We start from the raw sequence: 46,187 nt of genomic DNA, 5'->3' as shown, positions 1-46,187 counted from the left end.
TTAATCCGCTTTGTTTCAATACATAATCCTTAATTTCTTCATAAGTGGCTTTGTTCTCCGCCGCCGTCAAATCAAATTCATCCATCTCTAATTCCACATTAATATGCTTCAACTTATTTGATTTAAGTTTTGAAAGCAACACGATACTTTCCACATGCGCTGTCTGCGGAAACATGTCCACCGACTGCACAGCTTCTAAATGATAATTTCCCTGATGGCATACTAGATCCAAATCTCTTGCCAGAGTAGCCGGATCACAGGATATATAGATCAGCTTCTGCGGCGCCATCTCCAATATAGTGCGCAGCAGCGCCTCCTCACAGCCTGCCCGCGGCGGATCCACCACCATCACATCTGCCCGAATTCCTTTCTCTTTATAAAGCGCAGGGATCACTTCCTCCGCTTTTCCTACATAAAACTCTACATTCTCCAGCTGATTAAGACGCGCATTGATCTTGGCATTTTCAATCGCCTCCGGCACGATCTCCACGCCATACACCTTCTTCGCCTTTTGCGCTAAAAATAGAGAAATCGTGCCGATCCCGCAATAGGCATCCCACACAATCTCATCGCCAGACAGATCTGCCAGTGCCAGCGCCGTATCATATAAGCAAGCCGTCTGCCGCGGATTCACCTGATAAAACGAGGCCGGAGAAATCTGAAACCTCAGATCTCCCAGATGATCCTCTATATAGGGCGTTCCAAAAAGGACCTCTGTCCTTTTTCCTAAAATTACATTGCCCCTATCCTGATTGAAATTCACACAAAAGCTGCTTACCTGCAGCCGCTGCATCAGCGCAGTCCACTCGGCCTCCTGCTCCAGCCGCTTCCCATTGATTACCAGACACACACTGATCTGCCCTGTCGCATAGCCTGACCGGATCAGCACATGGCGAATCTGCCCCTGATGCGTATTCTCATCATAGACAGAAACCTCCCTGGCTCTCATAAATTCTGTAATCTCAGCAATCAGCTCATTCGCCTTTTCAGACTGCAGCTCACAATCATACACCGGAAGCAACCGATGGCTGCGCGGCGCAAAGAACCCGGCATGGATCGTTCTGCCCTGCGGCTGCGTAATTTTTTGTACCGGAAACTGTGCTTTATTACGATAGTGCTGCCAGCAGCCCTGCGGCATGCCAAACGTCTCTTTGGCTAAACCCCTCTCTATCTCTTCCGCTGAAAAATGCCCGATGCGCTCGAGGACTTGCTTAACCTTCTCCCGCTTATACTTAAGCTGTCCCTGATAGGACATGTGACTGAGCTGACAACCGCCGCACTTTCCCGCCAGCGGGCAGGAAGGCTCTATCCGCTCTGGCGATGCGTTTATAAGGCGGCTAAGCTTGGCGAAGGCAAAATGCGGGCGTACCTGTACAATGTGCGCCTGAATGGTTTCGCCCGGAAGCGCTCCTTCTACAAATACCGTAAAGCCTTGAAACCGTCCAATGCCTTCTCCTCGGCTTCCCAGATCCTCAATGGTAAGCTCGATATCCTGGTTTTTTTCTACCGGAGCCTTTGCATGTGGTTTCATAAGCCTGCCTCATTCGGTTTATAAAAGGTACGCCCTAAGATGCGGTGATAGGCCGTCCAGCTTCCCTCGCTATGATCCATTTCTACGGCGTCCTCCACCTGCTTTAGCTTGGAATCCGTCAGATCTGCCATATGCAGAATCATCGCGTCGAGGCTAGAGGGCACCTTGGGCGAACCGAATTCGAGTTCGCCATGATGTGACAAAATCATATGCTCCAGCTGCATGAGCAGCCCCGGATCTAGCTCCGCGACCATGCTTCCCTTTTCATGCACCATCATGTAGCCAAGTGCAATATGTCCCAGAAATTGCCCTTCATCGCTGTATTCATTCAGGGGAAGCGGCTCAATCTCACGCAGCTTGCCAATGTCATGAAGCAATGCACCTGCCAGCAAAAGATCTGCATTCGTCCCCTGATAGAGGCTGCCCAGATAAGAGGCGATCGCAGTGACAGACACCGTATGCTCCAAAAGACCGCCGATATAATTATGATGCACACTCTTGGCGGCAGGATGCTTTTTGAGCTGCTCGATCAGCGCCGGATCATCTGTATAAAAGCTCTGTACCAGTTTCTTTAAGCCTATGTCGTGAATCTGCCCTATATACTGCTGCGTGCGCTCATATAAGTCCTGTACCGGCGTTCTGGCTGTCCGAAAATAGCTTCCGACCTGATACTCGCTCTCCTCGCTGCGGCGAATCCGTGTGACGCTCAGCTGTGGTATTCCCTGATAGTTACCGACTACTGCATCTACCTTTATGATATCGCCGCGGTCAAACGGCTGAATCTGCGGACCGATCTCCCAGACCATGGCATTGATCGAGCCCGTCTTATCCTCCAGAATCAGTTTATAATAGTTTTTACCATTGCGGGCCATCATCATCTGCTTATCCTTACACAGATAATGCTCGATCACATGCTGCCCTTCTTTAAGCTGCTCAATCCATTCCATATATGCCTTCTCTCACTTTCTTCCCGTAGAGTCTTTTTCTGCAATTTTCACAGTCAAACTCACCGTCTGCGGCTGATCCTCCTGATAGCCTCGCAGCACCTCAATCGTAGCGGTATCGCCGATTTCTACTTCTTGGATCGCAGCCGTCAAATCATCAAAGGTCTCGATGGTTTTATCATTAAAGGTCAAAATCACATCGTACACCTGCAGACCCGCTATAGCGGCAGGTCCTCCGTCTACCACAGAAATGACAATTACGCCGGATACAATCTGATATTCAGCGGCAAAATTCTGATATCCTATTACATTGGTTCCCGTAATGCCAATATAAGGACGGCTAACCTTGCCGTAATTGATCAGCTGCTCCAGAACCGGCTTGGCAATGTTGGACGGGATGGCAAAGCCCATTCCCTCTACTTCCGTAGAGCTGATCTTTGCATTGTTAATACCGATTACCTCGCCCCGACCATTGACCAAGGCTCCTCCAGAATTTCCGGGATTGATTGCGGCATCCGTCTGCATCAGCGTCATGGTCTGACTAACATTGGTCTCTTCATCTACAAAAGTAACACTGCGCTCGAGTCCGCTGATAGCGCCTGCTGTGACTGAATTGCCAAAGCGTTTGTCGACCGGGCTGCCAATGGCAATGGCCAGATCGCCAAGACGCATCGTACTGCTGTCACCTAAGGTCGCAATCTTAATCTGATCATAAATGCTTTCCGGCACATCCGACTTTTTGATATAGATCACAGCTAGATCCGTGTCAGCATCAGCCCCCTGATAATATGCCTGAATGGTGGTTGAATCATCAGAGCCTGCGATAATGCTCACATCAGAAGCCTCTGCAATCACATGATAATTGGTAGCAATATATATTTTATCGCCCTCTTCTCCTATGATCACACCCGATCCCAGAGATTCAGCCTTATAGCTCTCAAAGCTGCTGCCGTAGGAAATACTGATGATAATGGTAACCACTGATTTGCCCACATCCTCCGCAATATCGGATACGGATTCATAGGATGAATTTTGCACAGATTTTAAATATCCCATATTTTCTTCGTTTGTACTGGCCTGCGGCAGTACAAAATTGCCGCTACCTCCCGGCTTTTGCAGCAAAAGCGCGCTTATCTTCACACCGGCAATCACAGAAATCAAAAAAGCAAAGGAGCAGACCAGTGCAATGGCCACTTTCCATCCGTTATGCTTTTTCGGTCTGCGCATAGGCGGCATTGTGGGCTGGTTTCCCATATAGGGCGTATAATACGATGGTCTTTGCTGATACCGCGGCTGTTGATAAGAATAAGAGGCTCCCGGCTGCTGATAGGGATAAGCGCCCGGCTGTCCTTGCTGCGGCGGCTGAGCGCCAGGCTGCTGTGCGCCTGCCTCCTGCCTCTGCCCTTCATTTTGAGGCATCTGATTCATATTCTGCTCTTCCATGTCTTTCTCCCTTCTATTCAATATACTGCTTATTTTTTCTCAACCAGATTATACCGATAAGCCAGCGGAAGCGTAAAGGCAAACCGTGTGCCTTCTCCCTCTTTGCTGCGCACCGTAATATCTTCATGATGATTCAAAATAATTTGCTTCACAATCGCCAGACCGAGACCGGCTCCCAGCTTATTCTTGCCTCTGGATTTATCTCCCTTATGGAAGCGTTCAAAAACATGCGGGAGCGCCTCCTCGCTGATTCCGCTGCCCGTATCAGAGATGACAATATAAGCCTTTCTTGCTACAATGCTGGTCTCTACCGTGATCGAGTCGCCTTCTTCCGTAAATTTGAGCGCATTATCTAAAAGATTATAAACAACACGCTGAATCAAATCCAGATCCGCATTCACAAAAAGCTTTTCCTGAATAAACTGAAACTGCATTTGTATTTTTTTCTCTTCGATTCTCTGCTCCAAGCTTAACGCCAGCTTAACAATCATTTCATTGACATCGAAATTGATCAGATGCAGCTCAATCTGTCCGTTTTCCATTTTAGTCAGATCCAGCACATTATTCGTCATTTTGGTCAGACGGTTCGCTTCTTCCAGAACAATCGACAGATATTTAGTAAACAGCTCTTCTGGGATCGTACCATCCAGCATCGCTTCTACATATCCCTTAATTGAGGTAAGCGGTGAACGAAAGTCATGAGAAATATTAGCAATAAAATCACTTTGCAGCGTATCCACTGCCTGAAGCTCTTTGGCCATTTCATTAAAGGACCGCGCCAGCTCTCCCACCTCGTCATGAGAGGTAATATGAATTTCCTGAGAAAAATCTCCCTTAGTAATCGCTTCAGCTGCCTTTTTCATCTGGTTAACGGGCTCCAGAATATTATTGCTCATCAGAAATGTAATCAACGTTGCTGCCAGTGACACCAAAAACAGGGTGATCAATACCATTTTAAAGATACCGGCCGTAGTCATGGAAATATCATCCAGTGCTACATGCAAAAAGACGGCTCCCTCTTTGCTGAGAGAGATCATCCCCGTTTCACTGCCCATCGGAAATGGCACATTCTCCAGATAGCTTTGCTGATAGCCAAGCGAAATGGTCTGTCCATAAAAGGCTGTGGGAAATGTATTTAAGGTAAATCCAATATTGTCTCCCTCTACAACCTGTTTCACCAAATACTTCTCTGCTGCTGTCAGCGAATTAAAATCCAGATTTTCTACTTTATTAGTCGTACTGCCAAAGGGATGGATGCGCACCGTATTTTCATCGATCGGCGTGCAGATCCAAATATTAATATCAGATGCCTGAGCGGCCGTTTCCAAAATGGTCTGCGCTTCTGCTTCTGTCCGAAAATCCTTTTCTGTCAAAACCTGTGTGATGATTTCTCTTGTCTTTTCCAGATCCTTTTTCTTTTCTGCCAAAAAATATTCATTAAAAACCATGGGCAGTACACAGGCTACAACAACTAAAATTACAATAAGAAGCAGTACGTATGTCCCCATCATTTTTACTCGGAGAGAAAGGAAGGATTTGCCTTCCTTTCCCTCTTTTTGTTTATGCGTTGACTTCAAATTTATAGCCTACTCCCCAAACCGTTTTAATGCTCCACTTTGTATGTTCTTCCTCTGAACCAAGCTTTTCTCTGATGCGCTTGATATGAACATCCACCGTTCTGGTATCGCCATAGTACTCATATCCCCATATCTGATTGAGCAGCTGTTCTCTGGTAAACACCTGATTGGGATGCGAAGCTAAGTAAAACAAAAGCTCCAGCTCTTTAGGCGGCATCTCCACATTTTCCCCGCAATAGCTGACGGAATAATTAGAAAGATTGATCGTTAGATTTTCAAAAGAAAGCTTCTTTGCATTACTTTCTTTATTTTCCAGCCGCCGCAGCACGGCCTTCACACGCGCAACCAGCTCCTTAGTATCAAAGGGCTTGACCATGTAATCATCTGCTCCCAGCTCCAGACCTAAAACCTTATCAAACGTCTCTCCCTTAGCTGTCAGCATAATAATAGGAACCGTACTGTTTTTTCGTACCTCCCGGCAGAACTCATAGCCGTCCATTTCCGGCATCATAATATCTAAAATGATCAAATCCGGATTAAATGACTGCACCATGCGAAAGGCCTCTTTGCCATCGCCGGCCTTCTGCGTTTCATATCCTTCTTTTGTTAGATAGAGGGAAATCAATTCTGCAATATTGCTTTCGTCATCTGCAATTAAAATCCGCTGCTTTCCATTCATGGCTCCTGCCTCCTTCTCATTTGCGTTTTTTAATCTCCACTACGGTTACGCCTGTATCTCCTTCCCCAAGGGTCCCCAAGCGGTAGGAGGTCACATGCGCCGCTTTGCGCAAATATTGATGCACCGCCTTACGCATTGCGCCCGTCCCTTTTCCATGAATCACTCTGATTTGCGGCATTCCGGCCAGATACGCGTCATCCAGATATTTATCCAGCACACTGATCCCCTCGTCTGTCAGCATCCCGCGCAGATCCACCTCTAAATGAATCGTCTGCGCCTTTGCAAACGAACCCGCCGAAATAGCGGATGCCTTAGACTTTTCCTTTCTGGGCTTATCCTCCGGATCCAATAAAATGCGCTCGATCTCTTCCGGCTTAATCTGCATCTTCATGATGCCAGCCTGTACTGTTATATTGCCACGATTATCCGGCCTTGTCAACACACTGTATTCCTGGTCAAACCCAGTGAGCTTAACCTTAACGCCCGGTACCAGCTGTTTTATATCCAGTGCCTTTCTCGGTGCTGCATCCGGCCTATAGAGCCTTTCCTCAGCCTCATTCACCTTCTCCCGCAGATGGACGCGCTCCTTTTCCAGCGCCCGCATATCCACGGTCTCGCCCAGCTGAATCAATTTATTCATTCTGGCGATCGTCTGATCTGCCTCTTCTTTTGCCTGACGCAGCGTTTCACGTGCCTCCTGCTGCGCTTTCTCGAGAATCCGCTCCTTTTGATGCTCCAGCTTAGCTTTAGCAGTCCTGGCTTCTTCCTGAAGCACCGCCAGCTCCTGCCGCAGCGCCTGGATTCTTCCCTGTTCCTCCTCGATCTGCCTTCTTCTAAGCTCCATATCGCTCATCAGATCTTCAAATTTAACATCATTGCTCTCCAGCAGCTCTTTGGCTTCATGGATAATTTCATCGGTAAGCCCCAGACGGCTGGAAATCGCAAACGCATTGCTCTTTCCAGGCACGCCGATCAAGAGCCGGTAAGTGGGACGCAGCGTATCCACATCAAATTCGCAGCTAGCATTCTCAACCCTCTCCGTGGATAACGCATACACCTTTAATTCGCTGTAATGGGTTGTAGCCGCCGTCAATATGCGGCGCTGCCGCAAATTTTCTAAGATTGCCTGTGCTAATGCAGCTCCTTCAGTGGGATCCGTACCCGCTCCCAATTCGTCGAAGAGTACCAAAGACCACGGCGTCACCTGCTCCAAAATCTCTACGATATTGACCATATGAGATGAGAAGGTGCTTAGACTCTGCTCAATGCTTTGTTCATCTCCAATATCGGCAAAAACATGATCGAGCACAGATAATTTAGGGCGGTCTGCCGTTGGAATATGCAGGCCGGCCTGTCCCATCAGCGATAAAAGCCCCAATGTCTTTAATGTAACGGTTTTTCCGCCGGTATTAGGACCTGTAATCACGAGTGAAGTAAAGTCTCCACCTAAGCGAAGCGTAATCGGCACTACCTTTTTAGGATTCAGCAATGGATGCCTTGCCTGCTTCAGCTCTATGATTCCTTGTTCATTCATCAGTGGCTTAACTGCATTCAGCTCGAGTGCCAAACGGCCTCTGGCAAAGATAAAGTCAAGCTCTGTAAGTAGCTCAAAGTTTGCCATAAGCTCCTCATGGTGCTGATGCACCAGCTGGCTCAGCTCGCGCAGGATACGCTGTACTTCCTCCTGCTCCTGAACCATGAGCTCTGTGATTTTATTATTGGTTTGTACGACAGAAAGCGGCTCTATAAACAGCGTAGAACCGCTGGCCGACTGATCATGCACCATTCCGTTCACACTGCTTTTGTATTCTGATTTGACCGGAAGGCAGAACCGCCCGCCCCTCATTGTAACAACCTGATCCTGCAGCATCGCCTTATAGGTGCTGGAATGAATCATATTTTGCAGCTGGCTGCGGACCCTCTCCTGCTGTATATGAATTTCCCGGCGAAGATTATGCAGCTTTGTACTGGCATTATCGCTCATCTCTTCTTCACTTAAAATGCAGCGACGCACCTCATCCTCCACCTCGCGCACAGGCTGCAGGCCTGCAAACATAGGATCCAGATTTTCAAAGCTTCCGGTTAAGTTATTTTCACGTTTTCCATATGCTTTGATTTTTTGCACCACATACAGAGATTCTGCCACATCTAAAAGCTCCTTCATGCCCAGTATGCCACCGATCGCCGTCCGGCCGATGGCACTGCGAATATCATGAAGACCGCCAAAGGAAGGCGTGTTTTTGATCAGCAGATACCGAAGTGCTTCATCAGTTTCCTGCTGCCATCTTTCAATTTCAAATAAATTAGTAGAGGGTCTAAGCTGACGACACTTCTCTTTGCCTGCCTCAGAAGCAGCCTTTTCCGCCAGCTTTTCAATTACTTTATTAAATTCAAGTTTAATGAGTGCTTTTTCATTCATAAGATTGTCTTTTCTCCTTTAATACAGAAAAAGACCGTATTCTCTATGATTCCTTATTCCACATACTCACAGCTTCTAAGCTCTCCCGTCTCCTGAAGACCCGTAAAGTTTTGCTGACGCAGCGCCTCATACAAAACAATAGCCACGGAATTAGACAGATTCAATGAACGAAAGCCGGAGCCCATGGGAATCCGAACACAGGTCTCCTTGTGGTGCGCCAGAATACTTTCCGGTATACCCGCTGTTTCTTTACCAAACATAATATAATCCTGCGGCCCATACTGCACCTGCGTATATACGTTCGGCGCTTTTGTTGTGGCCATAAAAATCTTAGCTCCCGGATTTTTTTGCAAAAACTCTTCATAGCTCTCATAAATGTGCAGCTCCAGCTGGTCCCAATAATCCAGCCCTGCACGCTTTAGATGCTTTTCATCCAGAGAAAACCCCAGCGGTTTAATCAGATGCAGGGGCGTATGCGTACATGCGCAGGTTCTGGCAATATTTCCAGTGTTTTGCGGAATTTCCGGTTCATGTAAAACAATGTGCATTTTTCACTTCTTCCTTATCTGCAGAAAATCAAAGCCTATTGACAAAGCTTTCTATCCGGTCTAATGCTGTTTTAAGCTCTTCCATGCTGTATGCATACGATACACGGATAAAGCCTTCGCCGCTGCCCCCAAAGGCAGACCCCGGTACGACGGCAATACGCTGATCATATAAAAGCTTGGAGCAAAACTCTTCTGAACTCATCCCATACTGCTCAATACTGGGAAAAACATAAAAAGCGCCAAAGGGCTCGAAGCATTTCATTCCCATCTGCCGGAACCGGCTGACAACAAAACGACGGCGGCGATTGTATTCTCTACGCATAGCCGCCACCTCAGCATCACATGCTCTTAGCGCGTTGATCGCCGCATACTGACTGGTTGTAGGCGCGCACATAATCGCAAATTGATGAATTTTAGTCATCTGTTCAATTAAACTGACAGGCCCCATCGTATATCCGAGACGCCAGCCCGTCATAGAAAAGGCTTTGGAAAATCCATTGATAACCAAGCACCTTTCACGCATGCCTGGCAGTGACGCCAGCGATACATGCGGCGTATCCGTATAGGTCAGCTCAGCATAGATCTCATCTGTAATGACAAATAGATCATGCTCCTGTACAAAGCTTGCAATCGGCTCCATTTCTTGCTTGGTCATGATCGATCCGGTCGGATTATTGGGAAATGGAAAAATTAAAATCTTGGTTTTATCCGTAATCTGTTTCTCCAAATCCGAAACCGTCAGTTTAAAGTCATTTTGCGCCTGCAGCGGCACCGGAACCGGGGTTCCTCCTGCCAATGTCACACAGGGAATATAGGAAACATAGGAAGGCTCCGGAATTAAAACCTCGTCCCCTGCCTCCAGCATGGCCCTGAGTGCCACATCAATCGCTTCGCTTCCTCCAACCGTAATTAAAATCTCATGAATAGGATCATATGTCAAACCGTATTTGCGGTAGGAATACGCTGCTAACTCCTGCCGCAGCTCTTTTAAGCCGGCATTCGCCGTATACACTGTTTTTCCCTGCTCCAATGAATAAATAGCTGTTTCGCGGATGCTCCAGGGTGTATCAAAATCCGGTTCTCCGACGCCAAGCGATATCACATGATCCATTTCTGCTGCGATATCAAAAAAACGCCGAATCCCAGAGGGCTTGATCTTCCGTACAACAGGACTTATAAAATCTCTCACGGTGAAACAATCATCCTTTCATCTCTCTTTTCCTGCTCCATAAAAATACCATTATCCTTGTATTTTTTCAAAACAAAATGGGTTGCCGTGCTGGTTACTGGATCTAGCACAGCCAAACGCTGACGCACGAAAAGCGCTACCTCTTTCATCGTCCTGCCTTCTACAATCACGGTCAGATCAAAAGCCCCTGACATTAGATATACGCTAGAAACCTCCTCAAACTCATAAATGCGCTTGGCGATTTTATCAAAGCCCTCGTCCCGCTGCGGAACTACCTTTACCTCTATGAGCGCCGTTACCCGTTCATCATTGGTTTTATCCCAGTTGATCATCGTATGATATCCAGCAATCACTTTTTCATCTTCCATTGCTTTCATTTCTTTTTCAATCGTATCTTCTGATTCTCCAAGCATAACGGCCAAATCCTTAACGGAGACCCTGCTGTCTTTTTCTAGTACTTCTAAAATCTCTTCACGCATGTTCTTTCTCCTATTTTATTCCTGATCCTGTTCAGGCGCAGCGGAGGATTCCTCCGGTACCTGCGATTCTTCCGGTGCCTGTGACTCCTCCGGCGGCTGTGATTCTGCCGGTGGTGTACTCGACTCTTCCGGTGGCTTGACCGGCGTTGTTGGCGTTGTCGGAGTTGTTGGCACCGTCGGGGTTTCCGGCTTTGCCGGTCCTACCTTCACTTTATCCGGCGTAGCCATATAAGAGCTGGAATTAAACCATTCTGTTTGAGTGGTCCCATTCTCTGTTACTGTCTTATACACATCCACTTCATATCCGGTATGCCCCTCCACATAAAGCACACGCTGGCCCGGGGCTAATGTAGCATCTTCCTTTACCTCTTCCTTAGGCTTATCAATGACCCGTGTAACCACATAATCAAAGCTAACGCTGCGTGACGGATCATGAATCTCTGTACCATAAATGGATGCGCCGATCTCTCCGCCGCCGCACCACATGACAATATAAATGGGATGTCCAGAGGTATTTTTAAACTTAAAATCAATATACCCCTGTGCAACTGTTGCATCCAGCCCCATTGGAACATAATCAGAGGGGAAGGAATGGCAGTCCCTTTCTACAATTTCCAACTCGGCACGAATGACAGCATTATACAGAGTCGTACTCACCTGACAAAGACCGCCGCCGAGTCCCGGCACATACTCATCGCCCACAATCACGCTGGCCTCATGATATCCATTTTCTACTGTAATCGGCGCTACTGTATTATTAAATGACAGAACCTCATCCGGCATTAGGATAGTCCCATTCACCTTACTGGCTCCTGTAATCAGATTCTGCTCACGTCCATAATTGCTGGTGCTGTAATATGTGCTGTAAGTACCAATTCTATCATGAATGGAAGATAATTTTTCGGATGTTTTTTCCGGAAGCACTTCGTCCATTACTGGTGTAACTGTTTGATTATTTTCTCCATGAGAAAGTGCTTTTTGAAGCTCTTCCATTGTTTTCTGTCTATTTAAAATCAAGCCCTTTTTCTCTGCAGTAACAGAAAACTCACTTCCATTTGCCTGAATGACGGCATCAACCGGCTGCACTTCTACTTCCTTCGCAACTGTATCTAAAATTGCCGTCAGCTTTGTTTCGTCCAGTACAACACTGAGCGACATATCCTCTGCCTGATTTTTCAGCTTTTCAATCACCTGTCTGCGCTGCCGAAGATCTCCGCTGCGTCCGATTGCATAAGCCTGCTCAGCCATTGTTTTAGCATCGGCCGCTGCTCCCAGCTCTTCAAAGGTATAGGTCCATTTTTTGTCCCCATATTGGAGCGTGACCTTATTCCCGTGCAGCTCGCCATCAAGAGCTTCCTCCAGTGCGGCTTCCGCTTCCTGCTGCGTCATACCGCTTAAATCAATTCCCATCACCTTAACGCCGGGATAGATCGTATTCACATTTAGCTCCTGCTCCATCTCTTTTCCCAGCTTCCACAGATTTTGATACATCAGCTCCTGCCGCATTTCTCCGCTGGATGTTCTCTGCTTTATACCACAGATGATAGCAATCATTATAATCAAAGCAAGCACGCCCGCAGCAGCTGCTGCCATCCATTTTTTACGATTCATCTTCAATTCCATCATTCCCTCCAAATATATATACTTAATCTAAAAAACTAAAGTTAAAAAGTTAAAATCCCTGCGCGATTTTTGTTTCCCTTGTGCAAAGGCGGCTCAAGGGCTTGATTAGCCTAAATTACCTTGCCGCCTTTATTATACCATAGTGATATCGGAGTTTGCTGCAAAGCAGCAAACTCATAAGGCGGCTCAGGGTCTTGATTAACCTAAGTTGTCTTGCCGCCTTTATTATACCATAGTGATATCGGAGTTTGCTGCAAAGCAGCAAACTCATAAGGCGGCTCAGGGTCTTGATTAACCTAAGTTGTCTTGCCGCCTTTATTATACCATACAATTCCCTTTCTCTCAAACCTTTTTATCTGCTGCCTGTAAAGAATTAACGTATGATTTGTAAACTTTTTATTTCCCTTAAAAATCGGGAAGGCTCCATCCCCAAACCGTCATAGCAAGATAGCAGCAAATGCTTCCTTGCTCTTGTCATTGCTACATAAAGCAGTCTCCTTTCTTCTTCCAAATCTCCTCCTTGGATCGCCTCCTTTCTCGGGCACTGTCCCTCTACCAGCCCCGCTACCCAGACTAAATCAAATTCCAGCCCTTTTGCTCCATGCATCGTAGAAAGAAAAACCTTTCCTGCCTCCTGCTTCTTTCGCATCTGCCTCCATACCTGCTTCCATTTCAGGCCTCTCTCTTTTCTTTTTCGGCCCACATAGGTTAAGTAGTCCGTCTGCAGCAGCCAGTACCAAAATGCTCTCTGTTTTGTCAGTTTTTTCCCTTTTTCTAGTCTTCTTTCCAGCTCTGCAATTTCTCTTCTAATCTCTGCCTCCATTGGCTGCTGCTGCAAGGCGCTTAGGATTGCCTCCCCCTCCGGGACTCTTCTCCAATTTCCTGCATACATCAATTGTTTAATCCATTTTATCATCCTTTGAAACGCCTGCCTGTCTTCCGGGTGCCGGCTAAGCCGCCAAAAAACTTCCAAATCCCGCTTTATCAGTAATTCATCATAATCTGCTCTAATCAGCTCCTCCCGGCTCTCATAAGGAATCCCTGCCTCCTCAAGCGCCGCGCCAATCCGGCATAGCTGTGACTGCGTTCTGCATAAAACCGCCATTTCCCGATAGGGGATTCCTCGGTATTTCATCTTCTCCAGCTGATTTCGAATCCGTTTTGCTTCTTCCTTTTCATCCTTAACAATATAGAGTTTCACCTCTTCTCTCATAGCTGGATCACAGGGCTCTATAGACTTATCAAATCGCTTCTGATTATACCGGATCAGCTCCTGTGCCGCCCTCACAATATGAGCCTGACTGCGGAAATTTGTCGTCAGATCGATTCTATGACAATCAGGAAAGTCCTTTGCAAAATGAAGAAAAAGCTCTGGTTTTGCTCCGCGAAACGCATAGATGGCCTGATCCTCATCTCCCACCACAAAAAGGTTAGGCGCTTCCGGCCTCACCATGCGGCGAACAATCTGATACTGCTCCAGATTGATATCCTGAAACTCATCAATCAATACATAATCATATTCCTTCCAGACGCTATGCTTTCCTATTTCTTTCAAGGTTAACTCGATCAAATCTTCAAAATCCACCAACGCTCTATCTTTCTTCATTCTCTGATATTGCTGCCATGCGTCCCCCTTGTCCATTAAAAAAGCTGGGACATCTTTCATGTCCCAGCCCATCTCATGCCAAAGCTGCTTTTCCAGCGCCTCGTCCAGTATTTGAGTTTTCTCCGTTAAAACCTGCCACTTTCTCAGCCACCGATAGAAAACAGAGTGGAAGGTCCCAAACATCACTTTTGCAGCCGCTTCCTCTCCTGCCAGTTTAGCAAACCGCTGCTTCATTTCCTCAGCTGCCTTTCTAGCAAAGGTAATCACCAAAATTCGCTCCGGCTTTGTTTTCTGGATCAACGCATATACCCGCTGCGTCAGCACGGTCGTTTTTCCGGATCCTGGTCCTGCTACCACCAGAACAGCTCCCTCCGTCCGCTCAATAGCTTCTCTTTGACTCGGCGTCAGCATGCAATCTCCTTTCCCCTCCGTACATCATAAATCATTTTTTCCTCAACAGGGATACCCGTCGCATTTTCCAGCGCCTTTGCATATAACGCCAGCTGAATCTGGTATCCAGCCAGCCGCTTCTCACTTAACTCATAATCCGTTTTATAATCCACCAGAATCCATCCGTCTTTTTCTCTAAAATAGCAATCTATCATTCCCTGAATCATCATCGGCTGCTCTCCGCCTCCATAGCCCATTTCAGGTGCCAGCTCAGCAAGCTCGGAAAGGGATAGGCTCATAATAAAGGGCTTTTCCAGATGAACCTCCTCTACAGAACGGATTCTTTGATACAAGGCAGACTCTGCAAACTGCAAAACCCACCTTCTATTCAATAGGTCCTTTTCTTCCTCACTGATCTTCCCCTCCTGCAGCAATCTATCCAGTTCTTTTTCCAGTGTCTGCGCATTAACCATACAGTCCCAATTCGCCTGTGCCATGACTGCATGAAATGCCGTTCCTCGGTCCGCTCCCCCGGCCTCTGGTTTTTCTCTTTTCTCCTCTTGCTCCGGCGCCAGAAAAAACGCCTTCACTTCCTCCGTTTCCGCCTCCTGATCTCGCCCCCTCTGGCTTTTGATCTGGGAAACAGACAGCCTTACCGGAATCCGGCTCTGGTTCTCATAAGGATAGCGCCAGTCAAACTGCTCCCCCAGCTGTTCGGCCGTACGATCCGCTGTTTCTTCTTTTCTTATCTTTATGTCTGCCTGCTCCTCTGTTATTTCTGAGGGGTGCCAGACGCGATATAAAATCGCCTGCCCTTCCTTGCTCTGCACGATCCTTTCTACCCACTCCAAATACGTGCGTGCCTGCAAGGCCTCCCGCGGCGGCATCTGCCACTGCGCCGAAATTTTCGCTGTGCTCTGCCGTTCCTTTCTGGTCCCCACCAGCCACAGCCTGCTCTGCGCTCTTGTCATAGCCACATACAGCAAACGCATTTCCTCTGCTGTCATCTCCCGAAGCAGCTGATGCTTTAAAATTTCCGTTGTCATCGATGGATACCGCACATATCGTTTACTATCCATCACAGCAGCGCCAATCCCCAGCTTTCTATGCAGCAATATCTTACTGTCTGCATCCTTGGTATTCCATTTTCTTCCCAGACCAACCACAAAAACTGCCGGAAACTCAAGGCCCTTGCTTTTGTGAATTGTCATGATCCTCACCAGATCCTCCTCTTCATTCAGCGTTTTGGCCTCTTCCTGCGTTTTCCGGTATTTATCCAGCTTTTCTACATAGCGTAAAAACTGATATAATCCGCTGTAAATTCCCTTCTCAAAGGCAATACTTTTTTCAAGTAATAGATCCAAATTGGCTTTTCTGATGCTGCCCTCCGGCATGGAAGCCGCATATAAATAAAACCCGGTTTCCATATATAGCTTCCAGAGGAGGTCATGCACCCGGTTTACGCTTGCCATATCCCTCCAGATATCTAATCGCTTCAGAAAATCAACTGCCTTTTGATGACATGCATCGGCCGCTTCCTGAGCACAAAAGCTTAGCAGCGCATCATAAAAATCAGCTTCCGGCGCTGCAAGACGAATCCGCCCCAGCTCTTCCTCACTCATCCCGACAATCGGAGAATATAAAACGCCCATCAGCGGAATATCCTGCCGCGGATTATCAATTATATGCAGCAGGTTCATCATGGTCCGAATTTCCTGTGTATCATAAAAATTCTCCGAGCTTTCTGCATACACAGGAATTCCCTTACTCTCCAAAACCTTTTTATAGATCTCTCCCTGCGCGCTGACTGAGCGCATCAAAATCACAATATCCCGGTAGTGCAGTCCTTCCCTGACCAGACGCAGGATCTCTCCCGCCACCAGTCTGGCTTCCTGCCCGCTCTGCTCCCGACTATCCAGCTCTGTCTCCGTCTCCAGTACCCAAAGCGCAGGAATTTTACTTTCCTTATTTTCCGGCCTTGCCGGATACAGCCGCTCCTCCTGCCCATACTCCAGCTCGCCGCTTTCCTTGTGCATCAGCGCTTCAAACACAAAATTAACCGCCTCCAGAATCGGCCTTTCACTGCGGAAATTTTGCCCCAGCACCAGCTTCCTCGTATGCGGAGTTTTGCCATAGGTCTCATATTTAGTCAAAAACAGCGAGGGATCCGCCTGCCGGAAGCGATAAATACTCTGCTTAACATCGCCCACCATAAACACATTGCAGGCCTGTCCATTCTCATCACAACGCGCAATCCGTTCAATAATAGCCTCCTGCAGGGGATTGCTGTCCTGATACTCATCAATAAAAATATATTGATACCGCTCCCGCAGCTCAGCCGCCGCAGCCTCCTCCTGCAAAATTCGCAGCGCTCCATGCTCAAAATCCGAAAATTCCACCAGATTTTTTTCCTGTTTGGCCTTTCGATACGCCTGATCAAAGGCTGCAAGCACCTCTTTCATTCCCCGCATGGCGGGAAAGGTCAGCGTTTCCAGCCTTGACACGGCCTCCGGAGCCCAGTAGGTATCGTGCAGCGTAGCTACCTGTGTAAAGGCCTTTTTCATTTGGCTGATCAGATCCTTCATCTCCTGCTGCGCATCCGGATCCTCTTTGAAAGCTGCATAGCTCATTCTTGGCCAGGCAATTTGAGAAACCGCTTTGGCTTTTTCCTCTATCTCTGCAGCCTGCAGTACCGATGCGACGGCCAGCCGCAAATTTTCTGCCTGCTTTCCGGCTCCCGCCGCTTCAAATTGCCGCACGGCGGCTTCATGCAGGGAAAATGCGGCGAAAAGCTCCTCCTCTATCTGCTCAACTGCCAGCTGCTTCCAGATATTTTCTCCGTTTTCCTTCCAAGAGGCCGGATTCATCTGCTCAACCGCGCGGGTAAGCCATTCCATCGGATGCGGGTCATTTTCCATAAATGCATATACCTGCAGCAACAAATCCTCTATTTGACTATCCTGCCGGCTGCCTCCATAGGCATCCATAAAAGTTAAAAAATCCTCGCTTTGCTGCGAGAGCTGCGGCGCAAGGGCCCTCGAATAAAACCTTTCCAGCACTGCTGCCAATACATCCAGCCGCAAAAGCTCCATCTCGGTCTCGTCCGCAACACGAAAACCCGGATCCAATTCGGGAATCCGGGTAATATACTCCTGCAGGATCTGAAGACAGAAGGCATGGTTTGTCATAATGCTTGCCATGGACAGACTATGGTACTGCTCCTCTAAAAATGCATCCTCCGGCCGCTCTTCCAAGGCCTGCTGTATCCTTGCTTCTATTTTTTCTTTCATCTGCCGGGCCGCCGCATTGGTAAAGGTAAGCACCAAAATACGGTCCATAGAGACCGGATCCTGGCTGCGGAGCGCCATCTGCGCGATCCGCTCCACCAGCACAGCCGTCTTGCCGGAGCCTGCCGCTGCTGAGACCAGCAGATTGCCCTCCTTATGATCAATCACCGCCTGCTGATCCTGTGTAAATTGAAATTCCATTCGTTTCTCCGTTTTTATTTCTGCCTCGCTCTCATCTGATTCAGATCTTCTAAAAAGGAATCCAAATCAGCAAATTCACGATAGACCGAAGCAAAGCGAATATAAGCCACCTTATCCAGCTTCCACAATCCCATCAAGACCTTTTCACCGATTTCATTGGTAGGAATCTCTTTATTAAAGGAATTGAAAGCGGCATTCTCAATCTCATCCGCCAATTTTTCAATTTCCTGCAGTGAAGTCTGTCTCTTATGACAGGCTCTTAAAATCCGTTCAATCAGCTTCTCCCGATCAAACGGCTGACGGCTTCCGTCTTTTTTGATCACAACCAGCGGCATCGTTTCTATTTTCTCATAGGTTGTAAACCGCTTTTGACATTTTTCGCAGGTTCTTCTGCGCCGAATCGTGCTGCCATCCTCTGACGGTCTTGAATCAATGACTCTCGTATCGTCATACCCGCAAAATGGACATTTCATCGTATGCTCTCCTTTGTTTATTCTAAATTAGATAACGTCTGCAGATGATGATGCTGTGCAATCGCATCGATCTCTGCACTAAACGCCCGAATTTTATCTACCTCATTATTTCTGACCATTTCTAAAATTTGCTGCTGGGCCTCCTGCATCGCAATCCGTTCACTATTAGCATAGATACTCTGAATATTGTTCAGCACATCGCTGACCAGCGTCGCTTTCACCTTAAACTTCTCCTGCGCATCAATGATCTCTTCCCGGATGGCTGACATCTCCTTATCCATTTCAAAAGATGCTTCCGAAGCCTTCTGCAGACGCTCTCTCACATCAGTAGGAAGCTCTCCGCGATATTTATAAGAAAGAGAATGCTCTATCGTCGACCAGAAGTTCATGCCCAATGTTCGGATCTGAATCTCAGCCCGCACTGTTTTCTGCCCAAACACGGTATACACCGGATAGTTAATAATAATATGATAGCTTCGATAGCCGCTTTTTTTGCGGTGCGCCACATAATTCGTTTCCTCTGTGATCTCCATATCCTTTCGGTTTCGAATTAAAGCAACCACTCGTTCGATATCCTCTACAAACTGGCAAATAATCCGAATACCGGCAATATCCGACATTCGATCCTCCAGCTGTTCAAAAGGAATCTGGTTTTTCCCCATTTTTTCTAAAATACTGCTGATACTTTTAACCCGTCCCGTTACCAGCTCTACCGGAGAATACTTTCCTAAATTCCGATATTCCAAAATGATGTTTTGAAATTTAACCAGCAGCTCCTGCACTGCCTGATCATACGGAATTAAGAACTTCCGCCATTCCTGTATTTCCATTGCTTACCTCTCCTATTACCTTTCTGTCTACCCCTATTGGACAAACCCCTCGTCTGCCAGCTGCTTTTCTTTATCTAATGCAGCGGCTACCGCCAGCTCGTCACAGCGGTTATTATACGGGTTTTCTGCATGCCCCTTGACCCAGTGAAAGGTAACTGTATGCTGCTGCAGCAAAGCATCCAGCCGCTTCCACAGATCCACATTTTTGACCTTTTCTTTCTTTTTAGCATCCCGAAACCAATTTCTCTTCTTCCAGTTTTCCAGCCATCCCTGCCGAAATGCATTCACTAGATATTGAGAATCCGAATAAAGGGTAACCTGACAGGGTCGTTTTAGCGCTTCCAGCGCTGCGATCGCCGCCAGAATCTCCATGCGATTGTTGGTCGTCAGCTGATAGCCTCTGCTGAGCTCTTTTTGATACAAATTTCCATCCGGCCCCTGATACCGCAAAATACTGCCGTACCCCCCAGGCCCTGGATTGCCTCTGCATGCGCCATCTGTATAAATTGTTACCTGCATCATACCTTTTTGTAATTTCCTAATATCTTCCACGAATGACAATGCTCTCTCACGCCCTTCAGGGCCGCAATGACTCTTTCATCTTCTAAATTTCCTTCGATATCCACAAAAAAGCCGTATTCCCAGACCCGTCCCTTCATTGGTCTGGATTCAATTCGCTGCAAATTCAGATTCTGTTTTGAAAATTCTTCAAGCGCCCCAAACAAGCTGCCCGGCTTATGCTCCAGCGTGAAATACAGACTAATCTTATCTGCATCGGCTCCTGATTCCATATTGGTGCCAATCACAACAAATCTGGTAAAATTCTGATCGTGGTCCTGAATCCCCTCTTGCAGCACCTGCAGCCCATACAGCTTCGCACTGCTCCTTCCGGCAATACATGCCTGATGCGCCTTTTGTTCTCTTGCCACCTTTTCCGCGCTGATGGCCGTATTATAATACGGAATCAGCTGCCAATCCGGAAACTGACTCAAAAATTCAGCAGACTGTGCAAACCCCTGCGGATGCGAATATACTTCGCGGATTTCCTCTATTTGACTGCCTTCAATCCCCAGAAGATTCTGCTGAATTGGCAGTGTACATTCCTTCACAATATAAAAATCATACTGTCCCAGCAGATCATATACATCATTGATGATCCCCGTCAGCGAATTTTCCACCGGCAATACGCCATAGCGAATCTCCCGTTTTTCCAGAGCCTGAAAAATCTCTTCACAGCTCTGATAGGCCGCGGCCGGCATCTCTTCTCCAAACATTTGCACAAAGGCCTCATGCGTAAAAGAACCCGGCACACCAAAATACCCTGCCTTGCTCGGCCGATCAATCCATTTTAGCTGCGCCTTTTTGCTCAGATCCATCAAGGTCTGATAAAACACGCGCGTCGCTTCTAAAAAATCAGCATCCCGATTCGGAAAATCCTTCAGCCGTGTTTCCAGCACCTGCTCCTCACGCGCCCTGTCAAAAATCGGCATCTCATGTGCCTGCTTATAGATCGCCACCTCTTTTGCCAGCTGCATTCTCTGATCAAACAGCTGACTCAGCTGTGCATCTACCTGGTTAATATCCTGTCTGACCTCTTTTAATTCACGCACGAGGCTCACTTCCTTTCCATGCGTCGTATAATGCGATTTGAGCTACTGCCTCCAAAACCGGAATTGCCCGCAGTACGATACAAGGGTCATGCCTTCCCACAATCGCATTCTCCTCCTCTTGCATCGTCCGTATATTGACCGAACGCTGCTTTTGTCCAATCGAAGGCGTGGGTTTAAGCACTGTCTGAAATAATAAAGGCATTCCCGTGGAAATCCCGCCTAAAACTCCGCCATTATGATTGGATGCTGTCTGCACCCGGCCTTCGCGCAGGCAAAAAGCGTCATTCGCCTCCGATCCCCGCATAGCGGCAAAGGAGGTGCCGGCTCCAAAGGAAACGCCCTTTACTGCCGGAACCGAAAAAAGAAGCTGGGCCAGACGGCTTTCCAACGAATCAAAGAAGGGATCTCCCCATCCGGCTGGAATCCCCGTTACAGCCGTTTCTACCATACCGCCTATACTGTCTGCCTGCTCTCTGGCCTTTTCGATCAGCTGCGTCACCCTCTGAGGGTCCTGACAGGGAATCCGGCTGCTTTCCATTTCTTTTAAAAGCACCGCTTCCGGACTTTGCCATTTTTCTTCCCGATACTCTCCAAGCTGAATAATATGACTCCCCGTCTGTATATCAAACTTTTGCTTTAAGGCCTGAGCACAGATACTGCCTGCCAACACTAGGGGCGCGGTAATCCGGCCGGAAAAATGACCGCCTCCGCGAAAATCTGCAAATCCGTTATACTTAATCAGCGCTGTAAAATCTGCATGCGAGGGTCTAAGCCAATCCTTGGTTTTTGTATAATCCTTGGAATGTGTATTCGTATTGCGGATGATGCCGCAAATAGGACTGCCGCAGGTTACATGATCAACAATCCCGCTTAAAAATTCTACCTCATCGGCTTCCTTTCTTGGCGTAGCAAGTGCGCCGCCCGGCGCTCTGCGCGCCATCTGCATCTGCAGCTGCTCCTGATCAATCCGTACTCCCGGCATAATCCCGTCAAGTACCATCCCGATCCCGTTTCCATGCGATTCTCCAAAAATGGATAACCGAATTTCATTTCCCCATGTATTACTCATTGTCTTATTTTCTCCAAATCTTCCCAAAACGTAGGCCAGGATTTTCTTACGCTGCCGGCTCCTTGAATCTGTACAGCCGTTTGACAACCCAGCGCGGCAATCGCGGCAGACATGGCGATCCGGTGATCATTCCAGCTTTCCACAGATCCTCCCTGCAGCGGCCCCCCCTGAATCAAAAGCCCTGCTGCTGCTTCTTCCACATGGGCCCCTAAACGATTTAATTCTTTCGTAATCGCCGCCAGACGATCCGATTCCTTTAGGCGCAGTCTTGCCGCCCCCGTAATATGCATGGTCCCTTCTGTATAGCTCCCCAGCACTGCCAATATGGGAACAATGTCTGGGCACTGGCTTACATCAAAGCTCAGGTTGCCTTTTAACTGCGTCCGATACACCCTAAGACCCTCTTTTTCCCATCGATACTGGCCGCCGACGGCCTGCAGTGCTTCCAGAAAGGCAAGATCGCCCTGCGCTGTATCTGATCGCAAATCCGAAATTAAAAGCCCTTCCTGTTCTGCTGCAATGGCTGCTGCACAGATGAAAAATGCAGCCTGGGATGCATCTGCTTCTACTCTGTAATCGGTCGCTTGGTACTGCTGGCCTCCTTTGATCCTAAAACACTGATGAGAGGGCTCCTGAATCTCTATACCAAACTGTTTCAAAACATTCAGTGTTAAATTGACATAAGGTCTCGATTCCAGATGCCCTTGGACATGGAGCTCTGAATCCCCTTCTAAAAGCGGCAGTGCCATCAGTAGGCCCGTCACAAATTGGGAGCTGATGCCTCCGTCAATATAGAACTCGCCTGCCCGAAGGCGCCCAGTTACCGTTAACGGCAGCGCTCCGTTTTCTTGCGTCTCATAAGGTAACTGCTGTTTATCAAACAGATCATAATATACATTCATAGGCCTCTGCCCTAATTTGCCATGCCCGACATAATGAGCCGGTATGCCAAGCGCTGCTAAAATCGGCACAACAAACCGCAGCGTAGAACCGGATTCATGACAGTCAATTTGCTGCACGGCTGTTGTATCTAAAATAGCCCTGCCCATTCCTTCAATACAGATGCTCTCTGCGCTTCTTTCAATACGCGCTCCTAAGCAGGCGGCAACAGCCAGTGTTGCTTCGATATCCTCTGAGAAGGAAACATGATCAATGGTTGACTTTCCTTTTGCCAGTGCAGCAGCTAAAATCGCTCGATGACACAAACTTTTAGAGGCCGGGATGGATGCTGTTCCTCTTACCGTCCCCGGTATTATCTTAACCACGTCCTCCATCGTAACGATCTCCCTTCGTTTTCCATGTGATTTTCCGCTCAGAGGCTTCTTTAAGAAACTGGTCCATTTGTTTCTCGTCCCGTTTCTTCAGCAGATCTATAAAAACAGATAACTGCTCCTGATATCTCTCGAGCTCCGGCAGCAGCTCCTTGCTGTTATAGCAGAACAGCTGCGTCCAAAGCTCTGTATTGATCTCGGCCACACGCGTTGCATCCCGAAAGCTTCCGCCGGTATAGGAAACCACATCTTCATCCCCATTCCAGCTGCGGATCAGCGCCGCGGCCATGACATGCGGCAGCTGACTTGTGTATGCAATAATGCGATCATGCTCCTGCGGCGCAATCTCTCTGATTCTGCCGCATCCTACCGCCACTGCCATACGCCGGATTAGCTGCAGGGTCTCCGGTCTATTTTGCGCCGTTGGCGTAATAATGAAGCTGGCTCCTAAAAATAGTTCACTATCTCCATTTTCGTAACCGCTTTTTTCTTTTCCGGCCATGGGATGTGTGCCTACATACTCAACACCTTTCGGCAGACGTCTTTGCGCTTCTTCTACAAAGGCTCCCTTTAGCCCGCAGATATCCATGATAATCGTATCCTTTTGAAAGCAGCTGCTATATGTGTCGATAAAGTCAAGGATACCGTCAGGATATAAAGCCAGCACAATAAAACGGCTATTAGAAAGAAGCGCTCGTACCTTTTCTTCTTCTTCTCCTAATACCGCGCCCGCCTGCAGAACCTGATCAGCCATTGCGCGCTGAATCGGCTCCCGCTTTATGTCAAGGCCTGCTACCCACAAATTTGTCGTCTCTTTCAGTGCTTTTATCAAGGATGTACCCATCAGTCCCAGGCCCACCATGACCATCTCATTTTTATGCATGCTTTTATCCTATACCATCCGTAATCAGCTGACTTAGGCTTTGAATCCGATATCCGCCGATACCATTTTCTATTTCATTTTCAGGATCAAATAAACATCCGGCTATGCCTGCATTTTGCGCCGCCTGCATATCGATGATCCGATCCCCTATCATCAGTGCCTGCTCTGGCTTAATTTGATATCGGTCAATCAAATACATAAGCGCATCCGGCGCCGGCTTGGCCGGAAACCCATCTGCTGCTGTGATAAGCCCCGTAAAATAATTTGCAAGGCCAAACTTTTCCAGATAACACCCTGTTTCATTGCCTCGGTGTGTGTATACAAAATGTCGGCTGCCGCCGTGAAACAACTGGCTTAAAACAGTTTTTGTTTCAGGAAAGGGTGCAAACGGTTCTTCCGGCATATTTTTCTCTAAATCACGATAGCGCTCTATCACGCTCTCCGGCAGCTGGTAGCGCGCTTGATAATAGCGCCAGGCAACCCCCACTGAACACTTCATTTTTTGCCGTATTTCCTGCTGAGATACGGATATTTCTTTTCCCTGCTCGGCGCCATATTCTTGCACGGCCTTGCAAAAGGCCAAACTCATTCTTTTGTATGATTCAAACAAAGTACCGTCAAAATCCCAGATATAGCTTTCATATTTTTCCATAACTTTATTATATCTTGCAGATGTTCAGATTGCAAGCATTATTCATCGGTTGAACTTTTTCTTAAATCTGCTATAATAACTCTATTCACATTATAAAAATACAAGGAGTGTTTCATATGAAGATTTTGGCGCTCGCCGATCAGGAATCCAAATTCTTATGGGATTATTTTGATAAAGACTATGTGCGGGATATTGACCTGATTTTATCCTGCGGCGATCTTAAAGCCTCCTATCTCAGCTTCATGGCAACCATGTGCAAAGCTCCTGTACTATATGTTCCGGGCAATCATGACACCCGCTATCCGGCTGCGCCGCCCGAAGGCTGCACCTGCGTGGACGACCGCATTTTTTGTTATCAGGGGCTGCGCATCTTAGGACTTGGCGGCAGCATCTGCTACAACAACGGCATCTATCAATATACAGAGGCTCAAATGAAACGGCGCGTTTCCAAATTGCGTTTCCAGCTCATGAAAAATAAGGGATTTGATTTACTTCTTACTCATTCTCCTGCCGCTGGCTGCGGCGACGGAGAAGATCAGGCTCACTGCGGCTTCCATACTTTTTCTAATCTCATGCACAAATATAAGCCCGCTTATATGGTGCATGGTCATATGCATGCCAATTATTCCTCCAAATTCCAGCGCCGCCGTATGTTTGAAAATACAACCGTGATCAATGCATATGAAAAATACATATTTGAGATTTAACAGATGAATATTTACGGTGCATTATACTCTGGAATTACTCTGGAGTTGCTCTACTGATTTTCAGCCGCTGATGGAAATAGATGATAGATGGTTTTGCTTATGCTAGGGCCGGTGATGTATGACTTAGTCTGCGCCAGGGCTAAGTGATAGATGATTTTATTTGCGTCAGGGCCAGTGATGTATGACTTGGTTTGCGCCGTGCCTGGCGTAAATCTCCCAGATAGCGTAAAATTTTCTGCTATTTTGCTGTCTTCCGCCATGTGTGGCTGAAAGGACTCAGCCACACATGGACAGTAACTGAATCTATGGCTGAGTTTTTTCAGCCATAGATTGCCTCTTCAGCCAGAGTTGGTATAAAAGGTTCAGCTAAGTCGTCTATTTCCGCCCTTGGCGGTGGAAATACAAATATAACATGCCACAGAAAAGGGTTGCCTGCGTAGTACGGAAGGAACGATCAGATCAGGAGAAGGCCAAGCGCTACCAGCTCAGCACACATTCATTTTTTCTGCTTCCAATATCCAAGCTGAGGCAGCTGCGCCTCAAAAAAGGTGCGCGCCTGCTCTGGCGGCCAATTTTCATTTGACATATGCCCTACCAAAAAATTTGTTAGTTCCTCAAGGCTTGTATAAACAAATTTTCCATCCGTATAACACCATTTACAATACTCTTCATTAAATGTGCCATCTTTTTCTTTGCTTATAGATGCATCCTCCAGCGGCATACCGCAGCATTGACAAATCAGCTTGCGCGGAGAGCCTAGAAGTGTGTTGATCGAAACATTAAAAAGCTTGGATAAACATTTTAAGGTTTCTGTATTCGGTATTGTGTCGCCATTTTCCCAGCGGGATACTGCTTGCCGCGTCACATAAACTCTTTCGGCAAGCTCTTCCTGAGATAACCCATTTTTTGTTCTAAGTTCCAATATAACATCCTTCGTTTTCATAACCACTTATCACCTCACAAATAGTATATTTATACTATACTGGCTATATTAAGAAAAATCAAGCAACTCGCTGTTGCTCTCATATAGCATCCTAGAATGACTGATAAAATTTTGCGCCTGACCTGGTACATAAAAACAAAATGATGGGGATTTGATGGGGATTTTAAAATTTCGCTAGAAAAAATAACAAAAAACAAAATCTCTGAAACCGCTTAAATAAAGGGTTTCAGAGATTATTTTTCAGAGCGCGAAACGAGATTCGAACTCGCGACCCTCGCCTTGGCAAGGCGATGCTCTACCACTGAGCCATTCGCGCATAGTAGCGGAGAAGAGACTTGAACTCCTGACACCGCGGGTATGAACCGCGTGCTCTAGCCAGCTGAGCTACTCCGCCATGAAATTCGAGTCTAACCTTCTAAGAATGGGCCTTCAGGGACTCGAACCCGGGACCATCCGGTTATGAGCCGGACGCTCTAACCAACTGAGCTAAAGGCCCATAAATGACCCCGCCGGGAATCGAACCCGGGTTTTCGCCGTGAGAGGGCGACGTCTTAGCCGCTTGACCACGGGGCCATTTGCTCTGCAACTGTTGTTGACCGAAGCGAGTATTAGTATATCAAATCATTTTATCTTTGTCAATAGTTTTTTTCAAATTTTTAAATCAACCTTTCAAATTCCCACCGAAAGGCCCTTTTACGCAAAATCAAAGGGCGTGCCTTTTGCGCACGCCCCTATAATCCGCTTTTAAATTAACCGAAGTATCTCTTAAGCAGTCCTTCGAAAGCTTTTCCGTGTCTTGCCTCATCACGTGCCATTTCATGAACGGTATCATGAATTGCATCCAGATTAGCAGCCTTCGCTCTCTTTGCTAAATCAAACTTACCAGCTGTAGCACCATTCTCAGCCTCTACCCGCATCTGCAAGTTTTTCTTAGTGCTATCTGTCACAACCTCTCCCAGCAGCTCTGCAAATTTAGCAGCATGCTCAGCCTCTTCATAAGCGGCCTTTTCCCAATACAAGCCGATCTCAGGATATCCTTCACGATGCGCTACACGAGCCATCGCCAAATACATGCCTACTTCTGTGCACTCGCCGGTAAAATTGGCTCTCAGATCTGCCATGATGTCTTCACTTGCCCCCTGGGCAACACCCACAACATGCTCAGCAGCCCAAGCCATTTCTCCCTTTTGCTCAGTAAACTTGCTAGCCGGTGCATTGCACTGAGGGCATTTTTCCGGAGCAGCATCGCCTTCATAAATATAACCACATACATTACATACAAATTTAGCCATTGTTCATATCCTCTTTTCCTGTAAGTCAGTTAGTTCTTATTAGGATTTAATCCTAACTGCTGAATGTAGCATATCATTTTTGACCTCCAATGTCAACTCCTTTTTTAAAATTTATTGGCTTATTTTTCCAAGTATGCTATACTACGCATAGCAGAACATTACATTTAGGAGGAACCTATGAAGTATTTATCCATTCCCGGCACATCCCTGCACGCTTCTAATATCATTATGGGCTGTATGCGTATCTCCAGTCTTTCAGTTTCTGAACTGGAAAGCCTTATTAAAACAAACTTAGAGCTTGGCATCAACTTTTTTGATCATGCCGATATTTACGGCAAGGGCCACTGCGAAACCCTATTTGGTCAGGCAGTGGATCTGCATTCTTCCCTACGAGACTCCATGATCATCCAAACAAAATGCGGAATTCGCCCCGGTTTTTTTGATTTTTCTAAAGAACATATTATCAACAGTGTCAATCAGAGCCTTCAGCGTTTAAATACAGATTATCTGGATGTTCTACTGCTGCACCGTCCTGATACGCTGATGGAGCCCTCTGAAGTCGCAGAAGCTTTCACGTATCTGCACCAATCCGGCAAAGTACGCTTTTTTGGTGTTTCCAATCAAAATTCTTTGCAGCTTGAACTCCTTCAGCAATACTGTCCGTTTAAGCTATGCTTTAATCAGCTTCAGTTTGGTTTAGGCCATACCCCTCTTGTGGATGCTGGTCTCGCTGCCAACATGACAATTGATCAAAGCACGCAGCGCACAGGCGAATTTCTTGAATATGCACGTCTGCATGAGATCACCATTCAGGCTTGGTCTCCCTATCAATACGGTTATTTTGAAGGTCTCATTTTCAATAACCATCAAAAATACGAAAAGCTTAACACACTCATCCAGCAGCTGGCCGATCAATATCAGGTTTCCAACACCGCCATTGCAACTGCTTGGATTACAAGGCATCCCGCTAACATTCAGGTCATCGCCGGTTCTACCAAGCCGAGCCGCATGAAGGATGTCGCCGCCGGCTCCTCGCTGCCTCTTACTCGGGAAGAATGGTACCGCTTATACACTGCTGCCGGCAATATGCTGCCTTGATAAAACTAAAAAATGTCCTTCGGAATCAAATTTCCGAAGGACATTTTTATTATAGCTCCTTTAATGCTTTTTGCAGCATCGCAATTGCCTGCTCCGTTTTCTCTTCAGAGAGTCCGGCAAATCCCATGACCAGCACCGTTTCCTCATAAGCAGCCTGATAGCAATACTCTGATAGACCATGCAGCAAAAGCCCGTTTCGTTTTGCCCGTTCAATCAACGCTTGCTCTGCAACACCCGGCAGATGAAAAAGAAAATGCAGCCCTGCCTCTTCTCCGCTCACATATCCGTTCGGAATCTTCTTTAGCGCTTCCTTCAAATCCTGCAAACGCTTTTTATAAAGATTCGTAGAGCGTCGCAAATGCCGCCCATACATTCCCTGCCGGATGAATCGTTCCAGCGCATGCTGCTCAAATCTGGAAATTGTCGATGCCTGACTGCCAAACCGATCGCGAAACACCTTAAGAAGCGGCTTCGGCAGCACTAGATAGGCGGCTCTGATCGAGGGCGCTATGCTCCTGCTGAATGTTCCTATATAGATCACTCTTCCATTTGGGTCCATCCCCTGCATAGCCGGGATCGGACGCGAACGATACCGAAACTCGCTGTCATAATCATCCTCTATGATATATCCATCGCATCGATTTGCCCATTCCAGCAGCTCACTGCGCCGCCGTGCCGGCATCATGATTCCCATTGGAAATTGATGCGAGGGCGTTACATAGGCCAGCCTGGCTCCAGACGCATAGAGCGGCTCCATTTGCATCCCCTGCTCATCCAGCACAATGGGCACCGCCCTTTTCCCCTGATCCCTTGCCAAGCGATAGAATGTCCGATATCCCGGATCTTCAATCGCAACTCGGCTCTCGTCAGAAAAAAGCTTCAAAACCAAATCCAGCAGATATTCCATCCCTGCCCCTACTACAATCTGATCCGGCGTACACTTGACTCCCCGATATTCCTGCAGAAAATGCTGTAGCGTTTCCCGAAAAACCAGATCTCCCTGCGCCTCTCCTTTTTCCAGCAGCTCCGGACTCTGATAAATAACCTCTTTGTAAATCTTAGCCCAAGATGCATAAGGAAAAATCTCAGTATCCACCGCTCCTGTCGAAAACGTGAGCAGTTCCGGCCCTGCCGGAAAACGCTCATTTTTTATGCTTTCCATCTGCAGAGCTCCAAGACGTTTGAGCGGAAGGATCGGCAAAACTCGATAGCCTACTCGCGGAATGGCCTCGATATATCCCTCGGCGCATAAAAGACCATATGCTGTTTCGACGGTGCTGTGGCTCACCTCAAGCTGCTGACAGAGAAATCGTTTGGAGGGCAGCTTTTCATTGGCGGTTAGAAGGCCGTTTTGAATCTGCTCTACAATGGCTCTGTAAAGCTGTTCATATAAGGGAATTTTGATATCCTCACGTAAGGTGATGGTCAAATTCAGCACTATTTATATTGCTTTTCCAAAGAAAAGCCCCTCCCGCGCACTTCATTGACCTGATTGACAATCATAAATGCTGTTTCATCTAATTCATTTACGATTTTTTGCAGCTGATTTAATTCACGCTTGGATACCACAGAGAGCACCACATAGCTTTCCTTTTTGGTATAGCCAGTTTCTGCTTCTAGAAGCGTACTTCCTCGGTTGAGCTGTTTTAAAATTGCCGCATTGATCTCCTGATATCTCTCGCTGATGATTTTCACCTGCATTTGTTTTTCTCCCATCAGGAGCACTTTATCAAGTACAACGGTATAGATGAAAACTAACAGAATGCCATATAGTACATTTTCTCTGTCAGAAAATAAAATCTGCGTAAGCAGTACGGCAAAATCAAAGAAATAAAGTCCGACCGAAACCGGTATTTTTAACTTTTTATTTAATATCAGCGGAGGAATATCCATTCCGCCCGTAGAGGCACCTACTTTAATTACCATACCCAGCCCCAGACCAATCATCAAGCCTGCCATAATCACTGCTAAGAGCGGATCATCTGTCATCTTTCCGGTTCCGGCCAGCACAGTTTCAAATACGGATAATAAGAGGGGATATAAAACCGTACTGAGCAAAGTAGAAAGCGCAAAATTAGCTCCCAGAAAGAAAAATCCCAGCACGAACATGGTGATATTAAAAACGGCTACGAAAGCCGAAATTGAAATACCAAATTGATGATGCACAAATAATCCCAAGCCCGTTGTCCCGCCTGTGATCAAGCCATTAGGCAAAATAAAGAAAATGACGCCAAGCGCATAAATGATATTTCCCAATGCAATAAAAAAAAGGCTTTTGAAATTAAAAAAATCTTTAAAATTTACTTTTTCCAAACTCACTTTCAAGCTCCCCATTCCTTCATGAATGAAATGAAAAAGGAATCATTAAATAATGATTCCTTTTTGAAAACTGCTTAGTCTTCTTCGACTTGGATAACCTGTCTTTTATTATATGTCCCACATTCTTTACAAATGCGATGAGGCATAATTAATGCGCCACACTTGCTGCATTTTGCTAAACTGGGAACAGATAACTTCCAATTAGCTCTTCTCTTATCGCGACGAGCCTTAGAAGTTTTGTTCTTCGGTCCAATAGCACCCATTGGTTACACCTCCTATTATTATGATCCTTGGGCTTAGTGCCCGTCTATTCAGAAAATAGACCTTTCAACGCTTCCCAACGGGGATCACCGCTCTCATCTTCACAATCACACTGGCCCTCGTTTAGGTCCTGCCCACAAATTGGACACAGCCCTTTGCACTCTTCTTTACACAACACCTTCATAGGAACACCAAGCTGCACCTCATGAAGAATTGTCTCATCCAAATCAATACGATCATTCTCAATAGGAAGAATATCCCACTCCTCCTGATCAGACGCATCGGAAGCTTGGTCTTTCGCAAAACGCTGCTCTATGACGATATGAAGTGGTACCGTCACCGGCTTCATACAACGGTCACATGCCATCGCAATCTGAGTATCTACCGTTCCAGAAAACTCTAAAACAGCTCCGCCAACATTAGAAATCTGTCCTTGAATCCTCCATGGCTCCAAACACTTGATTTCCTCGCCGGCCGCCGCAATACTCTCTTGCTTCCATACAGCATCCACCGGAATCTGCAGGCTGGGATCTAGTAACAGGTTCCGCACCTGAAACGATAACATAGCCCACCCTCCTTTTCGTCACTTTGCCTATTATACACGTCCATAAGGCCTTTGTCAACTATTGGCAGCTAAAAATTTAATGATTTAACAGCCTACAATTTCCTTTGTCTCTCTGGCAATAGCCAGCTCTTCATTGGTCGGAATCAGAAGAACCTTTACTTTAGAATTGGGAGTAGACATAACGATACGTTCGCCCCTTACCTTTTTCGCTTCTTCATCCAGCTCTACGCCTAGATATCCTAAATATTCACAAATGCCGGCTCTGGCTTCCCAATCGTTTTCGCCAATGCCTGCTGTAAATACAATCGCATCTACACCATTCATAGCCGCTGCATAAGCCCCGATATATTTCGCCACACGATATCTTGTCGCTTCCACTGCTACCTGAGCCAAATGATTGCCTTCTTTAGCAGCTTGCGTAATATCCCGGTTATCACTTGATAAGCCATTCGTCATTCCTAGGAAACCGGATTTTTTATTTAAAATCGTAAGCATCTCATTCACATCAATGCCTTCTTTGTTGCAGATAAACTGTACGACTGCCGGATCCAAATCGCCGCTTCTGGTTCCCATGATCAGACCTTCCAGCGGTGTAAGTCCCATGCTAGTATCTACGCATTTTCCGCCGATCGAGGCTGAAACGCTTGATCCATTTCCCAGATGACATACAATCACTTTTCCCTTTTCAGGATCCAATCCCGCAAACTTAAGTGCTTCTCCTGATACAAACTTATGACTCGTTCCATGGAAGCCATAACGGCGGATCCCGTATTTCTCATAATATTCATGCGGAATAGCATAGGTGTAGGCTTTTTCGGGCATAGACATACCAAAGGCCGTATCAAATACAGCTACATTGGGTTTGCCCGGCATTGCTGCTTCACACGCTTCGATACCGATCAAATTAGCCGGATTATGCAGCGGTCCCAAATCAAAGCATTCCCGGATAACCCGCTTTACATCCTCGTCCACAACAATAGAATCACTATAGATCGTTCCGCCATGCAGTACGCGATGACCAATTGCTGAAATCTCGTCTACGCTTTTGATAACACCGTATTCCGGATGCTGCAGAGCGCTCAGTACCTTCTCCACGGCAACCTGATGATCTTTCATTTCGCTCTCTTCCTCATATACCGCCTTTCCGGTGGGCTTATGAGTCAATTTGGAGCCTTCAATCCCGATGCGCTCGCACAATCCTTTCGCCAGTACACTTTCATTTTCCATATCAATGAGCTGATACTTCAAGGATGAGCTTCCGCAATTAATGACTAATACCTTTGCCATTTCTTCTATCTCCTCTTATGCTTATTGATTCTGCGCCTGTACGGCTGTAATGGCTACTACGCCTACAATATCCTCTGCAGAGCATCCGCGAGAAAGATCATTGATCGGTGCTGCAATCCCTTGAGTAATAGGACCATATGCCTCAGCCTTTGCCAGACGCTGTACCAGCTTATATCCAATATTGCCTGCATCCAGATCAGGAAATACCAGTACGTTTGCATGTCCAGCCACCTCGCTATCGGGTGCCTTGGAAGAGCCTACGCTTTCAACAATAGCAGCATCCAGCTGCATTTCTCCGTCAAGCTTCAAATCCGGATTCTGCTCTTTGGCAATCCGAGTCGCTTCTACAACCTTATCCACATCTGCATGCTTAGCGCTGCCCTTAGTTGAATGAGAAAGCATCGCCACTTTGGGCTCTTCCTGCACAAGCATTTTGAAGGATTCTGCAGAAGAAGCTCCAATTGCAGCAAGCTCCTCCGGATTCGGATTCTGCACCAATCCGCAATCGCTGAACACAAAAATTCCATTAGCTCCCAGCTCGCAGTTGGGAACAACCATAATAAAGAAGGAGGAAACCAGCTTGGTTCCCGGTGCTGTCTTAATAATCTGCAGAGAGGGCTTTAATGTATTGGCTGTCGAATGGCAGGCGCCGGAAACTACACCGTCTGCATCGCCTGCTTTTACCATCATACAGGCAAAATACATATATTCATGCAGCAAAAGATCACGTGCCATCTCTTCTGTCATTCCTTTTGCTTTTCTAAGCTCCACCAGCATATCAATATATTGCTGCGTCTTTTCATAAGTAGCCGGATCAATAATGGTAGCGCCTGCAATATCCAGTCCCTTGCTGTTGGCCTCTACCTCTTCTGAATTTCCGATAATAACCAGATTGGCAATTCCTTCTTTTAAAACAACGGCAGCAGCCTCAAAAGTACGCCGATCCATTGACTCCGGAAGCACAATCGTTTTTTTGTCTGCTTTAGCTCTCGCTTTCACATTTTCTAAAAATGTACTCATGGACACTTGTCCCCCTTCTATTGATAGAATCACTTATTACTCCATACGGTTTCCATGTTCCGTAAACTAGAACTATTATAAGACAATTGCAGGTTGTTTGCAAGTTCTAATTGACTTTTTTTATGAAAGCCTTCATAATAAAAACTAGTGTTTTGAGCAATCATTCGGGAGGTTTCTATGAAAGAAGAAATTTATACAATTCCTGTTATGGATGGATTTAAAGAGGATTGCGAATGTCCTTTTTGCGCCATGAAGCGCACCTTGGAAGATAATACGATTGGCTATGTGCTAAGCCCTTCGTATATGGAAGAGGATGTGCGCGGCGAAACCAATGATAAAGGATTTTGTCCGCAACATATGCAAAGACTATATACAGAAGGAAATGCACTGGGTCTGGCACTCATGCTGCACTCTCATATGAAAGCGCAGCATGAAACCATTGATCATCTTTTAAAAGAATCAGCTTCTCCTAAAAAGCGGTTTGGTAAAAAAACAGCGGAAGCTTCTCCTTTATGGCAGCATTATGAGCATTTGCTGCATAGCTGCTACGTATGTGAACGGGTAGAAGAAGTATTTAATCGATATATCACTGCCTTCTTTATGCTCTGGAAACGGGATGCCGAATTTCGCGAGATCGTAAAAAGCTGTAAAGGATTTTGTTTTCAGCATTTTATACAGCTTTATGAGCTTTCTGCTCAGCATCTGAAGGGCGATCATCTTCTCGAATTTCGTCAGCTGATCTCCTCCCTTCAGACAGAAAACTTAAAACGGGTGGAAGACGATTTGGAATGGTTCACGTTAAAATTTGACTACCGCTATAAAGAACAGCCCTGGAAAAATGCTAAAGACGCGCTTCCTCGCAGCATTTTAAAAATCAATAGCCAATGGGCTGACAAATCTGCCAAAAAGTAAATCTTTCTGATTTTTTCTTCTTCAGCGCTCACAGAGGCCGCGCCATTTTATGTTGCAGCTTCTCGAGCGCCTTTTTTTCTATGCGGGAAACATAGCTTCTGCTAATTCCCATTCTTTTTGCAACCTGTCGCTGCGTTTCTTCTTGCCGCCCATTCAGCCCATATCGAAGGCACAGCACATACCTTTCTCTTTCTGTCAATTCTGATTCCATGACCTTTTGAAGCTCTTTTTTATCTAATGCCAAATCCACCTGATCCGTTACGCATCCCTCTTCATATACCAGTACATCGTCCCATGAAATCGTATTGCCTTCTTTGTCCTGCCCTATCGGCTCCTGCAACGAAATGTCCTGCTTTTTCTTTTTATCTGAGCGCAGCAGCATCAATATCTCATTTTCTATACATCTGGCAAGATATGTGCTAAGCTTTGCTTTTTTTTCTAAATCATATGTGTCAATCCCTTTGATGAGCCCAATGGCACCGACCGAAATTAAGTCGTCAGATTCCCAGCTGGTAACGGTTGACGTATATTTTCTGGCCACATGCGCCACTAAACGCATATTCCGTTCAATCAATTCTTCTCTTGCCGCCATATCTCCTTCTCCCAGACGTCTTAATGCCTCCTGTTCTTCTTTAAGTGACATTGGCTTAGCAAATGAACCGCCTCCAGCTTCATATCGGGCATGAAAAAGTACCTGTAACAAAAGAGTAAACCACATAATGCTGCTCCTGATTGATCTTTTAACAGCTTATGAGATTTACTCCTTTAAAATGCTCTATTTTATTTTTAGTCTCTCGATCATGCTATTCCGTCACTTCACCCGTATTATCTGTCTCCTCTGAGCTTTGATCACTTTCAACCGGCGGCTCTTCATAAGATCCTTCGCCTTCTCCTGGCTCAGAGCTTTCTGTCCATTCCGAGCTGTCACTATATTCCGGATCTGATGAAAGATCCTCGCTCACATCGGAATCACTCAAACTGCTGTCTTGATTGATGAAGCTAGAATCGAGATCAATATTGCTGCTGCTTGCATAGCTGCTCGTTCCTGTATTTCCGCCTGTATAACTATCGGGGTCGTAATGATCATTAACCTTTAATGAATAATCCTTATAGGGAGCCCTGATCGTCTCGCCATTCATGCATTTGCGAATCAGCTCCCGCGCTGCCTCCAGATCCTCCTCATCCGGATCGAGAACGGACAGCCGCTCACTGCCTCCGGAATAAGTGGGACGCATGTTCGCATACCCCAGCACACTATTTGACACAATATTCCACTCTGCCCCATCATTCAGCTGCATTTTTACCAGATCTCCAATTTTATTGCTTGGCATATCTGTGATAAAACAGCTGGAAAGGCTATTCATCAGACTCATATAATTAGTCAAAATAGAGGGGGAGAATATTTTTTGCGTCAAGGCCTTAATCATAGCCATTTGATTTCTTCCGCGCTGTACGTCTCCATTGCTAAATGCATAGCGCTCCCGCACAAACAGCAGCGCGTCATAACCTCCCAGATAATTATAGCCTTTATCAAAGGAAACACTTCCGTCGCTGGCCTCAAAGGCATATTCTGAATATACATTCACACCGCCAAGTGCATCAACAATATTCTGGAACCCGCTGAAATTAATCCGCACATAATAATCAATCTTAATATCATACAGATTTTCCAATGTCTCCATCGAGGTATCAATTCCATACAACCCGGCATGCGTCAGCTTATCCTTGCAGCCGTCATAAAACGGCAATTCTATATAGTAATCCCGCGGCGTTGTGGTGAGCAGAATCTGTTTTGTTGCCGGATTGACTGTTGCAATAATGTTTACATCCGTACGGCCATTATCTAACGAAACTGCGCCCCATTCATCATTTCCTGACAGATATACATTAAACGGCTCGGTATCTACTTTAATATCAGCCTTAGAATTCTCCTTTGCTTCTTTTTTATAAGTGAATGCATCAACGACTCTTGTCTCCGTGTCAAATTTTTCAAAATCTTCTCGGATCAACGAACGATAGACCTCGTTAATGATAATGGCGTCTATTTTACCGCTGTAAAGCGCTTGGATCTGAGATTTAAGGCTTTCATACTCCGTTGTTGTTACCTTTTCATTAAAGCGTTCCTGTAAGGTACTCAAAGTCAGATCTGTATTTTCACGGTCTATGGTTTTCTGAATTCCAAAACGTTTGCCACGTAAATCTTCTAAGCTTTGTGCCGCGCTATCCTGCATTACAATCACTGACACATCGCTAAGCTTCGTGACCTGACCTGCCGTCAGATTGCCCATGACGTCATACGCTTTCCAGATATAAACACTGCCTAAGCAAAGAACCAGTGTCAAAAGTATAGCATACACTCTTCCGACCTTTTGCCCGGCTCTCGCCTTTTGCGATACAAATGTAAATCCCCACAGCACAAGCAAAATAATGCCAATGACCACAATATACCGCATCGGCAGCATATCCAAAAGGTTTAATAGTACAAAAAATATAATCGATATTAAAGCCTGAAACACGATCACACAGGCTCCGATACGCGCGCTCCATTTATTTTTTTTCTGCTCTCTGCGCTTCTCTGCATCCTTCGCTTTTTTTTGCGCATATGCATGGCGATCAAAAGCTGGGGCATCCGCCTGTTCATACTTCTCATACCGCTTTGGCTGCGGCTGTCTGCTTTGCGGCTGCTTAGGACGAATCGGTCTTCCATTTTCATCATATCGAACCGGTCGCTTTTTCGGTACAATCGGCCGGCCATTCTCATCATAACGGACTGGCCGTTTTTTAGGCACGATCGGCCGGCCATTTTCGTCATACCGAACCGGCGGCCGTTTCTTTCCATTCGCTGTACCTGACCCCGTACGATGCTTTTGATTTCTTCTTTCCTGCTCCACCTTGTCACCTCATCTTACTCTCAGACTATGCTGTTTTTCTCTCTATTTATATTCAAAAATCACTGGATTATCTTTAAAACACATAACATTATACCGATCACATTATAAAAAAGCAACCGTATAATGTTGCAATTTTGTAAAATTTCCTTTACTCCCTATTTAAAACAAAAAAACAATCAGCCGAATCAAACTCCGGCTGATTGTAGCGTATGCGAATCCTTTAAATTTATTTATACAGAATAGTTTTCTAATAAATTTTATACTATTTTATGCCTGTGATATCTGACTTTCTGCAATAATCTTCTGCATTACATCATGACTGGCTTCTTCATAACGGGCAAATTCCAATGTATAAGAACCGCGCCCCTGTGTCATAGAACGAAGCTCCGTCGGATACGTAAACATTTCCGCCATAGGAACCTCTGCTTCAATAAGCTGCTTATTCCCCTGATGCTCCATGCCTAGCACGCGACCGCGCCTCTTTGTCATATCGCCCATAATATCACCCATATAGGCCTCATCCACCAAAATATGAACCGATGCAATAGGCTCCAGAATAACAGGCTTTGCCTGCGGTATTCCCTCTTTAAAGGCAGTGGAGGTTGCCATTTTAAAGGCCATCTCCGAAGAATCTACCGGATGATAAGAGCCATCAATCAGCGTCGCCTTGATGCCTACCATAGGATAGCCAGCTAAAACACCGCTCTTTACGCATTCCTGAATCCCTTTTTCCACAGCCGGGAAATAATTTTTCGGCACAGAGCCGCCAAAAATCTTTTCTTCAAATACATAAGGCATTGTCACATCGCCGGAGGGTTCGAAAACCATCAGCACATCCCCGTACTGTCCATGTCCGCCGGATTGCTTTTTATATTTTCCTCTCACCTCAGCCCTGCCTTTGATTGTTTCACGATAAGAAACCTTTGGCTTGGTAAGCTCCACCTCTACCTTAAACTTATTTTTCAGCTTATTGACAATGACATCCAAATGTTGATCTCCAGCCCCATAGATAAGCTGCTGTTTTAGCTCACTGTCGATCTCTGTACGAATTGTCGGATCTTCTTCCATGATCTTAGTTAAGCTGCTGCTTACCTTGTCCTCATCGCCTTTATTTTTAGGCTGAATGGCCATGCAAAGCAGGGATTCACTAAAATCAACGCCCGGATATTTTACATTAAAACCTTTAGAAGCCAGCGTATCGCCCGTCGCTGTTACCGTAAGCTTACTAAGCGCTCCGATATCTCCAGCGCGCAGCTCCGGCACTTCGATCTGTTCCTTTCCGCGCATCACATACAGACGGCTGATGCGGGCTTCGGCCTCTTTATTCACATTCACAATCGTCTCATCCTTACGCAGCGTTCCGGACAAAACCTTAAAATAATTGATCTTTCCCAGATACGGATCCACACTTGTTTTAAATACAATACCCGAGAAATTGCCAGCCGGCTGGCAGGGCACCTCAATTAAATTCCCATTGGGATCCAGTGCCTCATTGGTCGCATGTGCCATAACCGGATTGGGCAGATAGCTGCATATCGAGCTCATCAATACACCGATACCCGTCCCATTAGCGGCTGACCCGCATAATACGGGCACAATTTCCCCAGCTACAATACCATTTCGCAGCGCTGTCAAAATCTCCTCTTGCGTAAACTCTTCCTCATTGAAGAAACGCTCCATAAGTGCATCATCCGTTGCGGCCACTGCCTCCAGGATCATCTGGCGAACTGGCTCAACTTCTTCCTCCATGCCTTCCGGAATCGGACAATCCTCTACACGGTTACCAGAGAAACGCCGCCCTTCCATCTTAGGAACATTCACAAAGCCGGCAAATTTTCCATCCTCTTTAAAAGGTACCTGAAAAGGTGCAATAACCTTGCCGAATTTTTCTTTTAATTCTTCCAGTACCTTCACCAAATCAGCCTCTGCTTCATCCATACCATTTACAAAAATCATACGCGGCAGGCCCTTCTTTTCGGCCTTTTCCCACGCAATCTCCGTTCCTACCTGTACGCCTGCTTTTGCCGATACTACAATCACAGCGCCTCCGGCGGCCCGAATCGCCTCATCCACTTCCCCTGCAAAATCAAAATAGCCAGGCGTATCCAACACATTAATTTTATGTTTAATAAAGCTGCTGCTCCATTCAATCGGCAGTACAGACGTATTAATTGAAAAGCCTCGTTTCGTTTCTTCAGGATCAAAATCACTGATAGTATTTTTATCTGCTATTTTACCCGGTCTTGCAATCGCTTTAGAAATATATGCCATCTGTTCGGCAATCGTCGTCTTACCGACCCCTCCATGTCCCAATAATACGATATTGCGGATATTCTCCGCAGAATATACTTCCATGTGTCGTTCCTCCTTATTCGATTTGAAAAGTTACTCCTTTTCCGTTTTGTACGATTTTACCACAAATCTTTCCATTTGAAAAGAGATTTTTATGCAGAACATGGCCAAACTTTTAATTTTTCATTTAAAAGCCTGGCCATGTTTACCATAAAACATTTTTAATTTTATTATTCTTCATTCATTTTAGCTAGCTTAGCCGTTTGATCTGCTGTGATCAATCCATCAATCAGCTCATCCAGATCTCCGTCCATAATCTCGCTGATCCGATGCGTTGTCAGCTTAATCCTGTGATCTGTGACGCGTGTCTGCGGAAAATTATACGTCCGGATCTTTTCGCTCCGATCCCCCGTCCCTACCTGACTGCGGCGATCTGCCGATATCTCTGCCTGTTGCTTCGCCAGCTCCCGTTCATACAGCCTGGCACGCAGCACCTTCATCGCCTTATCCTTATTTTTCAGCTGGCTTTTTTCATCCTGACAGCTGACCACGATTCCGGTAGGATAATGAGTAATCCTAACAGCTGAATCCGTTGTATTGACGCACTGTCCTCCATTACCGGAAGAGCGAAAAACATCAATGCGGATATCATTAGGATTGATGTCCACATCCACCTCCTCCGCTTCCGGCAGCACCGCTACCGTTACCGTAGACGTATGAATCCTTCCTCCCGATTCCGTAGCCGGTACCCGCTGCACTCTATGCACTCCGCTTTCATATTTGAGCCTTGAAAAAGCGCCTGCGCCCTGTACCATAAAGACAACCTCTTTAAAGCCCCCCAATCCGTTTTCATTCAAGCTGGCCAGCTCTGTCTTCCATCCCCTGCGCTCCGCATACCGTCCGTACATCCGGTACAGCTCTGAAGCAAACAAGGCCGCTTCATCTCCACCCGCACCGCTGCGAATCTCCACAAATACATTCTTTTCATCATTAGGATCTTTGGGCAGCAGCAAGACCTTCAGCCTCGTCTCAAGCTCAGCCAATTCTTCTTTAGCCTGCGCCAACTCCTCCTTGGCCAGCTGCCTCAGCTCCTCCTCTTTTTCCTCCTCCAACAGCATTCTGGCCTCTTCTTCATTTTGCTTCACCGCTTTATACCGCTGATAGGTCTCCACCAGAGGCATCAATCCAGCATGCTCTTTCATAATTTTCTGCCAGAGTCCCTGATCTCCGATAATACTCGGCTCATTCAGCCGAATGCCCAGCTCCTCATATCGATTCACCAGCTCTTCTAATCTATCAAACATATGCCACCTCCTTCTCTACAATCACCACTCGGTCATGTCCGGCCAAATCCTTACGCACTTCGATCAGCCTAAGCCCTTGCCCTTTCACAATATCCGCTACAGCCTTTCCCTGATCATAGCCAATCTCCCAATAGGCTCTGCCGCCCTTCTTCAAAAAAAAGCCCGTTTGCTTCGCCAGTCTCCGGTAAAACGCCAGACCATCCTCTCCTCCGTGCAGCGCCATCTTAGGTTCAAATTCCCGCACCTCCCGGTCCAGCCTCTCATACTGATCGGCATCAATATACGGCGGATTTGCCGTAATCAGGTCATATTGCCGGCCAGCCGGCAGTGCCTCCCACAGATCGCCCTGCCAAAAGCTTACACGCACGCCATTTTCCTTCGCATTCCAGACGGCTATCTCCAGCGCCGCTGCAGACAAATCCGTCGCTTCCACATGAGCCTGAGGCAAATAATGCGCCAGACTTATAGCAATACATCCGCTCCCCGTGCATAGATCCAGAATGTCAGCCTCTAAAGGCGCCCATTCCAGCGCTGCCTCTACAAGTGTCTCCGTATCCGGCCGCGGGATGAGAACCTCTGGCGTCACCTTAAACGCAAGGCCCATAAACTCCCAGCTTCGCAGGATATAGGCCACCGGCTCCCCTTCTCTTCTCCTTTGCAGCAGCTGCCGATACGCTCTCTCCTGCTGCCCTGTCACCTCTGTCTCTTCCTTTAGCAAAAACTCCGCTCGTGTGGTTTGAAAAACCTCCGCAAAAAGGAGCCATGCCTCCCAAGCGGCCTCATCTCCTGTTAAAATCTGCTTCCCCTGCTGAAGCAAGCACCGCCAGATCATGATTTCATGTCCGGATATTCCGCCTCCAACACCTTTTTCACAGAAGCAATGGCAACTTCAATCTGCTCTTCATCCGGCTCCTTGGTAGTGATTCGCTGGATCAAAAGTCCTGGTGCCACCAAGATATTGATCAGCCTAGACTCTGACTTAGCCGAAAACTTTAAAACCTCATAGGATACTCCTGCAATAACAGGAATCAACAATAAATGAAGCGCAAAGCGAAGCAAGGGATCTGTCACCTGTATAAACGAAAAAAACAAAATACTGATCAGCATAATAATAAACAAAAAACTGGTGCCGCACCGCTTGTTAAAGCGGCTGTACTTTTTTACATGCTCCGGCGTGAGACTCTCTCCTGCCTCCAAGCAATTAATCGTTTTATGCTCTGCCCCATGATATTCAAATGTTCTGGCAATATCCTTGACCTTAGACACTAAAAACAAATATAGTAAAAAAAGCAGCATACGAAGAATTCCCTCTGTAAGCCCCATCCAGTACACATTATGAGTCACATACGTATATAAAAGCCTGGAGGCCCCCACAGGCAGGGCTACAAAGATGCCAAGGCACAGCACAACAGCCAAAATCATGCTGCCCGCCATCAGAATCCGATCCCCATAGGTCTGCCAGAAATGGCTCCGCTCTTTTTTCTTCTCCTCTGATTCCTCTTCCATAAAAAATTCTGCAGAATAATTCAGCGTTTTCATGCCAATGATCAAAGACTCTGCAAAGCGAATCACGCCCCTAACCACTGGCACTGACAAAATGGCATGCTTCTCTGTGACAGATTGGTTATCAAAGAGCTCCGTCTGAATCTCGCCATTTGGCTTTCGTACAGAAACAGAATAATGCAGACGGCCATTCATCATGACGCCTTCCATCACCGCCTGGCCGCCTATAGAAGGCCTTGCTTCCTTTTTCTCACCTGATTTTTTCATGTGTCACTCCATTTTTAACTTTTATTTAAGTAAATAACCGGCCGAAGCATTGCTCCGACCGGTTATATTTCCCTTCATATAAAACCATTCCGCTCTGCGGAAACAGTCAGCATCCGATCCCTGCCGGAGCTTAATTGTTATTCATATTGTACTTGCGGTTAAACTTCTCTACACGACCGCGAGCAGCAATAGCCTTCTGCGTACCGGTATAGAAAGGATGGCACTTAGAACAAATTTCTACTGTGATCTCTTCTACCGTAGAGCCGACTGTGAACTCATTACCGCAATGGCACTTTACTTTAGCCTGAAAATATTCAGGATGAATTCCTTGCTTCATCCGGGATTCACCTCTTTCATGGATTATTCGTACAGTTTGATTACCGACCAAAATGCACAGGATTTATTATAGCATAGGCATTTTCACATTGCAAGCAGTTTTTTTGAATTTCTCTAGCCTTTCCCCTCTTTTTTTGCTATAATAGCATATATCAAAATGTACTCCGCGCAGCAATCAGTCCCCATGAGCGCGAAAGGAGATTTATATGAAGAAACTCACTTGGAAACCTGGTAATATGCTCTATCCGCTTCCTGCCGTCATGGTATCCTGCGGCTCCTATGAAAATCCAGGCGACGAAGATCAGTGCAACATCATTACTGTGGCCTGGACCGGCACAGTCTGCTCTGATCCTGCTATGACCTATGTTTCCATTCGTCCCAATCGGTATTCTCATCATATCATTAAGGAAACCGGCGAATTTGTCATCAATCTTACTACACAGGCGCTATGCCGCATCACAGATTCCTGCGGCGTTCTATCCGGTGCTGACGTCCATAAATTCAATCGCTTTGGACTCACTGCTCAGAAAGCCGAAACCGTCTGCGCTCCTCTCATTGCCGAAAGCCCTGTTAACTTAGAATGCAAAGTAAGCCGCATACTTCCTCTTGGCTCCCACGATATGTTTTTAGCTGAAATCACCGCTGTACGCGTTGCGCAGGACCTGATGGATGCCAACGGAAAATTTCACCTAGAAAAAGCGGATTTAATCGCCTATTCCCACGGTACTTATATGACACTGGGCAGGGATCTTGGAAAATTCGGCTTTTCTGTACGCAAAGAAAGGAGATCCTCAACATGACCTTTGGCGAACGACTTCGTACCCTGAGGCAGGAAGCAGGCCTCTCCCAGGAGCAGCTTGGGCGCATGATCCATGTTTCGGCCCGTGTTGTCGGCTATTATGAAACAGATGACCGTTTTCCTAAAAATCAGCAAATTTTGGTAGCCATCGCTAAAGCCTTTCAGGTTTCTTTAGATTATCTTCTCGATAATCCTGTGAGACAGGAAAGCTCCTGCCCCAGCCGCTTCTGCTATATGAAATCCATGGACAGCGAACATAGAGCCCTCGTCAATCAATACATTCTTTTTTTACGCTGGAAACAACGCAAAGACGAAGAAGATATCCCCACAGATTCAGAAGAAGCGCCTGCAGAGAATCACTTTCTGCTTTAACCCTGATCCCCCATTTAAAAGCAATCCCTGAATAAATCCAAAGATTGAATTTATTCAGGGATTTTCATTTATATGCTAAAACAGTGCATACCCTATGCAAATCATCAGAATACTCTGAAACAGCAATAAAACAGGAAGGCCAATTGCAAACTTTCGGTGAAGCGTTTTATGATGAAAATGCCTCATGCCTAATATGCTGCCGGCACTGCCGCCCAGCATAGCCGTAAAAAAGAGCATTCTCTCAGAGATACGCCATTTTCCCTTTCGGGCCCGCCGTTTATCAGCCCCAAACTGCAAAAATGCAATTAAGTTAATGCCCAGCCAATAAAGCACCAGCCCTCCTATTTTGAAACCTTCGCTCAAGCCTTGCCAACAGACCCGAACAGCTGCATCTTCTCCGTTACCTTTTCTTTGATCGCAGCTGCACCAGGCGCCAGCAGCTTACGCGGATCAAAGCCTTTGCCCTGCTGATCCTTACCAGCCTCAATATATTCGCGGGTCGCAGCGGCAAATACCAGCTGACACTCTGTGTTGACATTGATTTTAGATACGCCCAGATCAATCGCCTTTTTAATCATATCATCCGGAATACCGGTACCGCCATGCAGCACCAACGGCATCGTACCCGTCTTCTCCTGAATTTTAGCCAGCACATCAAAATTAAGTCCCTGCCAGTTTTCAGGATATACACCGTGAATATTGCCGATACCAGCCGCCAGCATATCAACGCCCAAATCAGCGATCTGTTTGCATTCCTCAGGATCCGCCACTTCGCCGCCGCCTACAACGCCGTCTTCTTCGCCGCCGATCGCGCCAACCTCAGCCTCTACAGAAATGCCAAGACCATGTGCCAGCTCAATGATCTCTTTCGTCTTTTGAATATTCTCCTCAATTCCGTAGTGAGAGCCGTCAAACATAACGGAAGAAAAACCAGCTTCAATACATTTCTTAGCACCTTCATAGCTGCCATGATCCAGATGAAGAGCCACCGGAACCGTAATTCCCATTTCCTCCACCATAGCGGCCACCATAGCAGCCACCGTCTTAAAACCAGTCATATATTTGCCAGCGCCTTCAGACACGCCTAAAATAACAGGGGACTGATTCTCCTGTGCTGCCTGCAGCACCATCTTGGTCCACTCTAGGTTGTTAATGTTAAACTGGCCTACGGCATAATGACCTGCTTTAGCCTTTTTGAGCATTTCTGCTGCGGATACTAACATGATAAATTCCTCCTAAATAGTTAATAGAACCCAAAAGAAACCTTAAATTTCCATTCTATTATAAGTCAAACCTTGTCAGATTGCAAGAATTT

At 46.5% G+C, this 46,187-nt stretch carries 43 protein-coding genes and 4 tRNA genes (1 of these 47 only partly in view); 5 read left to right on the top strand and 42 right to left on the bottom strand.

The window, feature by feature from the left end:
* The 20 genes from rlmD to HFE64_08170 form a co-directional block, all read right to left on the bottom strand.
* Nucleotides 1-1,531, bottom strand: a 1,531-nt coding sequence (gene rlmD, locus HFE64_08265) for a 23S rRNA (uracil(1939)-C(5))-methyltransferase RlmD (GenBank protein MCI8633451.1), incomplete at its 3' end; no start/stop codon positions are given.
* On the bottom strand, nucleotides 1,528-2,478 hold the full coding sequence (locus HFE64_08260) for an HD domain-containing protein (GenBank protein MCI8633450.1): 951 nt from the start codon (nucleotides 2,476-2,478) through the stop codon (nucleotides 1,528-1,530). The genes rlmD and HFE64_08260, both read right to left, overlap by 4 nt.
* A gap of 12 nt (nucleotides 2,479-2,490) precedes the next feature.
* A complete protein-coding gene (locus tag HFE64_08255) occupies nucleotides 2,491-3,918 on the bottom strand; it encodes a PDZ domain-containing protein (GenBank protein ID MCI8633449.1) in 1,428 nt (475 codons plus the stop codon).
* 29 nt (nucleotides 3,919-3,947) lie between these two features.
* Nucleotides 3,948-5,429 (bottom strand): HAMP domain-containing histidine kinase, encoded by a 1,482-nt coding sequence (locus HFE64_08250; protein ID MCI8633448.1) that lies wholly within the window; start codon nucleotides 5,427-5,429, stop codon nucleotides 3,948-3,950.
* Nucleotides 5,430-5,478: 49 nt separating this feature from the next.
* Nucleotides 5,479-6,174 (bottom strand): response regulator transcription factor, encoded by a 696-nt coding sequence (locus HFE64_08245; protein ID MCI8633447.1) that lies wholly within the window; start codon nucleotides 6,172-6,174, stop codon nucleotides 5,479-5,481.
* 16 nt (nucleotides 6,175-6,190) lie between these two features.
* Nucleotides 6,191-8,593, bottom strand: coding sequence for an endonuclease MutS2 (locus HFE64_08240; GenBank protein MCI8633446.1), 2,403 nt, complete (start codon nucleotides 8,591-8,593; stop codon nucleotides 6,191-6,193).
* A 53-nt stretch (nucleotides 8,594-8,646) separates the two neighbouring features.
* Nucleotides 8,647-9,141, bottom strand: a complete 495-nt coding sequence (trmL, locus tag HFE64_08235; GenBank protein ID MCI8633445.1) for a tRNA (uridine(34)/cytosine(34)/5-carboxymethylaminomethyluridine(34)-2'-O)-methyltransferase TrmL — start codon at nucleotides 9,139-9,141, stop codon at nucleotides 8,647-8,649.
* A 28-nt stretch (nucleotides 9,142-9,169) separates the two neighbouring features.
* Nucleotides 9,170-10,330 carry an aminotransferase class I/II-fold pyridoxal phosphate-dependent enzyme gene (locus tag HFE64_08230; GenBank protein ID MCI8633444.1) on the bottom strand — a complete coding sequence of 387 codons (1,161 nt, stop codon included), beginning with the start codon at nucleotides 10,328-10,330 and terminating at the stop codon, nucleotides 9,170-9,172.
* Nucleotides 10,327-10,809, bottom strand: a complete 483-nt coding sequence (locus HFE64_08225; GenBank protein ID MCI8633443.1) for an Lrp/AsnC family transcriptional regulator — start codon at nucleotides 10,807-10,809, stop codon at nucleotides 10,327-10,329. The genes HFE64_08230 and HFE64_08225 overlap by 4 nt, the downstream gene beginning before the upstream one ends.
* 15 nt (nucleotides 10,810-10,824) lie before the next feature.
* Nucleotides 10,825-12,432, bottom strand: coding sequence for a hypothetical protein (locus HFE64_08220; protein ID MCI8633442.1), 1,608 nt, complete (start codon nucleotides 12,430-12,432; stop codon nucleotides 10,825-10,827).
* Between the two features lie 373 nt (nucleotides 12,433-12,805).
* Nucleotides 12,806-14,449: an ATP-dependent helicase gene (locus HFE64_08215; protein MCI8633441.1), complete on the bottom strand. Its 1,644-nt coding sequence runs from the start codon at nucleotides 14,447-14,449 to the stop codon at nucleotides 12,806-12,808.
* Nucleotides 14,443-17,916 (bottom strand): helicase-exonuclease AddAB subunit AddA, encoded by a 3,474-nt coding sequence (addA, locus tag HFE64_08210; GenBank protein ID MCI8633440.1) that lies wholly within the window; start codon nucleotides 17,914-17,916, stop codon nucleotides 14,443-14,445. The genes HFE64_08215 and addA overlap by 7 nt, the downstream gene beginning before the upstream one ends.
* 14 nt (nucleotides 17,917-17,930) lie before the next feature.
* Nucleotides 17,931-18,389 carry a transcriptional repressor NrdR gene (nrdR, locus tag HFE64_08205; GenBank protein ID MCI8633439.1) on the bottom strand — a complete coding sequence of 153 codons (459 nt, stop codon included), beginning with the start codon at nucleotides 18,387-18,389 and terminating at the stop codon, nucleotides 17,931-17,933.
* Between the two features lie 17 nt (nucleotides 18,390-18,406).
* Nucleotides 18,407-19,219: a GTP pyrophosphokinase family protein gene (locus tag HFE64_08200; protein ID MCI8633438.1), complete on the bottom strand. Its 813-nt coding sequence runs from the start codon at nucleotides 19,217-19,219 to the stop codon at nucleotides 18,407-18,409.
* A 33-nt stretch (nucleotides 19,220-19,252) separates the two neighbouring features.
* The gene (gene rnhA / locus HFE64_08195; protein MCI8633437.1) at nucleotides 19,253-19,738 is read right to left on the bottom strand and encodes a ribonuclease HI; all 486 of its coding nucleotides are present in this window, start codon (nucleotides 19,736-19,738) and stop codon (nucleotides 19,253-19,255) included.
* Nucleotides 19,738-20,829, bottom strand: a complete 1,092-nt coding sequence (pheA, locus tag HFE64_08190; protein MCI8633436.1) for a prephenate dehydratase — start codon at nucleotides 20,827-20,829, stop codon at nucleotides 19,738-19,740. Before pheA ends, rnhA begins: the two co-directional genes overlap by 1 nt.
* Nucleotides 20,822-21,898: a chorismate synthase gene (gene aroC, locus HFE64_08185; GenBank protein ID MCI8633435.1), complete on the bottom strand. Its 1,077-nt coding sequence runs from the start codon at nucleotides 21,896-21,898 to the stop codon at nucleotides 20,822-20,824. Before aroC ends, pheA begins: the two co-directional genes overlap by 8 nt.
* The gene (aroA, locus tag HFE64_08180) at nucleotides 21,895-23,172 is read right to left on the bottom strand and encodes a 3-phosphoshikimate 1-carboxyvinyltransferase (GenBank protein ID MCI8633434.1); all 1,278 of its coding nucleotides are present in this window, start codon (nucleotides 23,170-23,172) and stop codon (nucleotides 21,895-21,897) included. Before aroA ends, aroC begins: the two co-directional genes overlap by 4 nt.
* Complete coding sequence (locus tag HFE64_08175) at nucleotides 23,156-24,052, bottom strand: prephenate dehydrogenase/arogenate dehydrogenase family protein (GenBank protein ID MCI8633433.1); 897 nt, start codon at nucleotides 24,050-24,052, stop codon at nucleotides 23,156-23,158. The genes aroA and HFE64_08175 overlap by 17 nt, the downstream gene beginning before the upstream one ends.
* A gap of 4 nt (nucleotides 24,053-24,056) precedes the next feature.
* The gene (locus tag HFE64_08170; GenBank protein MCI8633432.1) at nucleotides 24,057-24,704 is read right to left on the bottom strand and encodes an HAD-IA family hydrolase; all 648 of its coding nucleotides are present in this window, start codon (nucleotides 24,702-24,704) and stop codon (nucleotides 24,057-24,059) included.
* Between the two features lie 116 nt (nucleotides 24,705-24,820).
* On the opposite strand from HFE64_08170, the gene HFE64_08165 reads away from it, so the two are divergent.
* On the top strand, nucleotides 24,821-25,411 hold the full coding sequence (locus HFE64_08165) for a metallophosphoesterase (GenBank protein MCI8633431.1): 591 nt from the start codon (nucleotides 24,821-24,823) through the stop codon (nucleotides 25,409-25,411).
* A 496-nt stretch (nucleotides 25,412-25,907) separates the two neighbouring features.
* On the opposite strand, the gene HFE64_08160 is transcribed toward HFE64_08165, so the two are convergent.
* The 6 genes from HFE64_08160 to HFE64_08135 all read right to left on the bottom strand — a co-directional run bounded on the left by HFE64_08160 (nucleotide 25,908) and on the right by HFE64_08135 (nucleotide 27,646).
* Entirely contained in the window at nucleotides 25,908-26,354 is a 447-nt protein-coding gene (locus HFE64_08160; protein ID MCI8633430.1) for a helix-turn-helix domain-containing protein, read from the bottom strand.
* Nucleotides 26,355-26,598: 244 nt separating this feature from the next.
* A tRNA-Gly gene (locus HFE64_08155) sits at nucleotides 26,599-26,670 on the bottom strand.
* 4 nt (nucleotides 26,671-26,674) lie between these two features.
* Nucleotides 26,675-26,748 (bottom strand) — tRNA-Met (locus HFE64_08150).
* 28 nt (nucleotides 26,749-26,776) lie between these two features.
* A tRNA-Ile gene (locus tag HFE64_08145) sits at nucleotides 26,777-26,850 on the bottom strand.
* Nucleotides 26,851-26,855: 5 nt separating this feature from the next.
* A tRNA-Glu gene (locus HFE64_08140) sits at nucleotides 26,856-26,927 on the bottom strand.
* A gap of 176 nt (nucleotides 26,928-27,103) precedes the next feature.
* Nucleotides 27,104-27,646: an NADH peroxidase gene (locus HFE64_08135; protein ID MCI8633429.1), complete on the bottom strand. Its 543-nt coding sequence runs from the start codon at nucleotides 27,644-27,646 to the stop codon at nucleotides 27,104-27,106.
* Between the two features lie 177 nt (nucleotides 27,647-27,823).
* Between HFE64_08135 and HFE64_08130 the strand changes: the two genes are divergently transcribed.
* Nucleotides 27,824-28,744, top strand: a complete 921-nt coding sequence (locus tag HFE64_08130) for an aldo/keto reductase family oxidoreductase (protein MCI8633428.1) — start codon at nucleotides 27,824-27,826, stop codon at nucleotides 28,742-28,744.
* A 49-nt stretch (nucleotides 28,745-28,793) separates the two neighbouring features.
* Here the strand turns inward: HFE64_08130 and HFE64_08125 are convergent, their stop codons facing one another.
* From HFE64_08125 to pta, 6 genes are all read right to left on the bottom strand, one after another.
* Entirely contained in the window at nucleotides 28,794-30,182 is a 1,389-nt protein-coding gene (locus tag HFE64_08125; GenBank protein ID MCI8633427.1) for a PLP-dependent aminotransferase family protein, read from the bottom strand.
* Complete coding sequence (locus HFE64_08120) at nucleotides 30,182-31,078, bottom strand: YitT family protein (GenBank protein ID MCI8633426.1); 897 nt, start codon at nucleotides 31,076-31,078, stop codon at nucleotides 30,182-30,184. The genes HFE64_08125 and HFE64_08120 overlap by 1 nt, the downstream gene beginning before the upstream one ends.
* Nucleotides 31,079-31,137: 59 nt before the next feature.
* Entirely contained in the window at nucleotides 31,138-31,326 is a 189-nt protein-coding gene (gene rpmF / locus HFE64_08115; protein ID MCI8633425.1) for a 50S ribosomal protein L32, read from the bottom strand.
* A 44-nt stretch (nucleotides 31,327-31,370) separates the two neighbouring features.
* A complete protein-coding gene (locus tag HFE64_08110) occupies nucleotides 31,371-31,889 on the bottom strand; it encodes a DUF177 domain-containing protein (protein ID MCI8633424.1) in 519 nt (172 codons plus the stop codon).
* An 84-nt stretch (nucleotides 31,890-31,973) separates the two neighbouring features.
* Nucleotides 31,974-33,176, bottom strand: coding sequence for an acetate kinase (locus HFE64_08105; GenBank protein MCI8633423.1), 1,203 nt, complete (start codon nucleotides 33,174-33,176; stop codon nucleotides 31,974-31,976).
* Between the two features lie 21 nt (nucleotides 33,177-33,197).
* A complete protein-coding gene (gene pta, locus HFE64_08100; GenBank protein MCI8633422.1) occupies nucleotides 33,198-34,196 on the bottom strand; it encodes a phosphate acetyltransferase in 999 nt (332 codons plus the stop codon).
* Nucleotides 34,197-34,373: 177 nt separating this feature from the next.
* Here pta and HFE64_08095 point away from each other — a divergent pair, with 177 nt between their 5' ends.
* Nucleotides 34,374-35,108: a hypothetical protein gene (locus HFE64_08095; protein ID MCI8633421.1), complete on the top strand. Its 735-nt coding sequence runs from the start codon at nucleotides 34,374-34,376 to the stop codon at nucleotides 35,106-35,108.
* A gap of 28 nt (nucleotides 35,109-35,136) precedes the next feature.
* Here HFE64_08095 and sigK read toward each other — a convergent pair whose 3' ends face one another.
* The 7 genes from sigK to rpmE all read right to left on the bottom strand — a co-directional run bounded on the left by sigK (nucleotide 35,137) and on the right by rpmE (nucleotide 43,702).
* On the bottom strand, nucleotides 35,137-35,826 hold the full coding sequence (gene sigK, locus HFE64_08090; GenBank protein ID MCI8633420.1) for an RNA polymerase sporulation sigma factor SigK: 690 nt from the start codon (nucleotides 35,824-35,826) through the stop codon (nucleotides 35,137-35,139).
* Between the two features lie 85 nt (nucleotides 35,827-35,911).
* On the bottom strand, nucleotides 35,912-37,999 hold the full coding sequence (locus HFE64_08085; GenBank protein ID MCI8633419.1) for a hypothetical protein: 2,088 nt from the start codon (nucleotides 37,997-37,999) through the stop codon (nucleotides 35,912-35,914).
* 267 nt (nucleotides 38,000-38,266) lie between these two features.
* Nucleotides 38,267-40,354, bottom strand: coding sequence for an elongation factor G (gene fusA, locus HFE64_08080; protein ID MCI8633418.1), 2,088 nt, complete (start codon nucleotides 40,352-40,354; stop codon nucleotides 38,267-38,269).
* 167 nt (nucleotides 40,355-40,521) lie between these two features.
* On the bottom strand, nucleotides 40,522-41,595 hold the full coding sequence (prfA, locus tag HFE64_08075; GenBank protein ID MCI8633417.1) for a peptide chain release factor 1: 1,074 nt from the start codon (nucleotides 41,593-41,595) through the stop codon (nucleotides 40,522-40,524).
* On the bottom strand, nucleotides 41,588-42,427 hold the full coding sequence (gene prmC, locus HFE64_08070; GenBank protein MCI8633416.1) for a peptide chain release factor N(5)-glutamine methyltransferase: 840 nt from the start codon (nucleotides 42,425-42,427) through the stop codon (nucleotides 41,588-41,590). The genes prfA and prmC overlap by 8 nt, the downstream gene beginning before the upstream one ends.
* On the bottom strand, nucleotides 42,424-43,365 hold the full coding sequence (locus HFE64_08065; GenBank protein MCI8633415.1) for a DUF1385 domain-containing protein: 942 nt from the start codon (nucleotides 43,363-43,365) through the stop codon (nucleotides 42,424-42,426). The genes prmC and HFE64_08065 overlap by 4 nt, the downstream gene beginning before the upstream one ends.
* Nucleotides 43,366-43,495: 130 nt before the next feature.
* On the bottom strand, nucleotides 43,496-43,702 hold the full coding sequence (gene rpmE, locus HFE64_08060; GenBank protein ID MCI8633414.1) for a 50S ribosomal protein L31: 207 nt from the start codon (nucleotides 43,700-43,702) through the stop codon (nucleotides 43,496-43,498).
* A 205-nt stretch (nucleotides 43,703-43,907) separates the two neighbouring features.
* Between rpmE and HFE64_08055 the strand changes: the two genes are divergently transcribed.
* Together HFE64_08055 and HFE64_08050 are read left to right on the top strand one after the other, a co-directional pair.
* On the top strand, nucleotides 43,908-44,501 hold the full coding sequence (locus tag HFE64_08055) for a flavin reductase family protein (GenBank protein MCI8633413.1): 594 nt from the start codon (nucleotides 43,908-43,910) through the stop codon (nucleotides 44,499-44,501).
* Nucleotides 44,498-44,872, top strand: a complete 375-nt coding sequence (locus HFE64_08050) for a helix-turn-helix transcriptional regulator (GenBank protein ID MCI8633412.1) — start codon at nucleotides 44,498-44,500, stop codon at nucleotides 44,870-44,872. Before HFE64_08055 ends, HFE64_08050 begins: the two co-directional genes overlap by 4 nt.
* A gap of 75 nt (nucleotides 44,873-44,947) precedes the next feature.
* On the opposite strand, the gene HFE64_08045 is transcribed toward HFE64_08050, so the two are convergent.
* The 3 genes from HFE64_08045 to HFE64_08035 form a co-directional block, all read right to left on the bottom strand.
* Nucleotides 44,948-45,208: a DUF1294 domain-containing protein gene (locus tag HFE64_08045; protein MCI8633411.1), complete on the bottom strand. Its 261-nt coding sequence runs from the start codon at nucleotides 45,206-45,208 to the stop codon at nucleotides 44,948-44,950.
* Between the two features lie 23 nt (nucleotides 45,209-45,231).
* A complete protein-coding gene (gene fba, locus HFE64_08040) occupies nucleotides 45,232-46,095 on the bottom strand; it encodes a class II fructose-1,6-bisphosphate aldolase (GenBank protein ID MCI8633410.1) in 864 nt (287 codons plus the stop codon).
* A gap of 75 nt (nucleotides 46,096-46,170) precedes the next feature.
* Nucleotides 46,171-46,187 carry the final stretch of a carbohydrate kinase gene (locus tag HFE64_08035; protein MCI8633409.1) on the bottom strand. It continues 925 nt past the right edge of the window, so only the last 17 of its 942 coding nucleotides appear in the window; the start codon falls outside the window, past its right edge; the stop codon is at nucleotides 46,171-46,173.

The sequence above is a fragment of the Lachnospiraceae bacterium genome (assembly GCA_022794035.1).
In the GTDB taxonomy this organism is placed as follows: Bacteria; Bacillota; Clostridia; order Lachnospirales; family Bianqueaceae; genus CALWPV01.
This window is presented reverse-complemented; position numbering and strand designations above follow the sequence as displayed.

What these genes read in the sequence shown, in the direction of transcription:
- HFE64_08260 (MCI8633450.1), bottom strand. Translation starts at nt 2,478, where the DNA reads ATGGAATGGATTGAGCAGCTTAAAGAAGGGCAGCATGTGATCGAGCAT.
- HFE64_08255 (MCI8633449.1), bottom strand. Translation starts at nt 3,918, where the DNA reads ATGGAAGAGCAGAATATGAATCAGATGCCTCAAAATGAAGGGCAGAGG.
- HFE64_08250 (MCI8633448.1), bottom strand. Translation starts at nt 5,429, where the DNA reads ATGATGGGGACATACGTACTGCTTCTTATTGTAATTTTAGTTGTTGTA.
- HFE64_08245 (MCI8633447.1), bottom strand. Translation starts at nt 6,174, where the DNA reads ATGAATGGAAAGCAGCGGATTTTAATTGCAGATGACGAAAGCAATATT.
- HFE64_08240 (MCI8633446.1), bottom strand. Translation starts at nt 8,593, where the DNA reads ATGAATGAAAAAGCACTCATTAAACTTGAATTTAATAAAGTAATTGAA.
- trmL (MCI8633445.1), bottom strand. Translation starts at nt 9,141, where the DNA reads ATGCACATTGTTTTACATGAACCGGAAATTCCGCAAAACACTGGAAAT.
- HFE64_08225 (MCI8633443.1), bottom strand. Translation starts at nt 10,809, where the DNA reads ATGCGTGAAGAGATTTTAGAAGTACTAGAAAAAGACAGCAGGGTCTCC.
- HFE64_08220 (MCI8633442.1), bottom strand. Translation starts at nt 12,432, where the DNA reads ATGGAATTGAAGATGAATCGTAAAAAATGGATGGCAGCAGCTGCTGCG.
- HFE64_08215 (MCI8633441.1), bottom strand. Translation starts at nt 14,449, where the DNA reads ATGCTGACGCCGAGTCAAAGAGAAGCTATTGAGCGGACGGAGGGAGCT.
- addA (MCI8633440.1), bottom strand. Translation starts at nt 17,916, where the DNA reads ATGGAATTTCAATTTACACAGGATCAGCAGGCGGTGATTGATCATAAG.
- nrdR (MCI8633439.1), bottom strand. Translation starts at nt 18,389, where the DNA reads ATGAAATGTCCATTTTGCGGGTATGACGATACGAGAGTCATTGATTCA.
- HFE64_08200 (MCI8633438.1), bottom strand. Translation starts at nt 19,219, where the DNA reads ATGGAAATACAGGAATGGCGGAAGTTCTTAATTCCGTATGATCAGGCA.
- rnhA (MCI8633437.1), bottom strand. Translation starts at nt 19,738, where the DNA reads ATGCAGGTAACAATTTATACAGATGGCGCATGCAGAGGCAATCCAGGG.
- aroC (MCI8633435.1), bottom strand. Translation starts at nt 21,898, where the DNA reads ATGAGTAATACATGGGGAAATGAAATTCGGTTATCCATTTTTGGAGAA.
- aroA (MCI8633434.1), bottom strand. Translation starts at nt 23,172, where the DNA reads ATGGAGGACGTGGTTAAGATAATACCGGGGACGGTAAGAGGAACAGCA.
- HFE64_08175 (MCI8633433.1), bottom strand. Translation starts at nt 24,052, where the DNA reads ATGCATAAAAATGAGATGGTCATGGTGGGCCTGGGACTGATGGGTACA.
- HFE64_08170 (MCI8633432.1), bottom strand. Translation starts at nt 24,704, where the DNA reads ATGGAAAAATATGAAAGCTATATCTGGGATTTTGACGGTACTTTGTTT.
- HFE64_08165 (MCI8633431.1), top strand. Translation starts at nt 24,821, where the DNA reads ATGAAGATTTTGGCGCTCGCCGATCAGGAATCCAAATTCTTATGGGAT.
- HFE64_08160 (MCI8633430.1), bottom strand. Translation starts at nt 26,354, where the DNA reads ATGAAAACGAAGGATGTTATATTGGAACTTAGAACAAAAAATGGGTTA.
- HFE64_08135 (MCI8633429.1), bottom strand. Translation starts at nt 27,646, where the DNA reads ATGGCTAAATTTGTATGTAATGTATGTGGTTATATTTATGAAGGCGAT.
- HFE64_08130 (MCI8633428.1), top strand. Translation starts at nt 27,824, where the DNA reads ATGAAGTATTTATCCATTCCCGGCACATCCCTGCACGCTTCTAATATC.
- HFE64_08120 (MCI8633426.1), bottom strand. Translation starts at nt 31,078, where the DNA reads ATGGGGAGCTTGAAAGTGAGTTTGGAAAAAGTAAATTTTAAAGATTTT.
- rpmF (MCI8633425.1), bottom strand. Translation starts at nt 31,326, where the DNA reads ATGGGTGCTATTGGACCGAAGAACAAAACTTCTAAGGCTCGTCGCGAT.
- HFE64_08110 (MCI8633424.1), bottom strand. Translation starts at nt 31,889, where the DNA reads ATGTTATCGTTTCAGGTGCGGAACCTGTTACTAGATCCCAGCCTGCAG.
- HFE64_08105 (MCI8633423.1), bottom strand. Translation starts at nt 33,176, where the DNA reads ATGGCAAAGGTATTAGTCATTAATTGCGGAAGCTCATCCTTGAAGTAT.
- pta (MCI8633422.1), bottom strand. Translation starts at nt 34,196, where the DNA reads ATGAGTACATTTTTAGAAAATGTGAAAGCGAGAGCTAAAGCAGACAAA.
- HFE64_08095 (MCI8633421.1), top strand. Translation starts at nt 34,374, where the DNA reads ATGAAAGAAGAAATTTATACAATTCCTGTTATGGATGGATTTAAAGAG.
- sigK (MCI8633420.1), bottom strand. Translation starts at nt 35,826, where the DNA reads ATGTGGTTTACTCTTTTGTTACAGGTACTTTTTCATGCCCGATATGAA.
- fusA (MCI8633418.1), bottom strand. Translation starts at nt 40,354, where the DNA reads ATGGAAGTATATTCTGCGGAGAATATCCGCAATATCGTATTATTGGGA.
- prfA (MCI8633417.1), bottom strand. Translation starts at nt 41,595, where the DNA reads ATGTTTGATAGATTAGAAGAGCTGGTGAATCGATATGAGGAGCTGGGC.
- prmC (MCI8633416.1), bottom strand. Translation starts at nt 42,427, where the DNA reads ATGATCTGGCGGTGCTTGCTTCAGCAGGGGAAGCAGATTTTAACAGGA.
- HFE64_08065 (MCI8633415.1), bottom strand. Translation starts at nt 43,365, where the DNA reads ATGAAAAAATCAGGTGAGAAAAAGGAAGCAAGGCCTTCTATAGGCGGC.
- rpmE (MCI8633414.1), bottom strand. Translation starts at nt 43,702, where the DNA reads ATGAAGCAAGGAATTCATCCTGAATATTTTCAGGCTAAAGTAAAGTGC.
- HFE64_08055 (MCI8633413.1), top strand. Translation starts at nt 43,908, where the DNA reads ATGAAGAAACTCACTTGGAAACCTGGTAATATGCTCTATCCGCTTCCT.
- HFE64_08050 (MCI8633412.1), top strand. Translation starts at nt 44,498, where the DNA reads ATGACCTTTGGCGAACGACTTCGTACCCTGAGGCAGGAAGCAGGCCTC.
- fba (MCI8633410.1), bottom strand. Translation starts at nt 46,095, where the DNA reads ATGTTAGTATCCGCAGCAGAAATGCTCAAAAAGGCTAAAGCAGGTCAT.